Raw genomic sequence first — 57,671 nt, 5'->3', positions numbered from 1 at the left:
AGCAGGTGCGCAACATGAACCTGTCGGCGGCCTACGACTTCACCGCCGACATGGGCAGCCTGATCTCCGAAGATCAGATCAAGACGGTGTCCGGACATGTCGATGATGCAAAAGCCAAGGGAGCCAAGGTTGTTGCCGGCGGCAACGCGCGCCCCGACATCGGCCCGTTGTTCTTCGAGCCGACTGTGCTGACCGGTGTCACCGACGAGATGGAGTGCGCGCGCAACGAGACCTTCGGCCCACTGGTGTCGATCTACCCGGTCGGTTCCGTCGCCGAGGCTGTCGAGAAGGCCAACGACACCGAGTACGGCCTCAACGCGAGCGTGTGGGCGGGATCGAAGTCCGAAGGTGAGAAGATCGCCGCCCAGATCAGCTCCGGCACGGTCAACGTCGACGAGGGCTACGCCCTGGCGTTCGGCAGTACCGCAGCCCCGATGGGCGGCATGAAGGCCTCCGGCGTCGGGCGCCGCCACGGTGCCGACGGGATCCTCAAATACACCGAGTCGCAGACCGTCTCCACCGCGCGGGTGATCAATCTCGATCCGCCACTGGGGATCTCGCAGACGTTCTGGCAGAAGGCGCTTACGCCGATGATCAGGGCGCTGCAGAAGCTGCCGGGTCGCTAGACCCGCTTACCGGGGGCGCCGTGCGACGACCGCGAAGTTCAGCGGGATCCTCGGCGTTCCCGGAGGCAGGGCCCACCCTTGTGTGCAGGGCACAAGAGCTGGGAAGGCGGCCCAGTCCATGTACGGCAACTCGGCGAGCGCCTCGATGACGAGTCCGACCTGCCGCAACGATGTGACGACTTCGGATAGATCGTGACGCCACTCGTGGTTGCGCACGTGTTCGATCTGTCCGGCCGAATCTTCGGTGTAAGTCCCGGCGTCGTCGTAGGTTCGGGCACCGCCCCCGCTGAGGTAATCGTCGGTGATGTCCCACGGTTCGAAGTCCATCGCCCCCATAAGCGGATGGTCGTCGCGGATCAGGAACACCCCATCGGGCTCCAGCAGGTCGTGGATCGATCGGGCCCAGTGGGCGAGCTCGGGCAACCACACGATGGTTCCGGCACTGGTCACCACGGTCTCGAAACGCCGTCGGATCAAGCTCGACGCGAACCGGGCATCGCCCTCGACCCAGGTGATGTCACGTCCGTCGGCCTCGGCGATCCTGGCCGCGTGCCGCAACGAGTTCGGGGACAGATCCACTCCGTGAACGTCGCGGGCTCCCAGCCTCGCCCAGGAGACGGTGTCGGTACCGATGTGGCACTGCAGGTGCAGCAGCGAACGGTCTGCCACCCCGGCTTCGGGTAGGTGCGGTGCGAGCACCTCCAGGTCGTTCAGCACGACCCGGGAGATTTCGGTGGGATCGGCCAGAAACCCTGCCACGTCATACATCTGGGATCGGGCATGCACGTCCGCCCGGTCATCCCAATTGGCACGATTGGCCGCAAGAGCGTCCGCTACATTCACCAGCTCGACCATACCCACCTGAACGCCGTCGAGCCTGCACCCAGATCGCGAAATCGTGAGAAATCGCGATCTGAACGCAGGCTCGACGCGCTACGCGCAGACTCAGCTTCCGGCGATACCGTCCAGACGCTTGGTGGCCGCCTCGAAACCGCTCACCAGCTCGGCGATGATGTCGGCGGCCGGCCGGATCTCGTTCATCCGCCCCACGATCTGGCCCACCGGCATCGCGACCGCGGTCGGATCATCGGACAGGCTCATCCGCTGATGAGCCTCGCCGACCAGGATGTTCTGCAACGGCATCGGCAGCGCTTCGGGGGCGCCCGGGGCGTCCCAGGCGTCGGTCCAGCGGCTCTTCAGAATCCGGGCGGGCTTGCCCGAGTAGATCTTTCGGCGCACGGTGTCGGCGGAGGTGGCGTTCAGCAATGCCTCCTGGATCACCGAGGCCCCCGACTCGCGACGCACACCCAGGTCGTATTCGGCCGCTGTGAGGAACGCCGAACCCATCCACACCCCCTGAGCACCGAGCGCCAGCGCCGCGGCCACCTGCCGGCCGCTGCCGATCCCGCCGGCAGCAAGCACCGCGGCCTTACCGTCGACGGCGTCGACGATTTCCGGCCACAACACCACCGAGCCGATCTCACCGGTGTGCCCGCCGGCCTCATGGCCCTGGGCGATCACGATGTCCACTCCGTTGGCGACGTGGCTGAGCGCATGCTTCGCGCTTCCGGCCAGCGCGGCCACCGGGACACCCGCCTCGTGAACCTGCTCGATGACGTCATTCGGCGGGGAACCCAGCGCGTTGGCGATCAGCTTGATCGGATGGCGCAATGCCACCTCGACGTGGCTTCGCGCCACCGAGTGCAGCCAGCCCAGCACACCAGTGTTGTGCTCACCCTCCTCGGGGAGCGGCGGAACACCAAGATCAGCAAGGGTTTTCGCGACGAAGTCCCGGTGCGCCTGCGGGATGAGCTTGTCGATGTCGACGGCGCTGCCCTCGGTGGGGACCTTGTTGGGCATCACCACGTCGACGCCGTACGGCTTACCGTCGGTGTTGGCGTCCATCCAGGACAGCACGTTTTCCAACTCGTCTGGATCGTTGAACCGCACACACCCCAGCACGCCCAGGCCGCCGGCCCGGGTGACCGCCGCGGCCACCTTCTCCGACGGGGTGAAGACGAAGATCGGGTATTCGATCCCGAACCGTTCACACAGGTCGGTCTTCACGACTTGGCTCCCACGTGATTGGCGTGCACCTCGTCGGCGGCCCGCTCCTCGGTGGTGTCCTTGGCCCAGCGGTAGTCGGGCTTGCCCGCGGGCGAGCGCTTGACCTCGTCGACCAGCCACAGGCTGCGCGGCACCTTGTATCCCGCGATCTCGCTGCGGACGAACGTGTCGAGGTCGGCCAGGGTCGGCCGCGTACCCTCGCGCGGCTGCACGACGGCGGCGACGTGCTGGCCGAAGCGTTCGTCGGGCACGCCGACGACCAAGGCGTCGAACACGTCCGGGTGACCCTTCAGCGCGGCCTCGACCTCTTCGGGATAGATCTTCTCGCCACCGGAGTTGATCGACACCGAGCCGCGGCCCAGCATGGTCACGCTGCCGTCGGCCTCGACCTCGGCGTAGTCACCCGGGATGGCGTAGTGGACCCCGTTGAAGGTCCGGAAGGTCTCGGCGGTCTTCTTCTCGTCCTTGAAGTAACCGACCGGGATGTGACCGCACTTGGCGATGATGCCGCGCACGCCCGAGCCCGGGACCACCTCGTTGCCGTCCTCGTCGAGCACCTTGGTGTTCTTGTCGATGGTCACGCGCGGGCCACCGGTGTGGCTCTGCCCCTTGGCCACCACGGAGGTACCGCCGAAACCGGTCTCCGAGGAGCCGATCGAGTCGGTGATGATCCGGTTGGGCAGCAGCTCGAGGAATTTCTCCTTGAGGCTGGTGGAGAACAGGGCTGCGGTGCTGGCCAGCAGGAACAGCGACGACAGGTCATATTCGTTGCCGGCATCCTGGTGGGCCAGGAGCGCATCGAGCAACGGCCGGGCCATCGCATCGCCGGTGAAGAACAGCAGATTGACCTTGTGCTCGTGGATCATCCGCCACGCCGCGTCGGCGTCGAACTCCGGCATCAGCACCACGGTGTGGCCGGTGAACAACGCCATCCAGGTGGCCGACTGGGTCGCGCCGTGGATCATCGGCGGGATGGGCAGCCGGATCATCGGCGGGTTGGCGACAGCCTGCTTGGACAGGTCGTATTCGTCGGCGACGGGCTCGCCGGTGGCGAAGTCGGTGCCGCCGAACAACACCCGGTAGATGTCCTCGTGGCGCCACATGACGCCCTTGGGGAATCCGGTGGTGCCGCCGGTGTAGAGCAGGTAGATGTCGTCGGCGCTGCGTGGGCCGAAGTCACGCTCGGGCGAGTGCTCGGCAATGGCCGAGTAGAACTCGACGCCGCCGTAGCGCTGGAAGTCGTCATCTGACCCGTCTTCGACCACCAGGACGGTCTTCACGTTCGGGGTCTCCGGCAGGACGTTGTCCACCCGGTCGGCGTAGCGCCGCTCGTGGATCAGCGCCACCATGTCCGAGTTCTCGAACAGGTACTTCAGCTCGCCCTCGACGTAGCGGAAGTTGACGTTGACCAGGATCGCGCCGGCCTTCACGATGCCCAGCATCCCGATGACGATCTCGATGCGGTTGCGACAGTAGAGGCCGACCTTGTCGTCCTTCTTGACGCCTTGGGCGATCAGGTAGTGAGCCAGACGGTTGGCCTTCTCCTCCAACTGCGCATAGGTCAGCTGTTCGTCGCCACAAATCAGGGCGACACGGTCAGGCACAGCATCGATTGCGTGCTCGGCAAGATCGGCAATATTCAGAGCCACAGAACCTAAACTAGAACGTGTTACATTTCGAGACAAGTCTGGGTTGAGAATGCAGAGGAGCTGGCACTCGTGAGCGAGACCGAAAAAGGGCCCGACGCCCTCATTGAGCAGCGCGGACACACGCTGATCCTGACGCTGAACCGGCCCGAGGCGCGCAACGCGCTTTCGACCGAGATGCTCTCGATCATGGTCGCGGCCTGGGACCGCGTCGACAATGATCCCGAGATCCGCACCTGCATCCTCACCGGCGCCGGCGGGTACTTCTGCGCGGGCATGGACCTCAAGGGCGCGACCAAGAAGCCGCCGGGCGATTCGTTCAAGGACGGCAGCTACGACCCGTCACGGATCGACGGTCTGCTCAAGGGCCGCCGGCTCAGCAAGCCGCTGATCGCCGCGGTCGAGGGCCCGGCCATCGCCGGCGGCACCGAGATCCTGCAGGGCACCGACATCCGCGTGGCCGGCGAGAGCGCCAAGTTCGGCATCTCCGAGGCCAAGTGGAGCCTGTACCCGATGGGCGGCTCAGCGGTCCGCCTCGTGCGCCAGATTCCCTACACCATCGCCTGCGACATGCTGCTGACCGGACGGCACATCACCGCCGCCCAGGCCCTCGAGTACGGCCTGATCGGTCACGTGGTGCCCGACGGCACCGCGCTGGAGAAGGCCTTGGAGATCGCCGAGGTCATCAACAACAACGGCCCGTTGGCCGTACAGGCGATCCTCAAGACCATCCGCGAGACCGAGGGCATGCACGAGAACGAGGCTTTCAAGCCCGACACCGCCAACGGCATCCCCGTGTTCCTGTCGCAGGACGCCAAGGAGGGCCCGCTGGCCTTCAAGGAGAAGCGCGCGCCCAAGTTCCAGATGCGCTGACTCGTGATGCGGTCACCGGTGCCGGCACTGTTCTAGCGGACTGCCGGCACCCGACCGCCGTCGTCGCGATCTCGCCCCGCCAACTGTCCTCATCGTGGCACTGAGCAGACCTATACTCGTGCCAACTTTGCCGGGACGGGAGCCGGGCATGCCTGAACGCGATGAGGCGTCTGCGCCGACCGCCGATACCTCGGTACGCCATGGTCTCCTACTGCAACTCGCTCTGCGGACGCTCATGGCGATGTTCATCGGCGCTGCCCTGCTGTCGCAGCCTCCGCACGCGAACCTGTGGCTGCACTGGGTGATCTTCGCCGGCTACGTCGCGGCGGTCTCGGTGTGGAGCTGGTGGGCGCTGCGCGCTGCCGGTCGATCCGGCGGCGGAACCCGGCGATCGGTGGCACTGCTCATGCTGTGCGTGGATCTCGTTGCGGTAGCGATTATCTCGACGGAGACCGGGATCAGTTCGGCAGAGACCTGGACCTCCGACGTGGTGCAGCACGGACTGTTCCTGATCCCGCTGATCGCGGCAGCTCAGCTCGACCCTGTCGTCAGCGCCACGATCGCGGTCCCTACGGTGGTCACTTTTTTCGTGGTGAGCTGGGTCGACAAGGCCGCCAACGGCAATGAGCCGTGGGGGTCGATCCTGTCGCGGACCGCCGTGCTGTTCGGCTTGGCCGCCGGGTCGGTCGCGTTGTCGCGGATTCAGCAATCCAGAACCAGGACCATCACCAGCCTGGCCCTGGAACGGACTCGCCTGCTCGAAGAGGTGATCAGTCTGGAGAAGCGTGAGCGCCAATCACTCTCCGAACGCCTGCATGATGGTGCGCTCCAGTACGTACTGGTGGCTCGACGCGACATGGAGGAGGTTCGAGACGGATCGGTCGACGGCATGGACCGCGTCGACTTCGCATTGGCGGAGTCCTCCCGGCTCCTGCGTGACGTGGTCCGTGAACTGCATCCCGAGGTCTTGGCCCGGGCCGGCCTCAGGGCGGCGATGACCTCACTTGCCGACGGCATCGCGACGCGCACCAACCTCGCGGTCCAGTTGGACGCCGGCAACTGGCCCGACGACGTGCGCACCGACGCCGATCACCTGATCTACAGCGCAGCTCGGGAATTCTCGACGAACGCCATCAAGCACGCACAGGCTAATAATCTGCGGTTCACCTTGGCGTACAACGGCATTCAGGCCGCTCTGCGCATCGCAGACGACGGCGTCGGCATTCCACCGGAGCGTCTTGCACAAAGCGTCGAGGATGGCCACATCGGGTTCGCCTCGATTTGCGCCAAGGTCCTGGCCGCGGGCGGCACATTCGTGGTCGCGGGCCCACCCGGAACCACCGTGTCGATCTCGGTGCCTGCGAAGTGCACCTCGGACGCGAGCGGAGCATTGGCGGACAAGCGGCCGCCCAATTTCCAGATGAAGTAGTCGTTGCCGCAAAAATGAGGCCCTGCTCGATGTTTCGAGCAGGGTCTCATTTTCCATGCGGTCAACGCACCGCTAGCGCCAGTGCCCGGGCCGAGGCGGTCCCCAGTGTCCGGGTGGGGGCGGTCCCCAATGTCCGGGCGGCGGCGGGCGCCACATCGGCGGGGGTGGCGGCCCCCAGAACGGCGGAGGGGGTGGCGGTCCCCAGAACGGTGGCGGAGGTGGCGGCGGAGGGAACTGCGGTACCGGAACGACGGACATCACGCTCGCCGGCGCCGGGGTCATTCCCGGCGTCGGTGCCGCGTTGGCCTGACCGGCCGATCCGATGGCGCCGGCCAACAGCGTCCCACCCAGCACCATTCCGCTCAACACACTTCGCCCCGGTAAATGTCGTGCCATCTCGTGCACTCCTCTGTCGTCGCGTCACATCCCCCGATATCGCGAGCCTATCTAATTAGATAGGCTATGCGAAACCTGCGAGGCTGTTACACAGCGAATGCTTAACCAACACATAGGAGTACACAGTCACGCCGAGTGTGGATCTGTTGCGAGAAATCGGGCGGATTCTCGCAACAGATCCACGCTCGCGCGGTTTGCAGTTAGGCGCCCACCGGAGCGCTCGGGGTGAACACGACCGGCATCGCTTCCGGACCGCTGACGAAGTTGGCCGGACGCAACGGCAACTGGTTGCCGTCGGCCAACCGCAGATCGGGCAGCCGTTCGAGCAACCGTTCGAGCATCAGGCGCAGTTCCAGGCGAGCCAGCTGATTACCCAGGCAGAAATGCGTCCCGAAGCCGAAAGCCAAGTGGCTATTGGGGTTTCGGTCGATGTGGAACTCGTCAGGATTCTCGAAAACGGCCTCGTCGAAGTTGGCCGACTCGAACATCAACATGATCTTCTCGCCGGCCTTCAACTCGGCTCCGTGGAAGGTGGTGTCGGCGGTCAGGGTGCGGCACATGTTCTTGACCGGTGAGGTCCAGCGCAGGGTTTCCTCGATCGCGCCGGGCAACAGAGACTGATCCGCGACCAGGCGATCCCACTGATCACGGTGGCGCAGCAGCTGATCGGTCCCGCCCGAGAGCGTGTGCCGCGTGGTCTCGTCGCCGCCGATGAGGATCAGCAGCGTCTCCATGACGATCTCGTCGTCGCTCATCTTCTGCCCCTCGACCTCAGCATTCACCAGGATCGAGAACAGATCATCGGTCGGCTCGGCGCGCCGCTTGGCGATCACCTCCATGGTGAACGCGGTGTAGGCGGCAAACGTCTCCATCAGCATGCCGATGGCCGCCTCGTCGAGGTGTGAGCTCAGGCCGCAGACCAGGTCATCCGACCACTTCAGCAGCATCTCGCGCTCGGTGGGCAACACCCCGAGCATGTCACCGATCACCGCCATCGGCAGCGGCGCGGCAATGTCGCGGACGAAATCGCATTCCCCGCGTTCACACACCGCATCGATCAGGGTGTCGCACAGGTTCACGATCGACGGCACCTTGTCCATGACCCGCTTACGGGTGAACCCGGAGTTGACCAGCTTGCGGCGCAACACATGTGCCGGATCGTCCATGTCGATCATGTACGGCATGCCGGGCTGATCGGGGCGGATGCCACCGGCGTTGGAGAACAGCTCGGGATTGCGTTCGGCGTCGATCACCGCCGCATACGTGGCGGCGGCGGCCAACCCATTGCGGTCACGGAACACCGGCTCGTTGGCCCGCATCCATCGGTAGGCCTCGCGCGCGCCACCGTCGGCATAGAAATTGCCGTTGGTGAGGTCGACATCGGGCTTGAGCAGTACTTGGGTCACGAAATCTCCTTGGCATCAGCGAATGTCATCTGTACATTGCGGACCGAACTGGACAGCATCGCCCGTTTGGGCAGGCCCAGGGCCGCGAGTTCTTTGGCGTACGGGTGCTCCCCCAGCCGCACCGTGACCCCGCCCGGGCGGTACCGCACACCGGAAAGCCGCATCTGGCCTTCGGTTTCGCGCAGGACGCCGTCGAGGTGGGAGTAGGTGAACTGCACCTGGGGTTTGGCGGTGAACCGAGATGGAACGGGAAGCCCGGGTTTGAAGTCCATCCCCACCGCCGGCTTGCCGTCGATGTTCACGTCGAAGCTGAACGGCTTGCCGTCGCGGACCCCGGCCCCATTGTCCGCACCGCGAACCCCGGCCCCATTGTCCGCACCGCGAACGGTGAAGTCCGCCAAGACTTTCGGATAGCCCCAGATCTGCCGGCCGGCCTGGCGCGTGAACTCCCCGTCGACCGGGAGATGATGCACGAAGGCGCCGGCCGAGCTCAGGCCGCGCAGGCCCGACTCCTCCGATCCGGGCCGGTTCACCATGACGTTGGTGCCGTATTCCAGATACGGACCCAGGTCACCGTCGACGTAGTGCATCAGCATCAGCACGACGAGTGCGCGGTGCGGTCGGTGCCGGTAGACGCGCAGGCCGCTGTAGTCGATCATGCGTTGCGCAGCGTCGGCACCCACCGAGAACATCGCCATGTGTTGTTCGGCGGTACGGATCTGAACCGGCATCGTCAACACGGTGCCGGCGACAGTGTGCTGCGAGGCAGGAGTGGCGTCACTCACACCACTGAATCTAGCCCCTGCAGTAAACAGATTTCAAGAAGTGTCTACAACGACCTCTACACCAGGGCGGCAAGGTCCTTGATCTGCTCGACGGAGCGGGCGCCGACAACCATCATGGTCACGCCTGAGGCCTCCCAGGCCTTGATCTGCTCCTTGACGTAGTCGAGGTTACCGACGATCGCGGAGTCATCGACCAATTCGTCGGGAATGATCTTGGCGGCTTCGTCCTTCCGGTCACTGCGGAACAACTTGGTGACGTCGTCGACGACCTCGGCGTACCCCATCCGGCGGTAGACCTCGGCGTGGAAGTTGGTGTCCTCAGACCCCATCCCGCCCATGTACAGCGCCAGGTGCGGCTTCATCAGCTCCATGATCGCCGGCCGGTCGTCGGTGACCACGACCTGTGCGGTGGCACAGATCTCGAAGGTCTCCCGGGTGCGCCGGGCACCGGGCCGGTCGAAGCCCTCATCGAGCCATTCGTTGTACATGCCGGCGATGCGCGGCGAGTAGAAGATCGGTAGCCAGCCGTCGGCGATCTCGGCGGCCATGGCGACGTTCTTGGGCCCCTCGGCACCGAGCATCACCGGGATGTCGGCGCGCAGCGGATGGGTGATCGGCTTGAGGTTCTTGCCCAGCCCGGTGGTGCCCTCGCCGGTCAACGGCAGCGGGTAGTGCGGGCCGTCGCTGTGCACCGGGGCCTCCCGCGCCCAAACCTGACGCAGGATGTCGACGTACTCGCGGGTGCGGGCCAGCGGCTTCGGGAACTTCGCGCCGTACCAGCCCTCGACCACCTGCGGGCCGGAGACGCCGAGGCCGAGGATGTGGCGGCCACCGGACAGGTGATCCAGTGTCAGAGCGGCCATCGCGCACGCGGTCGGGGTACGGGCGGACATCTGGATGACCGAGGTGCCCAGCCGCATGCGGGTGGTCTCCCGGCCCCACCAGGCCAGCGGGGTGTAGGCATCCGACCCCCACGCCTCGGCGGTGAAGACAGTGTCGAAGCCCTCCGCCTCGGCGGCCGCGACGAGTTCGGCATGGTTGGTCGGCGGCTGCGCGCCCCAGTATCCGAGTTGTAGACCCAGCTTCATTTAGATTGCCTTCCCACGTGTCCTTGCCACGATTGTTAGAACCTGTTCTACTCGATGTGTGACAGCCAGCCAAAGCCGCCCGGCCTCGACAGATCACCGTGAGCCGCCACTTTCCGCGCCACTGAAACTGTCTTTTGACTACACCCGTTCAGTGGGCTCACTGCTCAGTCAGTTCTTCACCGCCCTGCGTGAGCGCCGGATCGTCGGCGTACGCGGGTCGGACGGACGCGTGCACGTGCCACCCGCTGAGTATGACCCGGTCACCTACGACGCATTGACCGAGGTGGTTCCGGTGTCCAGCGTCGGGACCGTGGTGTCCTGGACCTGGCAACCCGAACCCCTTGAGGGCCAGCCGCTGGACCGGCCGTTCGCCTGGGCGTTGATCAAGCTCGACGGCGCCGATACCCCGCTGCTGCATGCCGTGGACGTCAAGGAAGGCGAGCTCAGCACCGGTGCCCGGGTGCACGCGCACTGGGTCGACGAGCCGGTGGGCGCGATCACCGACATCGCGTACTTCGTCCCGGGCGAGACTGCCGAGGATGTCCCAGTCGTTCCGTCCGATCAGCGCGATCCGGTCACCATGCAGGTGGCCCCGTCGAACATCGAGATCCAACACACGGCGTCTCAGCCGGAGAGCACCTACCTGCGCGGTCTACGCGACGGCAAGCTGCTCGGCGCGCGCACTTCCGGCGTGAACGGCGAAAAAGGCAAGGTGTACTTCCCGCCCAAGGAGGCCGACCCGGCCACCGGCCAGGAACTCACCGAGTTCGTGGAGCTGGTCGACAAGGGCACGGTCACCACGTTCGCGATCATCAACATCCCGTTCGCCGGCCAGCGGATCAAGCCGCCGTACGTCGCGGCCTACGTGCTGCTCGACGGCGCCGACATTCCGTTCCTGCATCTCGTGACCGACATCGACGCGTCGGAAGTCCGGATGGGCATGAGGGTCGAAGCGGTGTGGAAGCCCCGGGAGGAATGGGGCCTCGGCATCGACAACATCTCGCATTTCCGGCCGACGGGTGAGCCCGACGCCGACTACGACAGCTACAAGCACCACCTGTAAAGGGAACCCCCACATGACTCTTCGTGATGTCGCTGTCGTCGGTTTCGCCCATGCCCCGCATGTGCGCCGCACTGATGGCACCACCAACGGCGTCGAGATGCTGATGCCCTGCTTCGGCCAGCTCTTCGGCGAACTCGGCCTGCAGCAGACGGATATCGGCTTCTGGTGCTCTGGATCCTCGGACTACCTTGCCGGCCGGGCCTTCTCGTTCATCTCGGCGATCGACTCGATCGGCGCGGTGCCGCCGATCAATGAGTCGCATGTCGAGATGGACGCGGCCTGGGCGCTGTATGAGGCCTATATCAAGATCCTCACCGGCGAGGTGGACACGGCGCTGGTCTACGGTTTCGGCAAGTCCTCGGCAGGTGTTCTGCGCCGGGTACTGGCCCTGCAGACCGACCCGTACACCGTTGCGCCACTGTGGCCGGATGCGGTGTCGACGGCTGGGCTGCAAGCCCGGTTCGGCCTGGACGCCGGCAAGTGGACCGCTGAGCAGATGGCACAGGTCGCCCTGGATTCGTTCGCCGCGGCCGACCGGGTCGACTCGGTGGAATCCGCGTCGTCCGTCGCCGAGCTGCTGGATCGCCCGTTCTTCGCCGACCCGCTGCGCCGCCATGACATCGCTCCGATCACCGACGGTGCCTCGGCCATTGTGCTGGCCGCCGGCGACCGGGCCCGTGAGCTACGCGAAAATCCGGCCTGGATCACCGGTTTCGAGCACCGCATCGAGACGCCGGTGCTGGGTGCCCGTGACCTGACCGTCTCCACTTCGACCACCGCGTCGGCGCAGGTCGCCACCGGTGGCGACGTGAGCTCGATCGAGGTGGCCGAGATCTACGCCCCGTTCACCCATCAGCAGCTGATCCTCACCGAGGCGATCGGTCTGGGCGAGAACACCAAGATCAATCCTTCCGGCGGTGCGCTGGCCGCCAACCCGATGTTCTCCGCCGGCCTGGAGCGCATCGGTTTCGCCGCGCAGCACATCTTCTCCGGCTCGGCCGGGCGCGTGTTGGCGCACGCCACCAGTGGCGCTGCGCTGCAACAGAATCTGGTCGCGGTCCTGGAGGGCAAATAATGGGGAACAAAGCAGCGGTCCTGGGCACCGGGCAGACCAAATACGTGGCCAAGCGCCACGACGTGTCGATGAACGGCCTGGTGCGCGAAGCCATCGACAGGGCGCTCGCCGATTCCGGCTCGACGATGGACGACATCGACGCCGTCGTTGTCGGCAAGGCGCCGGACTTCTTCGAGGGCGTGATGATGCCCGAGTTGTTCATGGCCGACGCCACCGGTGCGACCAACAAGCCGCTGATCCGGGTACACACCGCGGGTTCGGTCGGCGGGTCCACCGCGATCGTCGCCTCCAGCCTGGTGAAGTCGGGCAAGTACCGCCGGGTGCTGACCATGTCGTGGGAGAAGCAGTCGGAATCGAATGCCATGTGGGCGTTGAGCATTCCGGTGCCCTTCACCAAGCCGGTCGGCGCGGGTGCGGGCGGTTACTTCGCCCCGCACGTACGGGCCTACATCCGCCGCTCCGGCGCCCCGAACCACATCGGCGCGATGGTCGCGGTCAAGGACCGGCTCAACGGTGCCAAGAACCCGCTGGCTCACCTGCATCAGCCCGACATCACCCTGGAAAAGGTGATGGCCTCGCAGATGTTGTGGGACCCGATCCGTTTCGATGAGACCTGCCCGTCGTCCGACGGCGCGGCCGCCATGGTGATCGGCGACGAAGCGACAGCAGACGCCCGTATCGCCGAGGGCCATCCGGTGGCGTGGATCCACGCCACCGCCCTGCGGACCGAACCGTTGGCCTACTCGGGTCGCGACCAGGTCAACCCGCAGGCCGGTCGCGATGCCGCGGCGGCACTGTGGCGCGATGCCGGTATCACCAGCCCGATCGACGAGATCGACGTGGCCGAGGTGTACGTGCCGTTCTCCTGGTTCGAGCCGATGTGGTTGGAGAACCTCGGTTTCGCCGCCGAGGGCGAGGGCTGGAAGCTCACCGAGGCCGGCGAGACGGCTATCGGCGGGAAGATCCCGTTCAACGCCTCAGGTGGTGTGCTGAGCTCGAACCCGATCGGCGCGTCCGGCATGATCCGGTTCGCCGAATCGGCCATCCAGGTGATGGGCAAGGCCGGCGACCACCAGGTCGAGGGCGCACGCAAGGCACTGGGCCACGCCTACGGCGGTGGGGCGCAGTACTACTCGATGTGGGTGGTTTCCAGCGACAAGCCGGCGGACAAGTGACGCGGCCGACGAGCGCTCGCGCGAGGAGCCATCGATGATGAAGTACACGCTCAGCGTGGCCATGGGCCCGCTCGAGCACCTGACCGGATTGGCCCGTACCGCAGAGGAAGTCGGGTTCGACTCGATCGCGCTTCCCGACTCGCTGTTCTACATGGAGAAGCAGGCCGCGGACTATCCGTACACCCCCGACGGGTCGCGGATGTGGAATGCCGAGACCCCGTGGGTGGACCCGCTGATCGCGGCGGCCTCGATGGGGGCGTCCACCTCGACGCTGCGGTTCTACACCAACGTCATGAAGCTCGGCTCGCGTAACCCGCTACTGCTGGCCCGCCAGGTCGGATCGGTGGCCAACCTGACCAACAACCGGTTCGGGTTCGGCGTCGGAATCGGCTGGGCACCAGAGGAATTCGAGTGGTGCGGGGTACCCTTCGCCAAGCGAGGCGCGCGCGTCGACGAGATGATCGAGGTGCTCAAGCTCGTACTCGGCGGCGGCATGGTCGAGTTCCACGGCGAGTTCTACGATTTCGAGCATCTGCAGATGAGCCCGGCCCCGTCGGAGCCCGTCCCGTTCTACGTCGGCGGACACACCCCGGTGGCCCTCAAGCGGGCGGCCCGCATTGGTGACGGCTGGACCAGCGCGATGATGACGTGCGCACAGCTGAGTGAGACCGTGGCGGCGATCAACAAGCTGCGGGCCGAATATGGCCGGGCCGATGAGCCTTTCGAGTTCCAGGCGGTGTGCATCGACAAGTTCGATCTCGACGGGCACCGTGAGCTCGCCGCGGCCGGCATCACCGACAACATCGTCATCCCCTGGATGCTCGAGGGCCTGGGCTTCGACGCCCCGTTGGAAAAGAAGCAGGACTCGCTCAAGCGGTTCGCCGACACCTACATCCACTCCGGCTGGCAGGACTGACATGGCCGTCACCAACCCCGACCACCCGGCCCACCTGGCAGGCAAGCGATCCCGGGATGCGGTTGCCGCCCGGGACAAGCAGGCCTGGCTGGACAACTTCGCCGACGACGCGATCGTCCAGGACCCCATCGGGCCGTCGTTCTTCGACCCCGCAGGCTTGGGGCACCAGGGCAAGGAAGCCATCGCGGCGTTCTGGGACAAGGCCATCGCCCCGACCGACAACCTCGAATTCAAGTTCGTCGACACGTTCCAGTGCGGCAACGAGGAAGCCAATGTCGGCAGCATCGTCACCACCATGGGCGGGCACCGGATCACCACCCCGGGTGTGTTCACCTACCGTGTGAACGACGACGGGCAGATGGTCGCGCTGCGGGCCTTCTGGGAAGTGGACCGCGCGAGCGCCGAGAAGATCGACAGCTAGAGGTCCGCGAGGCAATGACGGCAGGACTCCGGGCACGACGATAGTGCCGTACCCGGGTCCAACCGGGACGCGTCGTCATTCCCAATGTGAGGCCGCGCGCACATGCAGCAGGTCGCGGAATTGTTTGGTGGTGTTCGGGAGCAATTCGCCGGTTCCCCAGTCGACCACGACGCCGTAGCGGCGCAACAGATCGAAGGTATCGAGCTCACCGTCACGGAAGCGGGCGGCGACCTCTGCGGGGTCGACGTTGAGCCACTGCTTGCGAGCTGCCCGGATTTCGGCGCGCAGCGCATCGGTTGCAGTGCGGTCGATCTCGTACTCGTCGATCTCAGGGTCGATCGGCGTGATGACCACGCCGTAATCGCGTGCGCCGCCGACTATGGTCACGTAGCCGTCGATCACGTCCTCCAGGACGGCCTCGGGAGCGCGGTCGAGGGGATCGCCGAGTCCGCCACCGCCTGCCGACGGCCGCTCGAAGGTATCGCCGGCCTGCACCGCAACACCGGAGAACACCGATCCCAGAAACGCTTCTTCTGCCGTTCCGCGGTTGAGCCAGACGCCGTGAGGAATCGAGGGGAGCCCGCCGTCGATGCCCCAGGTAACCGACCGGGATCGGTCGCAGCAATAGGACATCACGGTGTTCTCGCAGTCGGTCAGGGTGCCGCCTTTGGTCACGCCGCAGCCTCCGCGATACAAACCCGGCCCACCGGAGTCGGGAATGATCGCGTGCTTGGTCGTCAGCACCGGAGTCAGGCGTTCTTGCCCCTCGCACGGCTGGACGGCCAGTCCGACACCGAATACCGGCGCCGTGGCAGTGGAACCGTCCTTGGTGCTGCGTCCTCCCCAACCGCCGGCCATCCAGTCGTACCACATGAAGAACGGACGTTCGTCGGCTCGGGCGTCGCGGCCACCGACGAGAAGGTACTCAAGGTTGAATGAACATGCGATGGCCCGCTCGGGCGTGATCGCCGACCATAGTTCGAAGATGGCGTTCATGATTTTTTCGTATGGGCCAGAACAGAATCCGGTCACCGCGATCGGCCAGCCCGCGTTGACCACAGTGCCTTCGGGCCCGATGTCGGTATTGATGGCGGCGTATAAGCCGGAGTTCAGCGGAACGTCGGGAAAGAACGTCTTTGTGCCCGCGACAATTCCCGAGAAGGCCGTGCCGTACCCACAGTTGAGGAAGCTCGCTACCGCGGGGGCGCTGCCGGAAAGGTCGTAACTGAGCTGATCTCCCTCGATGGTCATTTTCACTCGGATCGGCACCATCCCCTCCGGTTTCGAAGGATCCGAGTCGAGGTAGTCCTCGGTCACCCACTCGCCGTCGGGTAGTTCTGCGATGCGCTGGCGGACGATTCGCTCCACGTAGTCCTGCACCTCGGCCATGGCTTCGACGACGGTGTCGCAGCCGTACTTGGCGACCAGTCGTTGAATCTCGCGCTCGCACACGCCGGTTGCCTCGGCCTGGGCGTGCAGGTCGCCCAGGCTGATCTCTGGGGCCCGGGTGTTGGCCACCAGCAGTTTGGCGACATCTGCGAGAAAACGGCCTTCGTGCCAGATACGGACGGGCGTGATCCGCAACCCCTCGGCGAAATGCTCGGTGGCGGTGACGTCGAAAGATCCGGGGACGCTGCCGCCGATATCGGCCCAGTGTCCCTTGTTCTGGGCGAATCCGATCAGCTGGGCGTCGGCGAAGATCGGCCGGATGAAGCTGACGTCATTGAGGTGGGTGCCACCGCGGTAGGGGTCGTTGACGCAGAAGACGTCACCGGGGTTGATGTCGTCGCCGAACTCTTCGAGCACGGCTTTGCATTGGAAGTGCAGCGTTCCGACGTGCACCGCAATGTCTTGGCTGCCCTGCATGACGGTGTTGCCCTGTGCATCACACAACGCCGAGGAGAAGTCTCGGCTGTAGATGACGAACGAGTAGCAGGTGCGCAGGATCTGCTCACTCATCAGGTCGACGGACGTCACGAACGCGTTCTTGAGGACCTCGAACGTGACCGGATCGAGGCGGCGGCGGGTAGTGCTTGCGGCGTTCACTGCTGCTCCTGGTGAATATGGATTCGAATGTTGCCCCACTCGTCGACGACGGCGGTGGTCGAGGGCGGTATGACAGTGGTCGAGTCGAGCTGGTCGATGATGGCGGGCCCGTCGATCGAGTTTCCGGCGATGAGTTCGTCGCGGTCGAAGGCCGGCGTCGGCACGCGCCCACCGACTTCGTCAAAGTAGACCTGCCGAATTGTGAGTGGCGACGGCGCGGGTGCGTCCGACGCGTTCTGTTGGGGGAAGCGAGGTTTCGGAGTCTCGCCGATGGCGCGAACGCCGATTTGGTAGATCTCGACGGCAACGTGTTCGCGGCGGAACGAGTAGTCGCGTTCGTGTTCTTCGTGGAAGAGTTCGACCGCACGGTCCAAGAACCCGTCCCGGTTGTCGGCGGTGACGCTCAGCGACCGCCATTGTCCCGCGTAGCGCATGCTGATCGAGCGGTCGATACGCATGCGATCCTCATCGACCCCCTCGTGTCGGAGCCGGGCGAGGCCCTCCTTTTCGAGCTGCGCGAATTCGGATTCGAGCTCCGCGGGGTCGACGTCGGAGGCGATGCGCTGGAACATCGCCGACAAGTCGTGCCGAATGTCGACGAGCAAACACCCTTGCGCCGAGGTGATTCCGGGATGAGCCGGCACCACAACCGTGGGGATCGACAGTTCCTTGGCCAGGGCGGCACCGTGTAGTGCTCCGGCCCCGCCACAGACCACCAGGACGAAGTCCCTGGGGTCGTATCCGCGGCGGATGGACAGCAGTCGCACAGCGTCGGCCATGTTGGCGTTGGCGACCTGGATGATGTTCGATGCCGCGGTGTCGACGTCGAGGTCGAGGCGCTCGGAGATACCGGTACGCACGGCTTCACGCGCCGCATCCGCGTCGAGCGTCAGTTCGCCGCCGATCAGCGACTCGCCCAGCCGGCCGAGCACCAGGTTGGCGTCGGTGTTGGTCGGTTCGGTACCGCCGCGTTGGTAGCAGGCCGGACCGGGTGCCGCACCTGCGGATTGGGGTCCATTACGCAGGGAGCCGGCCTCATCGATCCAGGCGAGCGAGCCGCCGCCTGCGCCGATGGTGAGAACCTCGATGCTGGGGAAGCAGATGGGGAAGCCGTACTCGACCTGCCACCGCTTGGTGGTGCGAATCTCACCGTCGTAGACCAGAGAGATATCCGAACTCGTCCCACCCATGTCGAGGCCGATCGCGTTAGGGTATCCGCAGCGCGAAGCAATGTCGGCCACCGCGATGGCGCCCGCGGCGATGCCTGAGGCGGCCAACCGCACCGGGTAGCGGTCGACCATGGCCGGCGTCATGGATCCACCGCCGGAGTGCAAAAGCAACAGGTCACCGTCGTAGCCGTCGGCGCGCAGAGATCCTTCCAGTCGTTTCACATAACCACTCACCAGTGGGGCGAGCACCGCATTGGCCACTGTCGTGGACGCGCGGTCGTATTCGAAGATCTCCGGCAGGATCTCACTTGACGTCGACACCGTGACGCCAGGGATCTCATCGATCAGAATTTCGCGCATTCTTCGTTCATGGGTGTCATTGACGTAGGAGTTCATGAAGCAAACAGCAACGGTCAGTACACCTTTGCGCCGCAGGATGCGTGCGACGTCTCGCGCCTTGTCTTCGTCGAGGGGAGTGATTATCGAGCCGACGTAATCGATTCGCTCAGGTACCTCGTACCGGTTTCGCCGCTTGATGTACGGCGCGCCGACGTCGACGTAGGAATCCCAGAGTTCATCTTTCGTGCCGTCGCGGATCTCCAGGATGTCGCGGAACCCCTCGCTGCACACCATCGCGGCGGCCGGAAAACGACGCGTGATCAACGCGTTGGTCGCGACCGTCGTGCCGTGCGAGAACAGGGTCACCGCTGAAAGATCGACACCGGCTGATCGCACACCGGCAACGACCGCCTCCATAGGGTCGTGCGGAGTGGACGGCACCTTGGCAACGCGGGTGCTCTGGTCACGCTCGTCGAAGATGCACACATCGGTAAACGTCCCACCCACGTCGACAGCAACACGAAGGGTCTTCGTGGCTGTGTTCTGCTTCATTGCAAGCCTCCTCTGGTGAAGTGTGGTCAAGTATTGAGCTGCACGAATCCTGGGCCAATTGGAGAAAGTGACTGTTGGCTACAATCAGGTTGGAGTTTTTAACTGTCCAGGGTGAGGCTGCTGCAACCCGTGCAAAACGACGATTTCCGCCTTGTTGATCTGCTGTTGGATCAGTCGCTCGGCCTCGCCCTGGTGAGCGACTGCAATCCGCATGTACCGCTGTCGGGCGCACACGCGATCGAGATCGCCTATCCGTCAGAGTGGCTGCAGCCGGGAACAGTGATGCTGACGACGGGGTCGCTCTACGGCGATGCCGCCAGGAGCGGACAATCAGCGCAGGCGTTCCGCGGCCTGGTGCGCGAGCTGGTGTCGGCCGGCGTCGCCGCCCTCGGGTACGGACTCGGGGTTGTCACCGATGAAGTGCCTCGCGCACTGGTGGACGAGGCGAACCGTCATCACTTCGCGGTGTTCACCGTGCCGCGCGAAGTCGCCTTCATGACGGTGATCGATCGTGTTGCGGAACAGACTCATTCGGTTGAGTCGCATTCCTTGCGGCGCGCGTTGCAGATGCAGGATCAGCTACTCGACGCGCTGGGCGCCGCTGATCCCGAGCAGGAGCTGATATCCCGCCTGGCCGCGATATTGCGTTGCAGCGTACTGCTGTACAACGAGCTGGGTGACGTCGTCGCGTCCTCCGGCAAGGCGCCGTCGCATCTGATGCGGTCCCAACTGCGTGGCCGCAGCGGCCATCTACGGTTCAGCGTCGGTAAGTGGTCGGTGACAGCCGACCCGATTGAGCCTGGGGGAGAACCACACTGGCTTGTGGTCGCCTCGACCCGTCACGAAGTTCCCGACGCTCTCGCCCGATCGACTCTCCAGGTCTCCGTCCGCCTGCTCAACGCGATCGAGCGGTCGCGCTACCGGGCGGCGGTGGAGAACCGTGCACGCCAGGCGGCGTTTGTGCGTGAGCTGGTTGCCGGTGAGATCATCGATCAATTCAGCGCCGAAGGACATCTGGAGTCGTTGAGGTTCGGGCACCGACCCCAATTGCGTGTGTTCGCAATGTCTCCCACGGATGGTTACGACGCCGGACGCTGGGTAACGCGAGCCGGGACCGCGCTTGACGCCCTGGAGACTGACGCGCTCGATCTCGCGAGATTGATGCGCCTGCCCGTGATGTTCGCACAGCTCGCCGATCAGCTGATCGGCGTGCTCGCGGCGGATGTGCCTGCCGTCAACGGCTGGATCACCAACCAGCCCGAAGGTGCAGTCTGCGGCTTCTCCGAACCGTTCCAGGATGTGCGCACCGGTCCGGAACGTTTGAGAAACGCACAGCGGGCGCTGCGGGCCGCGCAAACGCGAAGCCTTCGCTACACCAAGTTCGAGGACGTTGGTATCGCAGATTGGCTCTTGACCGGACAACACCGGGAGACCACCGCCGCCAAGGCCACCGAACAGCTCGCCGTGCTCGGTCAGCACGATGGCTACCTGGAGTTCATTCGCGCGTTCTTCGCCCATGATCTCGATGTCGTAGCAACAGCGAAGGCACTCAGCGTGCATCCGAATACTGTGCGGCACAGAGTGAAACGCGTCGAGTCGATGTTCGGCGAGTCGCTGCGTTCGCCGGCGTTGATCACCGCCGTCCACCTGAGCCTCGAGGTACTTGCACTCGAAGGCGACCTTTCCGCCACGGTGGTCGCGTCGCGCCGGAAATAACCAGTGCTCTGCACTTAGGCGCAGCGAGTGTTTCTCACCTGGCCGAGGGCCATGATCGGCGAAGTCAGAGCTCGACGAGCCCCGACAGGTAACGCTGGGCCAGGGCCCGGTACGCCGCCGGGTTGCTCTGCACCCAGGTCTGTGCGCCGGTACCCGCGATGGGTCCGCGGATCTTCGCGGGCGCACCGGTGACCAACACCTCATCGGGAATCTTGGTGCCGCCGACCACCAGAGAATGTGCCGCGATCAGGCTTCGTCGGCCGATGACCGCCCCATCGAGCACCGTGCAGTGGTTGGCGATCAGTGCCTCCTCGCCCACGTGCGCCCCGTGCACCACGCACATGTGGGCGACGGTCGCGCCGGGACCGATGTCGACGGGGATTCCCGGTGGCGCGTGCAGCACCGACCCGTCCTGAACGTTGGCACCCTCACGGATGACGATCGGGGCGAAGTCACCTCGCAGCACCGTGTTGAACCACACCGAGGCGCCCGCCTCGACGGTCACGTTGCCGATCAATGTCGCCGTCGGGGCCACGAACGCACCTGGGTCGACCACGGGCGCACGGCCCTCGAACGAATACAGCGGCATCGTCCACATATACCGCAGGAAACCGGCGTCAGCGCGGCGACGCGTACCCTGAACAGTAACTATGTCGCTCACGACACCCAACCGCCCCAAGTTCTTGCTCACCATCGGTCTTGCCACGGCCATCGTCGGCACGGCCGCAGCGTGCTCCCCGGCCGACGATCCACCGAGTACGCCGTGGGCGGCTGCGCCGACCTCCTCGTCGTCGGCGGCAGCGCCCAAGTCGGCGAAATCCGAGGCATCCGACTACAGCCACCTGCTGCTGCAGGCCGAGGACGTCAGCATTCCGCCGGAGACGTTCACCGCGCGGTCCAGCAACGTCAATCCCGATGGCCAGTCCGGGGCCAGCGCATTGTTCGTCAATGCCGACGACACCAGGGCGATCGCCGACACGATCCTGATCTACCCGGATGCCGCGACCGCCTCGGCAACGCTCAAGCAGGCGTCGGCGGCCGTCAGCACGATGGTGACCGGCGGGCAACCGCAACCGGTGCCGGTCGGTTCGAACGGCACTGTCATCTCGGGGACGGCGCCCGACGGCAAGAAGGCGGTGACGCTGCTGATGTACACCCAGGGGCGCGCGGTAGTTCGCCTGGAGTTCGACAGCAACCCGGATGATCCGGTGCCGCCGCAGACAGTGGCCGGCGTGGGACGAATGCAACAGATTGCTCTGCGAATCGGCCTTCCGGAGCGCGAGTAAGAGCCGTTCACGAGGGGTATGCCCCAGGTCACGCCTGAATTATTGCCATCCGGGCTCAAAAAACTGTAACGTGTTCTAGTTAAGAGCACCGATACGGGAGGCCCACCGTGACTACCGAACATGCCGGCATCAGAGAGATCGACACCGGCGCCCTGCCAGACCGCTACGCGCGGGGCTGGCACTGCCTGGGACCGGTCAAGAACTTCCTTGACGGTCAGCCGCACTCTGTCGAGATCTTCGGCACCAAGCTGGTGGTGTTCGCCGACTCGGAAGGGTCCCTGAAGATTCTCGACGGCTACTGCCGGCACATGGGTGGCGACCTGTCGCAGGGAACCATCAAGGGCGACACCGTAGCCTGCCCGTTCCACGACTGGCGCTGGGGCGGCGACGGCAAGTGCAAGCTCGTCCCCTATGCCAAGCGCACCCCGCGGCTGGCCCGCACCCGCGCCTGGCACACCGACGTGCGTGGCGGCCTGCTGTTCGTCTGGCACGACCACGAGGGCAACGATCCGCAGCCCGAGGTCCAGATCCCGGAGATCCCCGAGTCGGCCAGCGACGACTGGACCGAGTGGCAGTGGAACTCGATGTTGATCGAGGGCAGCAACTGCCGCGAGATCATCGACAACGTCACCGACATGGCGCACTTCTTCTACATCCACTTCGGACTGCCGACGTACTTCAAGAACGTCTTCGAGGGGCACATCGCCTCGCAGTACCTGCACAACGTGGGCCGCCAGGACATCGGCGGCATGGGCACCCAGTACGGGGAGTCCCATCTGGATTCCGAAGCCTCCTACTTCGGCCCGTCGTTCATGATCAACTGGCTGCACAACAACTACAGCGGCTACAAGGCCGAGTCGATCCTGATCAACTGCCACTACCCGGTCAGCCAGGACGCATTCATGCTGCAGTGGGGCGTCATTGTCGAAAAGCCAAAGGGCATGGACGAAAAGACCACCCAGAAGCTGGCCAACGCGATGACCGACGGCGTCAGCCAGGGCTTCATGCAGGACGTCGAGATCTGGAAGCACAAGACCCGCATCGACAACCCGTTGCTGGTCGAGGAGGACGGCGCCGTCTACCAGATGCGCCGCTGGTACCAGCAGTTCTACGTCGACGTTGCCGACGTGACGCCGGACATGACCGACCGCTTCGAGATGGAGATCGACACCACCGCGGCCAACGAGAAGTGGCATGTGGAGGTCGAGGAGAACCTCAAGACCAAAGCGGCTGAGAAGTCGGCTCAGACGGAAACACTGCAGTCCAGCTGATGACGACACGCAACGAGCGGAGCCAGGCGCCAGATGTCGACGACCTGGCCCGCTCGATGCTGCTGCTGCACGGCGCACATGACGATGACGATCATCACGCCGGCAGCGGCACCAGTGCGGGTTCATCGTCCGGATCGTGGTCCAAGGCGCCGGATTTCGCGTCCGATCCGCAACGTGCCGCCGCGGTCCGCGAGTCCAGCGCACGCGACCGCGAGCGCTACCTGACTTCGGGCCTGGTTTCGGTGGACTGCCGGTTCTGCCACGTGGCGGTGCAGGTGAAGAAGCTCAGCGCAGAACACACCTCGGTGCAGTGGAATTCCGAGGCGGTGCAGCGCTGCGCGACTTTCGAGGAGATCCGGTCCACCGGTGGGGATCCGGCTCGGGCCCGGTCATGCCCGCGGCTGACCGACAGCATCAAGCATGCCGTCGCCGAAGGATGCCTCGAAGAAGTGTCCTCCGCGCCCTCCCCCGGCGACGGCTAGAGATATCAGCGGTCAGTACGTCCCTGACAGGTCGGCGTGATTCTCTGCCGCCCATCGGCCGAGTTCGAGCAACGGACCTTCGGCGAATGACGCACCCAACTCAGTGAGTTCATAGACGGCCGCGTCACATCGCAGGTCGTCCCTCACCTTCCTGACGAGACCGCGGAGCACCAGGCGACGGAGGGCACCGGTCAATACCTTGTCGCTGGCCCCGGCGATGCGCCCCAGCAGAACGCTGCGCCGGGTCGGCCCAAGGCGCAGTGCCGCGAGGACGACCGGATCCCACGTGTGCCTGATGAGTTCGGCCGCGGCGCGGATACGGCAGTCCGAGATGAAGGTCTCGCATCCCGCTTCGTTCACCTAGACATTGTCCCCATGCGATTCCTTCCGATTGGTAGGAACGCGCCTCCTAACGTCGTCCTGGCAGCTCGCATCCGACGGAGGAGACCAATGGTGAAGATAGGACTGATCGGGACCGGGAATCTCACGGCGACGCTCGGCAAGGCCTGGGCAGACGCCGGTCATTCCATCGTGGTGACCGGCCGCAACCCCGCCCATGTCCGGACCGCCGCACAGCAGATCGGTTCAGCCGCAGTGCCGATCGACCCGAGCGAGTTCGCCGACGCGGTGGACGTCGTGGTGGTCGCGATCGCATGGGAGGGACTGGAAACCGCGTTGACTCTGGTCGGCGGTCCGAGTGGCGCCCTGTCGGGCAAGGCCGTCATCGACTGCACCAATCCGGTCGACTTCACGACCGGGCGCCTGATCCCCGCAACCGGATCGGCCGCCGAGTACGTCGCGAGTCTCGCGATCGGTGCCGGTGTGGTCAAGGCCCTGCACCTGTTCGCCGGAGCATCGTGGCCATTCACCGGCAGTCCCGCCATCGCACCGGTGGTCGTGATCTGCGGTGACGATCCCGACGCGCTGCACCGCGCTGAGGCACTGATCGCCGACCTGGGGGCGCGGCCCGCGATCGTGGGTGGGATCGACGCCGCCCGGCAAGCAGAAGAAGCGGCTGGATTCGTGATGCGCGTGGTCGCCGCCGGCGCAAACCCGCGACTCGCGATCCCCCACGTCGACCCGATCTCGCCCGCGGCGACCGTTCGATCCCCCGGTTAGTCCACGGCTCGCAATTGGGCCACGCATGCGCCCAGCGACTCATCGTCGTCCCCGTCGCCCAGCGGCGGTAGGACGATGCCGTCGGCAACGTCACCGAACCTCGCCTTCAACATCATGGGCAGCTCATCATGACGTCCGCACACCACCAGCTCATCGAGTATGGAATCGGTTAACACCGAAGGCAATTCGTCCCACAGCTCGGTACGTACCAGTGACCGCAGCCGTTCCGGCAGCTCGGCCAGGCCGCGGCGGGCCAGACCGGTCGCGTACGCCGGCGTCGAATACAGGAATGCCAACATCCGGCGCTGTCGTTCCCGCTCCCGGTCGACCGCCTCATCGGTGCTGCCGGTCGCGATCGACGTCGAGGCGATGATGAGGGGGGATTCTGCCCTCCCGGCCGCGTCGGCGCCGCGGCCCAACGCCGGGCGCACGATGTCACGCAGATAGTCAGGACCGGAGTTGGTCGAATGCGTGACGATTCCGCGAGCGACACCGCCGGCGAGTTCGCACATTCCGGCGTTGACCGCGCCCAGCCAGATCGGTGGGCGGACCGCGTCACTCGGCCCGGGGTTGAAGTAGGGCTGCATCCTGGTCAGCCGGTAGTTCTGGCTCTCGAAATGCACTGTGCCCCCGGTGCGGAACGCATCGAACAGGGCATCGAGCGCACCCACGTAGTCACGGAGCCGGGCAATCGGATCGCTCCACGGCATGCCGTAGCGGTCCTCGATGTTCTGCTTGATCTGTGTGCCGAGACCCAACTCGAACCGCCCGCCGGAGAGCACCGACAGGTCCCACGCCGTGTAGGCCGTCAGGGTGGGGCTGCGCACGAACGCCAGTGTCACCGCGGTGCGGACGGTGATGCGCGACGTGTTCGCCAGTGCCAGCAGCGACACGGCCAGGGAATCGTGCACGGTCTCGGCGACGTGCAGGCCGTCACAGCCCAGGCGCTCGACCCGTCGTGCATAGTCCGCCGTTACGGTCAGCGGTTCACGCGGGTCGAGCGCCAGATAGACCTTCATCTCGGGGAATTCGCCTTTAGAGCCCCTTGAACCGCTCCTTGACCGCCTCGGAGGTCAGCCCGTAGTCGGCCAGTGAGTAGGTGTGCTTCGGTGCGCGCGGCCCCTGTTGGCTGGCGGTGTGACTGTCGATCATCGCCTGTCTGGCGGCATCGGTGAAGTCCAGCCCGAACGTGCGGTAGATGCCTTCGACCGCACCGATCGGATCCTTGACGAACTCGAAATAATCCACATCGCAGAACTGGGCCGGATCATGCTTGGCCCGTTCGGTGTTGAACAGCTGCAGGCCGCGCGACCAGGTTTCCATGGCATCTTCGCCGATCACGTTCCCGGTGAATGTGTTGGACCAGCCGGCGGTCGTGTGCTGCGACAGCGAGCACATCGAGGCCATGATGGTCTCCGCCGGGCGGTGGCACTGGATGACCAGCGCATCCGGATACGTGGCGAACAATGCCTCGAGAGCGAACAGATGACTGGGGTTCTTGAGCACCCAACGCTTTTCGGGCTCGTTGAGGCCGATCAATTGCAGGTTCTTGCGGTGCCGACGGTAGGACTTGGTCCAGTCCTGACGGGCCAGCCACTGCGAGTAGGTCGGCACATGGGCCAGCGTCTCGTAGGACACCGAATGCAACGACTGGCGCAGCAGCTGCCAGCATTCCTCGACCTCGTCCGCGGTCATGAAATGCAGCCCGGTGTAGTCCGGGTTCTCCTCGTGCGCCTGCTTGAACCGGGCATCGAGCGCACTGAAAACCGGGTTGTCCGGCCAGGTTTCCCGCGGTGGCCGGGGCTGCGGGAACTCCGCCAGCCACATCTCCAAACCCTGATGCATCGGGTCCGCGGCCAGCAACCGGTGGATCACCGTGGTCCCGGTGCGCGGCAGGCCGGTGACGAAGATCGGCCGCTCGATCGGCACGTCGACGTGCTGGGGGTACTGCTTGAACGCAGCTTCCGAGACGAGACGGGCCACCAGCGCATTTCGCGTGAAGAAGCGCTGCATCTTGCTGCCGAGCTCGGTCAGGTCGGCGTCGCGCTGGTAGGACTCCAGCAGCACCCCGAGCGCTTCGAGGTAGTTGTCGTCGTCGGCACCGAAATCCTCCAGACCGCAGGCCTTTACCGCCGAGGCGTGCAGATCCTCGACAGTGCCGACGTTGACGCGGGGGGTTGTCATGCCTTGTACTCTCCGCAGTTCACATCAAGGGTCTGGCCGGTGATGCCACTGGACAGATCGCTGGCCATGAACAGGATGGCCGAGGCCACCTCGTCCTCGGTCGGCAGCCGCTTGAGATCGGACCCGGCTGCCGACGCGTTGTAGATCTGTTCCACGGTGGTGCCGTACTTCTGCGCCTGATGGTTGAAGTACCCCTCCAGCGTTTCACCCCAGATGTAGCCGGGCAGCACCGAGTTGACCCGAATGCCCTTCTCCCCCAGCTCGGTTGACAGCGTCTGAGACATGGACAGCAGGGCCGACTTGGCCATCTTGTAGGCACCGTACTTGGCCTGCGAGTGCCGCACGACCATCGAATTCACGTTCACCACCGAGCCTTTGGCGGCTTCCAGGGCCGGAGTGAAGCCCTGGGTCATGCGCAGTGCGCCGAAGACGGTCAGCTCGATCGCATCCCGCATGTGTTCGAAGGTGGTGTTCGCGAACGGCTTCATGGACGGCACCCGGAACGCGTTGTTGATCAACACGTCGGCCTTGCCGTACTCCTCCATCGTGCGGGCCACCACGTTGGCAACCTGCTCCTCGTCGGTGATGTCGGTGCCCACCGCGAGCGCGCGCCGGCCCAGTGCCGTCACCTCTTTGGCTACGTCCTCGAGCCGCTCCACCGTGCGGGCGGCCAGCACGAGGTCGGCGCCGTTCTCCGCACATCGGCGGGCCAGCGTCGTCCCGAGTCCGGGCCCGACCCCGCTGATCACCACTACCTTGCCATCGAGCAGTCCGGCCATCGGTCAGCCCACCATCCTTTCGCCAATAAGCTTTTGACGCAGCGCGATCCGCGCTCGCCAATCATCGTCGGAAATCTTGTTGCTCTCGTAATACGGCAGCTTCCCGGCCACGGAACCGATGTCCACCAACTCCACGGTCGGCCCGTCGTCGGCGCTCAACTCACGTGAGACCCGTTGCCAGCGGAACTGCAGATACCCCTTGTCGTGGCCCAACGTCTCGCACCAGTTGGTGACTCCCGGATTGTTCTCGGACACCACGATCCGGATCTTGCCGTCCGGGTCGGCTTGCGCCTGAGTGCCGTTCAGCGAGGTCTGGTGGTTGATGTAGTCGAGGGAGATGTACCAGAGGCTACCCAGCTGGAAGCCCAAGTAGGGCGCATCTGACACGGGCAGCGTGATGATCATTGCCTGGTCCGGGGTCATGTCGTAGTGCCCGACCGACGAGTACTGGGTGGCCAGGCCACCAGGCGTCAGGCGCGGCGCGGTCAGCGTGTTGACCGGCAGGTTGTCGTAGAACCACTTCGGGAACTGGAGCCACGTCTTGACCCGCTGCACGAGTTGCTTGCCTGCAGTCGCGTAACGCTTCTCGATGAGTTCGCGGGTCAACGACGCCGGCGCGGTGCCGGCGGTGTCGGTGCGCGAGATCGCGAATGTGCCGCGCTGCGCCGACCAGTCGTTGTAGACCTCCCGGATCACCAGCTGCGAGGGCGTAGCCGGGGTGAACCGCCACTCGAAGGTGCCGTCGGCGGCGATGTCGAGCTTGCGATCGTCGAATGCCGTCTCGCTGTCCGGAACGTTCTCGTCGGTGTACTCCCCGCCCAGCAGCTGGAAGCTGACGTCGGTGGTGGTGCCACGCTTTCCGGTGACGACGTACTCGTGGCCGGGTTGAACCCGAGTGCCGAAGTACATGGTGTCAGGGTTGTCCAGGCCCATCTTCGTGAACGGCCCGGTTCCGCTGTGGAGAAACGGGTGCTCGCGGTCGTAGTCGAACGCCACGTGCGTGCACGCCGCGATACATCCGGCCAGGTACTGCAGCCCCTCCAGGAGATCGGCATCCGTGGAAATGAAAGGCGCGGCGGTCACCAGACGTTCCGCCTCGGCTATGGCGTCGGCCAGTGGTTGTGAGTACATCCAGCATCTGCTCTCTCGGTCCAATATTCGACCGCAGTGGTAGAGTTTCCTACTGACACTAGAACGCGTTCCAATTCGAGTCAACGCCCGATTGCCGCCAGGAGGATCGATGTCAGACGCCGAACCGGCCGGTCGCCCCTCACCTCCCACTGCCCGGGTGGTGGCAATTCTGGATTTCCTGTCCCGCCATCCGCAGGAGCGGTTCGGCCTCTCCGAGCTCACCCGCCGGGTCGGACTGAGCAAGCCGACCTGCCTGGGCATCCTGAGCACGCTCACCGAATCGGGCTACCTGATCCGGGACGGCGCAGACAAGACGTACCGCCTTGGGCCGAGTCTGATCTCGCTCGGCCACGCGGCGCAGGAATCGATGCGCGTCAACCCGGCGGCCCGAGCCGAGTTACACGCGCTGTCAGCCGCTTTCGACACCTCGGCGGGCCTGACCGCCGTGGTCGACGACCGGATCACCGTGCTGGAGGTCGTCGGTCCGCCCGGCCGTGACCCTGGCGTACGGGTCGGGCAGAGCTATCCGTTCGCTCCGCCGGTCGGTTTGATGTTCGTGCTGTGGGACGACGATGCGCTGCGGGCCTGGCTGGCCAAGGCGCCGACGATCCCGCTGCGCACCGAATCCGCCCGACTGAAACGGGTGATCGAAAACTGCCGCGCCGACGGATATCTGGTGGAACGCCTGACCCCCGGCGGCCGCAGGCTCTACGCGCTGATGGCGGGGATGTCGACCAACCTGCCCGACGAACTCCGGGCCTTGCTGAGCGAGTTGGTCTCCGACATCGGCGAACGGGTGTATCTGCGCGACGAGTGCGACACCGACGGACATCACAGTGCCCGCTGGGATATCAGCGTCATCTCGGCGCCGGTCTTCGACCACTACCGCCGTCAGGTGATGGCGGCGTCACTGCACATCGGAACGGCCTTGACCGACAAGGAGATCGCCGATCGGGCCCGGGCGCTGGTGGCCACGGCCGACGCGCTGACCGAACAACTGGGTGGCATCAAACCGACGCGCTGATGCCGTTCAGAAGTTGTTACAGGTGTCGAACACCGACTGCAGCAACCCGAGATACGGCTGGTTGGCCGGTTGCGCAGCGATGCCCTCGGCCATGCGCTGCCGTTGGTCCCGCGGCGAGCCGAGGAACTGACGCAACACATCCTGGACCGCCGGCGATGCCCCCGCCATGGGACTCTGGGCATTCAGCGCCCCCATCACCTGCGGATAGCTACAGGTGGTGTTCACAGCCGAATCCAGCCTGGGATCCGCGGATGCGACACCGGCTCCGACGGTCAACGACAACGCCAGACCGCCGGCGGCGACAACAAGTTCGATCGACGAAAATTTCGTCATGAAAAAACCTCCTCCCCCCGACCCTGGACTCTACTCGCGCAGCGTCAACCGCCCAGGGTTTTGACAATTTGCTGCGCCAACCCGCCAGCGATGTCCGGGCAAATGCCAAGCCAGGCCATGCCGCGTCAACTCTCGTCGGGTCTGAGGAACAGGGACCGCACGACGGGCCGCGGGGCAGTTTCCCGCAGCAATGCACTGGCGGGCCTCTGACGCACCACTTGCGGCCACCAGAACCACCGGCCGAGCAACGCGGCGATGGACGGAGTCATGAGCGCGCGCACCACCAGGGTGTCCAACAGCAGACCGATACCGATCGTGGAACCCACCTGGCCGATGATCCGCAGATCACTGGCCACCATCGACATCATGGTGAACGCGAACACCAGACCCGCTGCCGTCACGACCTTTCCACTACCGCCCATGGCCCGGATGATGCCGGTGTTGATCCCCGCGCCGATCTCCTCCTTCATCCGGGACACCAGCAGCAGGTTGTAGTCAGAACCGACGGCCAAAAGAACGATCACAGACATCGCGAGCACGAGCCAATGCAGGTTTATACCGAGAATGTGCTGCCAGATGAGCACTGACAACCCGAACGCGGCACCCAGCGAGAGGGCCACCGTACCCACGATGACCAGCGCAGCGATCAGGCTGCGCGTGACAAGCAGCATGATGACGAAAATCAGGCAGAGCGCGGCAACCCCCGCGATCAGCAGATCGTATGTCGAGCCGTCACGCATGTCATTGAACGTCGGGGCGGTACCGGCCAGGTAGATCTTGGCGTTCTCCAGAGGTGTCACCTTGAGCGCCTCTTCGGCCGCTCTCTTCACCGCGTCGACCCGCGAAATACCTTCGGGCGTCGCGGGATCCCCCCGGTGCGAAATGATGAAGCGGACCGATTTCCCGTCCGGCGAGAAGAACAGATTCATCGCGCGTTTGAAATCCTCGTTCTTCAGGACTTCGGGCGGAAGGTAAAAGGAGTCATCGTTTCGGGCCGCGTCGAATGCCTGGCCCATCGCGGTGGCGTTCTCGCTCATTTCATCCATCATCGCGATGGACCCCGCCATGGTGCTGTGCATGGTCAGGATGGCGGCCCTCATCGCCTTCATGCTCGAGATCATCTGAGGGAACTGGGCGATCATCTGCGGCATGAGCACGTCCAGCCGATCGGTCCCCAGGCTGAGCTCATGCACTCCGTCGGATACCGAATCGACCCCGTCGAGCGCGTCGAAAAGAGATCGCGTCGACCAGCAGAACGGTATGTCGAAGCAATGTGGCTCCCAATAGAAGTAATTGCGGATGGGCCGCCAGAAATCGTCGAAATCAGCGACATGGTCGCGCAACTCATCGGTGGCGGAATCCAATTCACGCGTGTCCTGCGTCATCAGATGAGTCGTATTGGCCATTTTCAGACCCACGTTGTAAAGGCGCTGCGTGATATTGATCATCGTGGTCAGATCGTCCGCCTGCTTCAACAGGTCATTCATGCGATTCCGCTGGAACGGCATCACCTGCTCTTGATTGGCATTCTGCAAGCTGAGCAGGAACGGTATCGACGTCCGATCGATCGGGTTGCCCTCGGGCCGGGTTATCGCCTGCACCCGGGATATGCCGGGGACGGCGAAAATCCCCCTGGCCACCTTGTTCAATATCAGTAGATCCGCCGGATTGCGCATATCGTGGTCGGCCTCGAGCATGAGGACGTCTGGCGTCATACGGGACTGCGGAAAGTGCCTCTCGGCGGCCGCGTATCCGACATTGGCAGGAATGTCGGCAGGCACATAGAGGCGATCGTTGTAGCTGGTCTGATAAGCCGGCAGCGCCAACAACCCGATGAGCGCGACCACACAGGCTGTGACGAGTACAGGTGCCGGCCATCGGACGATCGCCGTCGCCAGCCGCCGCCACCGCCGGACGATGATCTTGCGCTTGGGCTCGAACAACCCGAAACGACCGCCCACTGCGAGAACGGCCGGAACAAGCGTGAGGGCTACCGCGACTGCGACGACCATCGCCACGGCGGTCGGAACACCCATCGTCTGGAAATACGGCAGTCGAGCGAAACTCAGACAGAAGATGGCGCCGGCAATGGTCAGGCCGGAACCCAGAACAACCTTGGCCACACTTCGATACGTGGTGTAGAAGGCGGCGTCCCGGTCCTCGCCGGCCTGCCGCGCCTCCTGATAACGCCCGAGGAAAAATATGCCGTAGTCGGTTCCCACCGCGATCCCCAGCGATACCAGCAGATTGACCGAGAACGTCGACAGCCCGATGACCTGGTGCTCACCGAGGAACGCGACCACTCCACGAGCCGCCTGAACCTGGATCCCCACCATGACCAGAAGCAGGACCGCAGTGACGATCGAACGGTAGACCAGGAGCAGCATCGTGAGGATCACCACGAGCGAGACCACCGTGATCTTGATGATGGATTTGTCGCCGGCGTGGTTCATGTCCGAAACCAGGGGGGCGGGGCCCGTGACGTAAGCCTTCAGTCCCGGGGGCGGCGCTGTCCGACCCACGATGTCCCGGACTGCGTCCACGGACTCGTTCGCCAGCGATTCGCCTTGGTTACCAGCCAGATTCAGCTGAACATAGACGGACTTGCTGTCGGCGCTCTGGACGGCGGGCGCCGTGAGGGGGTCGCCCCAATAGTCCTGCACGTGCTGCACATGACGGGTGTCGGCTTTCAGCTGCCGAATCAAATCGCTGTAATAGCGGTGCGCCGCATCCCCGAGAGGTTGGTCTCCCTCCAGGACGACCATTGCCACACTGTCGGAGTCGGATTCGCCGAAGCTCTGGCCCATGCGCTGCGCCGCCTGGTACGACGGGGCATCTTTGGGAACCAGCGATACCGAGTACTGGCGTCCCACGTGTTCGAGCGACGGAACCGCGAAGGTCAGCACTGCGACGATCACCAACCAGCCGAGGATGATCGGCACTGCCAGCCGATGAATCGCCCTGGCAGTAAAAGGCGGCTTGTTGCTCACCGCGGTCAGCGTTCGTCGGGTTTGAGCAACAGGGAACGAACCAGCGGGCGAGGCCCGATCGGCCGCAGAAGCGCACTGGCGGGCCGCTGACGAACATGCAGCGGCCACCAGAACCATCTGCCCAGCAGAGCGGCGATGGACGGCGTCATGAACGCACGCACAACCAAGGTGTCGAAGAGCAGACCGATACCGATCGTGGAACCCACCTGGCCGATGGTGCGTACATCGCTGGCCAACAACGCCAACATGGTTGAGGCGAACACCAGACCCGCGATTGTCACCACCTTTCCGCTGCCGGCCATGGCGCGGATGATGCCCGTATTGATGCCCGCGCTGATCTCCTCTTTCATCCGGGACACCAACAGCAGGTTGTAGTCAGAACCGACAGCCAGAAGGATGATCAGTGAGATCGCCAGCACGATCCAGTTCAAATTGATGCCGAGGATGTGCTGCCAGATCAGTACCGACATGCCGAAAGCCGCGCCGAGAGAGAGCGCCACCGTCCCCACGATCACCATGGCCGCGACGAGGCTCCGAATCATGATCAGCATGATGATGAAAATGAGGCACAGCGCGGCGATTCCGGCGATCAGAAGGTCATAGGTGGACCCGTCCACCTGATCTTTCGCCATCGCCGAGCTGCCGGTGAGGTAGATCTTGGCGCTCTCCAGCGGCGTTCCCTTGAGCGCCTCCTCTGCAGCCGTTCTGAGCGGATTGACCCGCGCAATACCTTCGGGCGTCGCGGGATCGCCGCGCTGGGAGATGAGCAGGCGCGCCGTTTTCCCGTCTGGCGACAAGAACACGTCCATGACTCGCTTGAAGTCCGCGTTCTTGAAAACATCCGGAGGGATATAGAAGGAATCGTCATTCTGTGCGTCGTCGAACGCTCTGCCCATAGCAGTGGCGCCATCGGACATTTCGTCCATCTGCGCGAGGATGCCTGCCATGGTGCTGCGCATCGACAACATCATGGTCCGCGTGCTCTGCATGGTCGCGATCATGGCCGGGAACTGGGCGATCATCTGCGGCAGAAGCAGATTGAGTTGATCGAGATTTCCGATCAGCTGGTGCATCGTCACGGTGAGCTTGTCGACACCGTCGAGCGCCTCGAACAGTGCTTTCGTCGACCAGCACAGTGGGATGTTGAAGCAGTGGGGCTCCCAGTACAGGTAATTGCGAAGAGGTCGCCAGAAGTCGTCGAAATCCGCCATGTGGTCCCGCAATTCGAGCGTGACGTCTTCGAGGTCGTGCGTTTTGGTGACCACGTCATTGGTCGCGACCGCGAGTTGTTGCATGAGCCCGTACATGCGTTGCATCACGGCTATCGTTTTTGAAATCTCGTCGGCCTGGGTGAGCAGGTCATTCATCCGGGCCTTCTGAAACGGCAAAAGTTGCAATTGGCCGGCGTTCGAGGCGCTGATGATGAACGGAATCGTCGTGTGCTTGAGGGGAATACCCTCGGGCCGGGTCGCCGACTGCACCCGGGCAACCCCGGGCACGGACAGCACGCCCTTGGCCAGTTTGTTCAGTATCAGAAAATCTGCCGGGTTGCGCATGTCATGGTCGGCCTCGACCAACAAGATGTCGGGCGCCGCCATCAGCGACTGCTGGAAATGCCGGGCAGCAGCGTCATACCCGGCATTGGCGGGAATGTCTTTGGGCAGGTATTGCTGGTCGTTATAGCCGGGCTGGTAGGCAGGCAGCGCCAACAACCCGATCAGCGACACAGCGCACGCCGCGACGAGAATGGGTGCGGGCCAGCGAACGATCGCCGTGCCGATCCGGCGCCAGCGACGCACGATGATCTTGCGTTTGGGCTCGAACAACCTGAATCGACTACCCAGCGCGAGAACCGCCGGGATCAGCGTCAGTGCCACCGCAACCGCCACGACCATACCCAGCGCGCACGGAATACCAAGGGTCCGGAAGTAGGGCAAGCGGGTGAAGCTGAGGCAGAAAACCGCGCCGGCGATGGTCAATCCGGATGCCAGCACCACCGTGCCGACGCTGCGATACGTGGTGTAAAAAGCCTGTTCCTTCTCCTCGCCGTCTTGGCGTGCCTCTTGATAGCGCCCGACGAAAAATATGCCGTAGTCGGTTCCTGCCGCGATGCCGAGCGTCACCAGAAGGTTGACGGCATAGGTGGAAAGCCCGATGTAGCCGTGATCAGCGAGAAGTGCCACTACCCCTCGGGCGACCTGTAATTGGATGCCCACCAGGAACAGCAGAATCACGGCGGTGAAGATCGAACGGAAGAAGAACAGCAGCATCGTCAGGATCACCGCGAGGCTCAGGCCCGTGACCAGGAGGACCGTCCGGTTGCCGCTCGCGCTCAAATCCGCGACCATGGCCGCCGGGCCGGTGACATAGGCCTTGATCCCCGGTGGCGGCGGACTCCGGTCGACGATGCCCCGGACCGCCTCCAGGGATTCATTCGACAATGCTTGGCCGAGGTCGCCCGCGAGACCCATCTGGACGTACACGGCCTTGTTATCGGCGCTTTGGGCCGCGCCGGCGGTAAGCGGATCCCCCCAGAAATCCTGCACATGCTGCACATGCACCGTGTCGGCTCTCAGCTGACGAACCAGATCGTTGTAATAGCGGTGCGCCTCGTCACCGAGGGGCTGTTCGCCCTCCAAGACGATGATCGCCGCACTGTTCGAGGTGGCTTCGCCGAAGTTCGTACCCATCCGCTGGATCGCCTCGAACGAAGGCGCGTCGTTGGGGATCAGCGATACGGAATGCTCTTTCTCCACCTGCTCCAGCGGGGGGACGACCGCGCTCAGGACGTAGGCGATCACCAACCAGCCGAGGATGATCGGCACCGCCAACAGACGGATCATCCGCGCAATGAATGGCGGTTTGGTGCTGGTCGCCTGGCTACTCATGCGGCCTTCAGGAGGCAGTAGGTGAACGCGCTTTCCCCGGTCTCGACTTTCTCTGCCTTGACCTTGTCATCCACGATGATGCGGCAGCCGATTCTGTTGCTATCGCCCTGCGCGATGACGTTGACCATGGATGTGGCCTCGGTCATCGGGAACTTCAACGACCATGGAAGGCTTGCTCCTTCAACGAACCGCGGCTCGGCATCAACGTCGAAATAGCTGATGTTCGCCACTGTCCCAGGCGGGCCGAACACCTCGTACACCAGTTGTTTGGGGTCGTAGGGCTTACGTTTCTCGAGCTCGGTGTCGGCGTACGCGGGCCGGGTCCCCGAACCGAACACACCGTGCAGCCGCATGACGGTGAACCCCCCGGCACCGAGGACCACCAATACCAACAGCGGAATCCAGAGCCGCTTCAGAACCCCCAATTCACGAACCCCCTTGAATCCGCGGCCTAATCCGGACTATCCGCGCCACGCGAACCGGCGAGGCACGTCGACCGACACCCAAGAGAGGCCGGCGACTCAAATGTGGCAGGCATCTCGCTCCTGCCGTAAATGGGTGTCACGGCAAGCATGCAGCAGCTCGGGCAGGACAATCCGAACCTGACCAGTAGAGCATTCAGGCGACCTCCATATCTGTCCATTCCCAAGGTGATACGGGATCGTAATGCATTTGGCGGGGCCTCCGACGCGGAACGGAATTTAACGCGGCTAACGGTTGTCACGGAACTGAATGGCCATTGTTTGATTCTGCAAAGAAGTTCAGGATTGCCGAGTTCACCGCATTCGGCCGTTCCAGGAAGCCAAGGTGGCCGGCGTCAGCGATCTCGAGATAGCGCCCGTTCGGCAGGGCATCCGCCATCTCGGCTCCAAGATGCGGGGGCATCACCAGGTCGTCGGCGAATCCGATCACGAGCACCGGCGTGGTGATCGTCCGGTAGGCGGGCCGGCGGTCGTGCTGCGGGGCTACGCCGTACTGAGCGCGGATCCCTGGCGTCAGCTTCGACGGCCACCTGGTGAACATGTCGATCCAGTCCCGAACAGAATCCTCATTGTTCAAGGTTCTCGGTGAAAAGCTCTCCAGTAGGCGCAGTTTCGCCTCGTACGTAGCTGGCAACTGGACACCGGCATTGGCGAGATCCCGTTCGGCGATGCGAAAGAACTCGCGCGTACGGTCGTGACGCCCGCGGGTGGCCATCAGCACGGACTGGCTGACCAACCCGGGCTGGGACAGCATCAGTTCCTGTGCGATATACGAGCCCATCGAGACCGCCACCACCCGGACCGGTGCGAGATCGAGGCGTTCGATCAACTCCGCCGTGTCAGCCACCATCGTCGCCGAGGTGAAGCCATCGGCATCCGACGTCGCGCCCACACCCCTGTTGTCGAAGGTGATGACCCGATAGCCGGCGGCGCGGAATGCGGGCACCTGGTAGAGATCCCAGGTCCGTCCGACGCCGCCCTGGCCTGCGATGAACAGCACAGGGTCGCCGTCGCCGCGGTCTTCATAGGCCAGGTTCACTTGCCACCCGCCCGCATAGGCACCTATGCGTCCAGACGGGCGAACTCGCCCTGCCGGTACTGGTCGACACACGCCGCGCGCCGGACCTTGCCGCTTGTGGTGATCGGAATCGAACCCGGCGGCACCAGAACCAGATCCGCGACACCCAGGCTGTGGGCGTTGAAGATCGCCGAGGTTACTTCACGTTTTACGGCAGTGAGCTGATCCGCGGGCGCCTCGGGCGACTCGGCCCGCTTCCTGACTTCGATGATGACGACGAGCTTCTCGGTATAGCCGTCCGGGACGGCTATGGCTGCACACCGGCTCCGGCTGATCTCCTGGATCGTCGCCTCGATGTCGTCGGGAGAATGGTTACGCCCGTACACGATCAGCAGATCCTTGATGCGACCGATGACAAACAACTCGTCTTCGAACATGAAGCCCGAGTCCCCGGTACGGAGCCAGGGGCCCTCCGGTGTGCCGGCCGACGGAACGACAAGTCTCGCACCGAAAGTTGAATCGGTTTCCTGTGGTCTGTGCCAGTAACCGCTGGCGACGTTGTCGCCGTACACCCAGATCTCCCCGACGGTTCCGGGCGGACACTCGGTCCGGGTCTCGGAATCCACGATCCGGATCGTCGGCGAGACCGGGATGCCGTAGCTGACCAGGGGGGTGCCCGCTCCGTTCTGGCAGCGCTGCGCGGTGCCCGAAGTCAGCGACTCGGAGTCGAAGCGCACGATCGCCGGTGGTTCACCCGATTCGCGCGTTGCGATATACACCGTCGCCTCGGCCATCCCGTAGGAAGGGCGTATCACCGTTGCGCCCAGGTTCAGCCGGGCGAAGCGCTGGGTGAAGCGCTCGAGCGTCGCCGGGTGCACACGCTCACTGCCGGTGATGATGACGAGGACATCCGAGAGGTCGAGCCCGGCCATGTCATCGTCCGATGTCTTGCGCACCGCCAGTTCAAACGCGAAGTTCGGTGCGGCCGTGTAGGTGCGGCCTTTGGTCGCGAGCATCTGCATCCACCGGGCGGGCCGTTGCAGGAACGCCACCGGGCTCATCACCACGGCCGGGACTCCTGCCAGTACCGGCGCGCAGACTCCCAGATACAAGCCCATGTCGTGATAGAACGGCAGCCAGGAAACAATTGTCGAGCCCTCTGGAACGACGTTTCCGAAATCGGCGAAATAGCCCGACATCAGCTGTTCAAAATTCGCCAACAGGTTCCGGTGGGACATCATGACCCCGGCCGGCTGACGAGTCGACCCGGATGTGTACTGCAGATATGCCGTGTCCGTCCGAGGTGCGCCCTGCGACCCGGAGCCTGCCGGGGCATTGAAGTCCAGCGTGTCGACCTCGACGATCGCCGGGGCGGATACGGAATGCGATCCGACGTAATCGGCCACAGCGCCGGAAACAACCGAGGTGGTGAGGATGACCGTCGGTGCCGCGTCCTGAAGCACCGAGCTGACCCGCTCATCGCTGACACCTCCGAGCGGAACCGCCAACGGAACCGCGATCAGTCCCGCCTGCAGCGCGCCGAAGAAGGCGACTATGTAATCCAGGCCCTGTGGCGCCAGGATGAGGGCGCGGTCGCCCGGCGAGCCCGAACCGGCGAGCTCTCGCGCGACGCTGCAGGCACGCCGATACAGCTGCGAATACGTCAGGCTCTCTTCCGAGCCATCCCAGTCTTTTTCATAGTCAACAAAAGTCACCGCCGTGTCGTCGCCCTGCAGGCCAGCACGTTCCCGCAGCAGCGTCAAAATGGATGCCTCGCCCACGGAGGTCAGGGTATCGCGGTAATCGTGACCATATATCCGGAAACCGTCAGCAAATTCTATATCGATGACAAAATGAATCACAACGACGTCATTCTTCCCCGCCCAGCGATGGATGGCGAAGCAACGATGCACAGGCAGCAATGCTGTTTGATCTTGACTGTCATGGGGTTTCCCTGGCGATGACCACGAAGTTCTTGAAATCGTGGGTATCTCGCAGACGGATTGATCAGATTCTGAGACAACATTCTGCAGCGAACATACTGTTATTGATTGTGATCGCCCGCGGACGGGCGTTGAGCCACTAATGGCCGTGCGACACCGCCGGCCTAATTCTGCGGCTCGACGCACGAATACCGGGCATCGAGCCTGACAGCGGCCGAACCGCGGAAAGGCCTGCCAGGAGGAGGGGCAATTGACCGCATCTGAGATCGTGCACGGGGGGCTCCCAGGCGCCGATGCCTGGATCGCTGCGCCTCGCGTGCCCGTCACGCCGGTTACTCCGGTTGCTGTCATCGGCATGTCCTGCCGGCTGCCCGGCGGCATCGACTCGCCCGAGCGCCTGTGGGAGGCGTTGATTCGGGGCGATGACCTGGTCACCGAGGTTCCGCCCGACCGGTGGGACGCCGACGAATACTACGACCCCGAACCCGGGGTCCCAGGTCGGTCGGTGTCGAAATGGGGCGCGTTCCTCGACGACGTCGCCGGCTTCGATGCCGAGTTCTTCGGTATCAACGAACGCGAGAGCACGGCGCTCGATCCGCAGCACCGATTGTTGCTGGAGACTTCCTGGGAGGCCATGGAGCACGCGGGACTGACGCGAGAAGCGTTGTCAGACTCGCTGACCGGTGTATTCGTCGGATTGACGCACGCCGACTACCAGATGCTGGCCGCCGATGCTCAGTCCTTGGAGGCGGCATACGGCTTCAGCGGCAACAACTTCAGCCTGGCGTCCGGGCGGATCGCCTACGCACTCGGAGTGCACGGTCCTGCGCTCACCGTGGACACCGCGTGTTCCTCCGGCCTGACCGCGGTGCACCTGGCGTGCCGCAGCCTGCACGAGGGTGAGAGCGACCTCGCCCTGGCCGGCGGCGCGACATTGGCGTTGGACCCGCGCAAGTTCGCCTCGGGTTCAGCTGAGGGAATGCTCTCGGCGACCGGCCGTTGCCACGCGTTCGATGCCGCGGCTGACGGTTTCGTAGGCGGTGAAGGCTGCGTCGTGGTCTTGCTCAAGCGGTTACCCGACGCGGTGAGAGACGGGGACCGAATCCTGGCAGTGGTGCGCGGTACGGCCGCCAATCAGGACGGTCATACCGTGAATATCGCGACGCCATCGGATGCCGCACAGACCGCGGTGTACCGAGCGGCATTGGCCGCGGCCGGGGTCGACCCCGCTACGGTCGGCATGGTCGAGGCGCACGGCACCGGCACGCCGGTGGGTGACCCGATCGAATACTCCAGTCTGGCCAAGGTGTACGGCGTCGACGGCCCCTGTGCGCTGGCATCGGTGAAGACCAATATGGGGCATGCGCAGGCGGCCTCTGGAGCCATCGGGCTGATGAAGGCGGTTCTCGCCGTGCAGCACGGCGAGGTTCCACAGAACCTGCATTTCACCCGTCTGCCCGATCAGCTCGCCGCGATTCAAACCAATCTCTTTGTGCCCCAGGTGACAACACCGTGGTGCACCAACGGGCATCATCCCCGGCGGGCGGCGGTGTCGTCGTACGGGCTGTCGGGGACCAATGTGCACGCCATCCTGGAGCAGGCACCGGTCGCGGCGTCAGAACCCGTAGCAGCAGACTCGCCGCCCCCTGCTTCGGCGGCGCCCATGCTGTTCCCGCTCTCGTCCACCTCGGCCGAAGGACTGCGCCACACCGCCGGCCGGCTGGCCGGCTGGGTGCAGACACACGAGGATGTCGCCCTGCCGGATCTGGCCTATACGTTGGCGCGACGGCGTGTGCACCGACCGGTGCGCACCGCGGTCAGCGCGAGCACCCGACCCGAACTCATCACAGCGTTGCGTGAGGTCGCCGACGGCGAAACTCCGTATCAAGCCGCGGTCGGGCGCGATGACCGAGGTCCGGTCTGGGTGTTCTCCGGTCAGGGTTCGCAGTGGGCGGGAATGGGTGCCGAACTCTTGGCGACCGAACCGGTGTTCGCCGCCACCGTGGCGCAGGCCGAGCCCATCATCGCTGCCGAGTCCGGGTTCTCGGTGACCGTGGCGATGTCTTCGCCAGAGGTCGTGACCGGTCAGGACCGGCTACAGCCGACGTTGTTCACCATGCAGGTAGCCATGGCCGCCACCATGAAGGCTCACGGGGTGCGCCCCGGCGCGGTCGTCGGCCACTCCCTCGGCGAGGGTGCGGCAGCTGTCGTGGCAGGGGCGCTGTCGTTGGAGGACGGGCTGCGCCTCATCTGCCGCCGGTCCCGGCTCATGTCTCGAATTGCCGGAAAAGGCGCCACGGCGGCGGTGGAAATGCCTGCCAAGCAGGTACTTTCGGAGTTGACCGGCCGCGGCATCAACGATGTCGTTGTGGCAGTGGTGGCTTCGCCACAGTCCACTGTCATCGCAGGCACCACACAGACGGTGCGCGATCTCGTCGCCGATTGGGAACAGCGTGGGGTGATGGCCCGGGAAGTCCCGGTCGATGTCGCCTTCCATTCACCTCAGGTGGAACCGATCGTCGGCGACCTGGCCGAAGCGCTCGCCGATCTCAAACCGATGACACCGGAGATTCCGTTCTATTCGGCGACCCTGTTCGACCCTCGCGAACAGCCGGTATGCGATGCCGACTACTGGGTGACCAACATGCGCCGGATGGTGCGGTTCGCCACCGCAGTACAGGCTGCGTTGGAGGACGGCTACCGCGTCTTCGCCGAACTGTCGCCACATCCGCTGCTCACCCGGGCCCTGGAGCAGACGGCCGGCAGCCGCGAAACACCGATGGCCGCGCTCGCGGCGATGCGCCGCGGGCAATCGATGCCGAACGGTTTGCGCAGTCTCCTCATCGATCTGCACAGTGCAGGCGCCGCGGTCGACTTCTCGGTGCTCTCCCCCAGCGGTCAGCTGGTTGAGGCGCCGCTGCCGACCTGGACGCACCGCCGACTGTGGCTCAGCGGTGGTGGCCAGGAATCGCCGACCCACGGTGGCTGCACCATCGCGGTTCACCCGCTGTTGGGCGCCAACGTCCGGCTGCACGAGGAACCCGAACGCTACGTGTGGCAGGCCGATGTCGGCACCGCCGCCCAGCCATGGCTCGCCGATCACCAAATACGCACCGTTGCAGTACTTCCGGGAGCCGCGTACTGCGAGATGGCACTGGCCGCCGCGCGAACTGTGCTGGGTGAAGCGTCCGAAGTCCGCGACATCAGGTTCGAGCAGGCGCTGCTTCTGGACGACCAGACGGTGGTCGGAGCCTCCGCCTCCATGTCGTCCCCCGGCGTCGCCGCCTTCACCATCGAGACCGATGAGGAAGGCCAGCAAGCGCGGCATGCGACCGCAGTCCTGCATCCTGCAGCGGATGAGCAACCGCCTGCGTATGACATGTCCGCAGCCCTTGCCGCCCATCCCTGCGACGAGGACGGCGCCGAGGTGCGTAATCGCGTGGGCCAGCATGGCATTCAATACGGCCCGGCATTCACCGGCCTGGTGACCGTGCGCACCGGCGAGGCGGAAGTCCGCACGGTGCTCGCCGAGGTCGCACTCCCCCGCTCGATCCGCTCACAGCAGGATGCGTATGGCGTGCACCCGGCACTTCTGGACGCCTGCTTCCAATCGGTCGAGGCGCATCCCGCCGTCCAGGCGCTCGGCGGCGACGCGCTGGGACTACCTCTGGGCGTGCGACGACTACGCACCTACGGCTCGGCCCGCAACGCGCACTATTGCCACACGCGACTGATCAAAGCCGACGCGAGCGGTATCGAGGCCGACATAGATGTACTCGACAAGGACGGCACCGTCCTGCTGAGCGTGCAGGGGCTGCGCCTGGGCACCAGCGCCTCCGGAAGCGGACACGATGATCAGGTATTCAGCGAGCGACTGCTGACCGTCGAATGGCGACAACGGGAACTGCCGGAGGTGGAATACGCCGAAGCCGGATCCTGGCTGCTGATCAGTGCCTCCGATGGTCCCGATGTGGCCGCCGAGAAGTTGAGCAGCATCTTGAAAGATCGTGGCGCACAGTGCACCACCATGAGTTGGCCCAACCAGGCCGACGACTCACTGACCTGCGTGCAGCTCGGCGACCATCTGCGGGCGGGCCGATTCACCGCCGTGGTGATCCTGACGTCGCCGAACAACGGTGACCACGCTGACCAGTCGCCATTGCTGGGCCGCGAGTACGTGCGTCATCTCGTGCACATCACCCGCGAACTACCGGAGATGAGCGGAGAACTACCTCGCCTGTACGTCGTGACCCGCAACGCCCAGACGGTGGTGGCCGGCGACGTGGCCAATCTGGACCAGGCTGAGCTACGAGGTTTGATCCGGGTCATCGGCACCGAACATCCGCACCTGACCGCCACCCAGATCGACACGGACGAGGCCACCGACATAGAGCAGGTGGCGCGACAACTCCTCAGCGGATCGGACGAGGACGAAACCGCGTGGCGCAACGGCCGGTGGTATGCCGCGCGGTTGTGCCTCGCCCCGCTGCGCCCCGAGGAACGGCAGACCACCGTCGCCCATCTCGAACGCGACTGCATGCGACTGCAGATCCGTACGCCGGGAGACCTGGAGTCGATGGAACTTGTTGCGTGCGAGCATGTTCCCCCTGGGCCGGGACAGATCGAGGTCGCGGTCAGCGCGTCCAGCATCAACTTCGCCGACGTGCTGGTCGCGTTCGGTCGCTACCCCGCCTTCGATGGTCACCTTCCGCAGCTCGGCATCGACTTCGCCGGGGTGGTGACCGCGGTCGGGCCCGACGTGACCGACCACAAGGTCGGCGATCGTGTCGGCGGTCTGTGCGCCGACGGCTGTTGGGGCACGTTCGTCACGTGCGACGCACGCCTGGCCGCCACGTTGCCGACCGGCCTGACCGACGCCGAGGCGGCCGCGCTGACCATCGCGACGGCCACCGCCTACTACGGGCTCAACGATATGGCCCGGATCAGATCCGGCGACAAGGTGCTGATCCACTCGGCGACGGGCGGGGTCGGGCAGGCGGCGATGGCCATCGCCCGCGCTGCCGGCGCGGAGATCTTCGCCACCGCCGGTAGCGAGCAGCGTCGGCAACTGCTGCGCGACATGGGTGTTGAGCATGTGTACGACTCGCGGAGTCTTGAATTCGCCGGTCAGATTCGCCAGGACACCGATGGGTACGGCGTAGACATCGTGCTGAATTCGGTCACCGGCGCCGCCCAGCGCGCCGGGCTGGAATTGCTGGCATTCGGTGGGCGATTCGTGGAGATCGGTAAGCGGGATATCTACGGCGACACCCGGTTGGGGCTCTTCCCCTTCCGGCGCAACTTGTCGTTCTATGCCGTCGATCTGGCGCTGATGTCCGTCAGCCATCCGGACCGGCTACGGGAGTTGCTCGAAACGGTGTACCTGCTGACCGCGGAGGGTGATCTGCCGATGCCGGAGGTTACCCACTACCCGCTTGCCGACGCCGCCACCGCGATTCGGATGATGAGCGGCGCGCAGCACACGGGCAAGCTCGTGCTCGACATTCCACACACCGGCTCCAGTCGGCTTGTGGTTCCGCCGGCACAGGTGCGGGTGTTCCGGCCCGACGGCGCATACATCGTCACCGGTGGCCTCGGGGGTCTCGGATTGTTCATTGCCGAGAAGATGGCGGCCCGCGGATGTGGACGTATTGTGCTGTCCTCTCGCTCGCAGCCGACCGCTGAGGCATCGGCGATCCTCGAGCGCATCCGCGCGACCGGTGTTGACGTACTCGTCGAGTGCGGCGACATCGCCGAACCCGGCACCGCGGAGCGGTTGGTGGCTACGGCAACCGCCGGTGGGCTCGTTGTTCGCGGGGTATTGCATGCCGCGGGCGTGATCGAGGATGCCGCGCTGACCAACATCACCGATGACCTCATCGACCGGGACTGGGCACCAAAGGTTTACGGCGCGTGGAATCTGCACACCGCCACCGCGGAACAGCCTCTGGACTGGTTCTGCTCGTTCTCGTCGGCAGCCGCGCTGGTCGGCTCCCCCGGGCAGGGCGCCTATGCTGCCGCGAACAGCTGGCTGGACGCCTTCAGCTTGTGGCGCCGATCCCAGGGGTTGCCGGGCACGGCTATCGCGTGGGGCGCCTGGGGGCAGATCGGCCGCGGCACCGCCCTGGCCGAGGGCGCCGGAATCGCCATTGCCCCCGACGAAGGCGCGTATGCGTTCGAAGCTCTTCTGCGTCATGACCGCGCCTACACCGGATACGCGCCGATCGCGGGTGCGCCGTGGCTGTCGGTGTTCGCCGAACGCAGCCCCTTCGCCGAGGCGTTCCGCTCGACCGGCCAAAGCGCGACGGGCACCAGCAAGTTGCACGCCGAACTCGACGAACTGCCACCGGAGGAGTGGGCGGGCAAGTTGCGGCATGTGATCTCCGATCAGGTAAGCGTGATCCTGCGCCGCAGTGTCGATCCGGACCGTCCTCTCTCCGAGTACGGCATGGACTCGCTGGGAGCGCTCGAGCTCCGGACCCGCATCGAAAACGAAACAGGTATACGGATCTCGGCCACCGGAATCACGACCGTGCACGGCTTGGCAGACCTGCTGTGCGAAAAGCTCCTGCCCGCAGGAGCTGCCTGACATGCCGAGGGCCCAGGGATGCGTCGGGTCGCCAACAGCAAATACCCCAGTGGGCGGTGAAGCCGAGCCGTCCGCGGATCGACCCAGCCATGTTCCGAGCCTCGCGCCGGCCCGTCGGGTGCATCAGCCGTCTCTACCGACCCAGCGCCAACAGGTTCTGACGCGTCCCGAGTCGATCGACAGCTCTTGATCGGCATTTCGACGGCCATCGATGCCTGGTGCATGAAACTGACTACTTCACAATCGATCTGACCAATGCGATAGCAATACGGCGGGGGAAAACAGCAGAGCACCACGGAGTCCGCGGAGGCAATGCGTGATAGGGCCACGCAGTTCCACATTCCGCCCACCACGATCAGCACAGCCCTGTGGATTCGAGCGGCCAAATCGGCTTCAACAACTCCCAAATCTTGCACCAAAAGGTGCATACAGCAAACAACATACGAGGTAGCATTCCGGTCATGTGGGGCTCGTTGGCAGTGCTTGCGCTTTTGACAACGATCAATCCTGTGCGCCTTGGGATCATCATCTTGGTGCTCTCGAGGCCGCGGCCCATGACGAACCTCCTCGCGTACTGGACGGGTGCGGTGCTGGTGGGGCTCACCAGTCTCCTCATTCCACTGTTCGTGCTCCACTCCACGCCAACGTCGTCTGCTTTCGCGAGGAATTTCGCGCACCCCACGGCGAACCCGATCGCACAGCGCACCACAATCGCCACAGGCGTGCTACTCCTGGCGATCGCCGTGTTCATGGTGGCGCGCAGCTTGTTACGGACACCCGTCGCGGCAGGTAGCCATCGGAAAGCAGAAGGCAACGGAGGCGGCACCACCTCGACACTCGTGGACGATTCAGGTGCGCCACCGGTCATCGCAAGACTGTTGCGCCCCACCCGGAGCTCAACCGATGACGAGGCCGGTGACAAATCCCTGATGCGGCGGCTGCTCGGGCGCTTCCGCGAGGCGTGGCAGAACGGGTCGCCGTGGATCCCCTTCGTCGTCGGCCTCATAGTGCTCCCACCATTGGACGGCGTTCTCTTCGCCCTGGCCATCGTCGTGGCCTCGGGAGCCGCGTTCGAAGTCCAGGTGATCGCAACGATCGCCTTCGTCTTCGGCGTGCTCTTGGTGGAGGAGACAATCCTCGTGAGCAATGTGGTTGCGCCGGAGAAAACCCAAGCGGCACTGCGCAGGCTGCACGATTGGGCCCGTACGCATCACCAGAAATTCGTCGCTGCGATCCTGGCAGTGGTCGGACTCTCGCTGTTGGCCAGGGGCATGGGCGGCCTCTGATCCGAGCATCAGCCGACGATCTTGATTCAGCGGAAGTCGGAGCCGACGGGGTATTCTGTTAGCTGAGGATCATGGCTCAGCATTGGGAGGGCCCATGAACACCGTTATCAGAATGCTGATTTCAGGTTCCATCGGCATGACCATGACCGGCCTGGTTATATTTGCCTCGGCAGGCACATTCGACTACTGGCGAGGTTGGGCGTTTCTCGCAGTGCTCGTGGTCTCGGGTTGGGCGTCGGCCATCTACTTCCTGCGCAAGAATCCCGCAGTGTTGCTGCGGCGATTGCCGACGACCGAAGAACGACCACAGCAGAAGGTCATTGTCGTTGGTGTCTTGTTTCTGTGGGCGGCAATGCTCGTCGTGAGCGCGCTCGATCACCGCTTCAAATGGACGGTGGTCGCCACAGAGGTCTCATTGGCCGGTGATGTGCTGGTCGCGCTCGGACTGGCTGCGATTGCCCTCGTGCTCATTCAGAACAGCCATGCGGCCGTGACAGTTCGGGTGGAGGCGAATCAACGGCTTGTCTCCACTGGCCTGTACGGACTCGTGCGGCATCCGATGTACACCTGCAACGCGCTGCTTCTGGTCGGAATACCCCTTGCGCTCGGCTCCTTCTGGGGCCTCATATTTCTCATCCCGGGCATCCTGCTCTTCGCCCTACGCATCCAGGATGAGGAAAAGTTCCTCGAGGCAGAGCTGGACGGATACAGCGACTACGTGCAGAAGGTTCGGTACCGCATGCTGCCGGGGATCTGGTGACCGGTTCTGTCAGCTGCCCAGTAACAGTCTGAGTTGGCTTCCATATTCTTTGAGCGCCCTGGCCGTGAACATCTCGTAGTGCGTGCAGTCGACCGAGTACGCGTTGATCTCGCCGGCAATCCACGGCTGCCAGCTTTGTAGATGGGTCCGGGCGGCCCGCCGGTTCCGCATCCCACGCCAGCGGGACCGTAGTCCTGGTCCGCCGTCTTTGCTTCGGTGCCGCGCGGCCATGAAAACGGCGACATCGCCGTCGAATACCTCGGGCGCATGATCGAGCAGGCGGAGCTGGTTCTCGTTGAGGCTTTGGGCCATGAACTCCAGCAACGGCTTTGGTGGGAGAGCGAATCCGAGAGCACCCTGTTCCTGAATCAGTTCTTCCGCCCGCTGGTAGTCGATGGGCCTCCGGTGCGTCGGCACGTCGATGTTGTTGGTCTGCAAGATGTATTCCAGCACCAGCCCCTCGGCCAGCACCCGGTTCTCGGCGACGAGCCTGTCGGCGCCGGTGGTGAGTTTGTTCGTCCTCAACGCGGCGTCCAGGAGTACGAGACGCTGGACTTCGCATCCTCGTCGCTGTAGCTCAACGGCGAGCGCATGTGCGACGACGCCGCCGAACGACCAGCCGAGGAGCTTGTAGGGACCATCCGGATGCAGGGTTTGCACGCGGTCCGCATAGATCGCTGCCAGATTGTTTATCGATGTGGGTTCTGCCTGGTCGGCTGTCGCCGTTTGATTGATTCCGATGATTGGGCAGTCCAGGTATTCGCCGAGTGCCCGATACGACCAGCTCAACCCGAAACCGTCGTGAATGCAGACCACGGGAATGCCTGCGCCCGCCCTGAGGATGTCGACGGGAACCACTTCCTCAGCACTGTCCGCACTTCCGATCTGCTGAGCCAGGCTTCTCACGGTCGGCGCCTCGAATATCACGCGTACGGCCAGGTGTGCGTCCGTGGCTTTGTTGATCGCGGCGACGACCCGCATCGCCAGCAGAGAATCGCCGCCCAGGTCAAAGAACGAGTCGTCGACCCCGACGCGCTCCAGACCGAGCACTTCGGCGTAGATGCCGGCCAAGACCTCTTCGGCAGGAGTCTCGGGGGCCCGGTATTGCCCAGCCTTGTATTCAGGTGCCGGCAGAGCGCGCGTATCGAGTTTTCCGTTGGAGGTCAAAGGCAGTGCATCCACGACTATGACCGCCGCCGGAACCATATAGACCGGCAGCCGGTCGGCCAGCGTCACTCGCGCCTGATCCGGGTCTACCGCGCCGGCCACCGACTCGGTGACATAGCCGACCAGGCGCTTGTCTCCGGGCTGGTCCTCCCGGACTGTCACCGCGGCCTGGACCACTCCGTCCATATCGGCCAATGCTGTTCGGATCTCACCGAGTTCGATGCGGTAGCCACGGATCTTGACCTGCTCGTCGGCACGCCCCAAATAGCGCAACTGGCCGTCGGCATCCCAGCACACCAGGTCACCGGTGCGGTACATCCGGGTTGCGGGCTCTCCCGGCTCGATGAACGGGCACGCCACAAACCGCGACCCGGTCAATGCGGACCGGCCGATGTACCCACACGCCACACCGCGGCCTGCCACGTACAACTCGCCCACCACCCCGGTGGGTACCGGGTGCAGCCATTGATCCAGCACGAACAACGCCGACGTCGACACCGGGGCACCGATCGGGACCACCCGCGGTCCCGCCGCGTCCGGCGTCGTCAACGGCGCACTCATCGACGCATACACCGTCGCCTCGGTCGGACCATAGGCATTGATCACCACGCGCCCGGGCGCCCATCGGTCCACCACGTCACTCGGGCAGGACTCACCGCCGAGCAGTAGAGCAGTCGGTCCCAAGCCCTCCGGCGAGAGAGCGGCCACCGCAGATGGGGTCTGAGTCAGTACATTTACGGCTTCTGAGACCAGCACATCGTGGAAGGTCTCCGGTGAGCTCACCACCTCTTCCGGCACCACGACCAACCGCCCGCCGGTCAGCAGCGCCGCCCAGATCTCCCACACCGAGAAGTCGAATGCGTACGAATGACACTGTGTCCACACCTGATTGGCCGGCAGCCCGGTAGGCATCGAGGCGGCGAGGTGCGTCAGGTTGTGGTGCGTAATGCCTACCCCCTTGGGGGTACCAGTGGTGCCCGAGGTGTATATCAGGTAGGCGATCTCGTCGGCGCCCGGCGCCGGCAACGCCGTGTTGGGGTAGCCGTCGATGCGAGGATCGCCGATATCGATGACGAACATGCCGGCTCCGGCCAGGCGATCGAGGTGCACCGCGGAGGTAATCGCGACAGTCGGCGCGGAGTCGGCGAGCATGAAAGCGATCCGTGCCTCTGGGTGTGCCGGGTCCATCGGTATATAGGCCGCTCCGGTCTTGAGCACTGCCAGCATCGCCACGATCGCCTCGGCGCAACGGTTGAACAGCAGCGCGACACTCTGCCCCGGCCCGACTCCCATACCTTCGAGCAAGTGCGCCAACCGATTCGACGCCTCATCGAGTTCCTGATAAGTCTTCGAGCGACTTCCACAGGACTGGGGTGAAAGGCCGGCATCCGTCACCGCCACCGCCTGCGGTACGCGTGCCACCTGATCGGCGAACAACGTCGGCACCGACACCGGCGCCGCGGAGGTGGCGAGCGCCGCGCAGTTGCCGATCTCGTCCAGGCAATCCCGTTCGCCGTCGATGAGCACGTCCACCGACGAGACCCGCTGATGAGCATCGGTGGTCAAGGCCGACACCACCCGCTCCAGGCGCTCGATCAGTGTCCGAATGCTGTCTGCGTCGAACACGTCGGTGCGGAACTCCACGGAGCCGACGATTCCGTCCGGTGCTCCGGTCCCGGTCCAGCGTTCCTCAAGGGAGAAAGCAAGGTCCATGCGGGCGGCCCGGGTGTCGGCCGGAAGCGGGGTCACCTGCAGGTCGCTCAGAAGCGACTCGGCGCCAGACTCACTGCTGTCTCGTGAGACGAAGTTCTGCCAGGCGAACATCACCTGGATCAGCGGGTGGTGGGTCAGGCTCCGGATTGGGTTGAGCCGATCCACGAGCACCTCGAAGGGCACGTCCTGGTGCTCGTAGGCGGCCAGGCTGCGCTGGCGTATCTGGGCCATGAGCTCCGCGAAGGTCGGGTCTCCGCCAAGGTCCACCCGTAACACCAAGGTGTTTACGAAGAATCCCACCAGATCGTCGAGCGCCGGATCGCGTCGCCCAGCAATCGGGAAACCCACCGCCACATCAGAACTGGCGCTCAGCTTCGACAGCAGCACCGCCAGTGCCGCCTGCAGCACCATGAAGCTGGTGGCATCATGCTCCCGCGCCAGTCGACCAATTCTCTGCTGCAATTCAATCGGCCAATTCACCGCCACACTTGCTCCGCGGTAGTCGGCGACCGGCGGATACGGCCGATCCGTCGGCAACTCCAGACGCTCGGGCAACCCCGCCAATGCCCGCTCCCAGTACGCCACCTGAGCGGCGATCGGACTGTCGGCATCGTTGAGATCACCCAGTTGCTCGCGCTGCCACAGCGTGTAGTCGGCGTACTGCACCGGCAGCGGCGACCAGTCGGGAATCTGACCCGCGCTTCTGCCGGCATAGGCCATCCCGAGATCACGCACCATCGGCGCGATCGACCAACCGTCGGCAGCAATGTGGTGGACCACCACAACGAGTACGTGCGCACTCTCGTCGACGCGCAAAAGCGTTGCCCGGACCGGAGCTTCGCCGGCCAGATCGAAGCAGTGCCGCACCGTCGCGTCGACGGCCTCCCGCAGCCGGGGCTCCGGCCAACCGCGGGCATCCACCACCTCCCAACTGAACTTCGCCTGCTCCGTGGGAATCACGACCTGCTGGGGGAGCCCATCGGGCGCTGTAAAGACGGTACGTAGGCTCTCGTGGCGGCCCACCACATCGGTGAGCGCCGCCCCCAGTGCTTCGATGTCCAGCGCCCCGCTGATCCGGTACGCGGTGGGCATGTTGTAAACCGGTGAGGGGCCCTGCAACTGGTCCAGGAACCACAACCGCTGCTGCGCATAGGACAACGGCAGTACCGCGGGCCGCTCTTGGACGGTCAGTGCCGCTCCGGCCCGCTGCCCGGCATGTGCGCTGATCCATTCGGTCAATGCGGCCACGGTGGGGGCATCGAACAAGGCCCTGATCGACACCTCGACATTCAGCTCGGCCCGGATTCGGGCGACCAGTCGCGTCGCGGAGAGGGAGTGCCCGCCGAGGTCGAAGAACCCGTCGTCGATGCCGACTCGGGCGACCCCCAGAACCTCACCGAACAGGGCGACCAGAGCACGCTCGCGCTGGTCACGAGGAGCCCGATAGGCCACCCCACTGTTGAACTCCGGGTTCGGCAGTGCCCGGCGATCGAGTTTGCCGTTGACCGTGAGCGGCAGGGCGTCCAACACCATGATCGCCGCGGGCACCATGTATTCGGGCAGCTTGTCCCCCGCGAAACGACGCAGTTCCCCCGCCCGTTCGATCGCAGACGGGTCGTTGACGTATGCGGCCAGTGAGCCCGCTGCAGTGCTGGGCAGATAAAGATCCGACAGCGCCGGCACGGCACCGTCGGCCGATCCCGCGGCGGTACGGGTGTAGATGACGTCAATCAGCCCATCACACGGCGACCAGGTCACGGCCGCGGCGTACCCCAGCTCCCGCCCCAGCTGGAGGCAGTCATGCGGTAACACTGCGCCGGAAGCCGCAATGCCGGAACGTAATTCGCTGACATACTCGCGGTCACCCGCTTTGTCCAGCTCGCGTACCAGCTCGACATCCGGCCAGATTCCGGCATGGGGAACCCCGGAGACGCGCAGCTCTGGTAACCCCTCGGACCGCAGATACTCGGCCAACCTGGCCAAGCCCCCGAACCGCTGCCATGGTTCGCACGGCAGGTTCGCAACCGATCGCACAGGGATCGGTCCCTTGCGTAGCACCACCTCGTAGCGATAGCCGCTGAGTTCGTTGATCGCCTGCATGTCCTTGAGTCGCACCTCGACAGCGACGATGTCGTCGAGATGCTGCGGCAACGCGGCAAAGAACTCCGGAGCCACCAAGAGCTCCTGTTCGGACAGCATCTCCCGACGTACCCGCTCACCTACCGCTGCAGCTGTGTCCTCACCGTCACGGCCGTCCTGACCGCCGGCGCATACCACCCCGGTAGTGAACGCCCGCAACAACGACAGGTTGCGCACATCGCCGAGGAACAGGGCCCCGCCGGGGGCCAGTGACCGCATCGCCACGGCCAGCACATCGAGCAGATAGCCCGCACTAGGGAAGTACTGGATGACCGAATTGAGTACCACTACATCGAAGTGGCCCTGCGGAATCCCATCGGGGGCGTCGGCCGGCTGCGCCCGCAACCGCACCCGCTCAGCCCAGGGCTGCCCGGCGACTTTCGTCCGCAATGTCTGGATCGTCGGTGGCGAGAAGTCCGTTGCCCAATACTCGACGCACTCCGGGGCCACATGCGCAAGCAGCAACCCCGAACCCACACCGATCTCCAGTACCCGCCGCGGCCGTAGCGCCAAGATTCGGTCTACCGCGGCCGAACGCCATTCGGTCATCTGCGGCAGCGGAATTGGATCTCCGGTGTAACTGCTGTTCCAGCCCCCGAAGTCCTCGCCCAGTTCGGTAGGCGTGCCCGTGGTGAACGACTCACCCGAATACAGGCCCTCATACACGCCCTGCCATTGGTCGACGAGTTCCGCTTCGCGCGCAGACTCGCGGACCAACATCATCTCCGGGTCCAGCACGACATAGGCGACCAACTGCTTGTCCGTGGTCGGCTCACCCTGCCTCGCGACGGACGCGGCGGTGTGGGCGACGATCACCGCTTGGGAGACTCGCGGATGGGACGCCAACACCGACTGGATTTCGCCGAGTTCGATGCGGTAGCCGCGGATCTTGACCTGCTCGTCCGCACGACCGGCATACCGCAACTGCCCGTCAGCCCCCCAGGACACCCGATCCCCGGTGCGGTACATCCGGGTGCCCGGCGCCCCGAACGGGCAAGGGACGAAACGTGATCCGGTCAACCCCGGCCGTCGCACATAACCGATACCGACGCCACGACCGGCCACATACAGCTCCCCCACCACACCTGCCGGGACTTCGCGTAGCCACTGGTCCAACACGAACAGCCCGGCGCCCGGCACCGGCACACCGATTGGGACGACATCCGCCCCGGCCCGTAGCGGAGCGCTGATCGTGGCGTACACCGTTGTCTCGGTCGGGCCATAGCCGTTGATCATCACCCGGCCCGGCGCCCACCGATCGACCACCTCCTGCGGGCACGGTTCAGCGGCCACCATCAACGCCGACACCGATTCCAATCCCTCCGGCGAGAGCATCCCCACCGCGGACGGGGTTTGACTCAACACCGTCACCCGCTCGCCAACAAGCAACGCCTGCAGCTCCTGTGGTGACCGCGTCACCTGCTCGGGCACCACCACCAGGCGCCCACCATGCAACAGGGCGCCCCAGATCTCCCATACCGAATAGTCAAAAGCCAACGACGAACACGCAGCCCACACCTGCCCCGCGCCCATCTCGACACCCACGTCCAGACCGTCGAAAAGCCGCGTCACGTTCTGATGGGTGACGGCAACACCTTTGGGTACACCCGTGGTGCCCGAGGTGTAGATGATGTGTGCCACGTCGTCAGCGGCCGGCCCCGCCGCCACAGGCGTGCCAGGCGCGGAGTCGATCCGGGGATCACCAACCTGCAGTACCGGCACACCACAGCCGGCCATCCGATCAACCAAACCGGCCGTAGTCAGGATCGCCACCGGCGCAGCGTCAGCCAGCATGAACTGCACACGCGCGTCCGGATGGGCCGGGTCGATCGGCAGATACGCCGCACCAGACTTCAGCACCCCCAGAATCGCGACGATCGCATCAGCTGACCGGCCCGTCAACAAGCCGACACAGCGCCCAGGGCCCGCGCCCATACCAACCAGAAAGTGCGCCAACCGATTCGATGCCTCGTCAAGTTCTCGGTATGTCAACGACCGCCCATCAGAACACATCGCCACCGAATCCGGCGCCCGCGCCGCTTGGCCGGCGAACAGCTCAGGAATCGATGATTCCGTCACATATCGGGCCAACACGCCCCGGTGCCCAACTTCGTCCAAATGCACCTGCTCACACGCATCGAGCAGGTCCACCGACGACAGCCGGCGACCCGGATCAGACGTCATCGCCGCCAACACCCGGCGCAACCGCTCGACCAGGGTCTCGATGCTGGCTGCGTCGAACACATCGGTTCGGAATTCCACCGAGCCCCAGATTCCGGCAGGTTCGCCGGCGTCGGTCCAGTGTTCCCGAAGGAAGAGCACCAGATCCATGCGGGCAGTCTGAGTATCAGCCTCCAGTGGGGCGGCCTCTACATCACCCAAACTGAGCGCAGTCGCGGCATCATTGTCCAGGCCGGGCAGATTCTGCCAGGCAAAGATCACCTGGATCACAGGCTCATGGGCCAGGCTGCGGGTCGGGTTGAGCCGCTCGACCAGCACCTCGAACGGCACGTCCTGGTGTTCGAAGGCTGCCAGCGCACGCTGGCGCACCTGCTCGACCAACTCCGTGACGGTGGGGTCACCACCCAGATCCACCCGCAGCACCAGCGTGTTGACGAAGAACCCGACCAACTCATCGAGCGCCGGGTCGCGCCGCCCTGCGATCGGGAAACCAATTGCCACATCGGAACTGGCACTCATTTGGGCAAGCAACACCGCCAGCGCGGCTTGGACCACCATGAAGCTGGTGGCGTTGTGCTCGTGCGCCACCCGCGCGACCTGCTGCTGCAACTCGGCCGGCCAATCCACCATCACGGTTGCGCCGCGGTGGTCTGCGACGGGCGGATAGGGCCGATCGGTCGGTAACTCCAGCCGCTCGGGCAGTCCGGACAGCGCCTGCTCCCAGTAGGCCAGCTGCTCGGCGATCCGGCTACCGGGGTCGGTCAGATCGCCCAGATGCTCGCGCTGCCAGAGGGTGTAGTCGACATACTGCACAGGCAACGGCGCCCACCCCGGGGCCTGTCCGGCGCATCGGCATGCATATGCCACGCCCAGATCCCGTACCAGAGGTCCGATCGACCAGCCATCGCCGGCGATGTGGTGCACCACCGCCACGAGCACATGCTCTTCTACGCCCAACCGGAAAAGGGTTGCCCTCAGCGGTGTTTCGGCAGACAAGTCGAAGTTGTACCCGACGATCGCGTGGATCGCATCCCGCAGCCGGTCCGTGGACCAGCCAGTGGCGTCAACGACCCGCCACCCGACGTCGGTCTGGTCTGCGGGCACTACAACCTGCCGCGGTACACCGTCAACCGCGGGGAATATTGTCCGCAGACTCTCGTGCCGGCCAACCACGTCAACCAACGCTGCCGCGAGCGCTTCGGTGTCGAGTAGTCCGGTGATCCGATACGCGGTCGGCATGTTGTATGTGGCTGCGCCACTGTCAAACCGGTTGAGGAACCACATACGGTTCTGCGCGTAGGACAGCGGGATCAGGGCGGGCCGCTGTTGGACTGTCAAAGCCGGAAGCCCGCCGGTAGCCATGTCGATGCGTGGGGCCAGTTGGGCGACCGTGGGTGCGTCGAACAACGTACGCACAGCGATATCAACATCCAGGCCGGCATTGATCGAAGCGATCAACCTCATGGCAGAGAGGGAATCTCCACCCAGGTCGAAGAAGGAGTCGTCGACCCCGACCCGTTCCAGCCCAAGAACTTTGGCGTAGATGCCGGCAAGGATCTCCTCGACTGGGGTGGACGGAGCGCGGTAACCCTCGCCGGTATCGGCGTAATCCGGCGCCGGCAAGGCCCGCCGATCGAGCTTTCCGTTGACAGTCAACGGAATTGCCTCAACCACCAGCACCGCGGCGGGCACCATGTAGCCTGGCAACCGCTGCCCCAACGCAGCCCGAACAGCGACCGGATCCACACTCCCGGTCACATAACCAACCAGCCGCCGATCCCCTGGACGATCCTCGCGCGCAACCACCGCCGCCTGACCGACCCCGTCCAGATCAGCCAACGCAGCCTGGATCTCCCCCAACTCGATGCGATACCCACGGATCTTGACCTGCTCATCAGCACGCCCCAGATACTGCAACTGCCCATCAACACCCCAACGAACCAGATCTCCGGTGCGATACATCCGCGCGCCGCCCCGACCGAACGGGCACGCCACAAACCGTGATCCGGTCAAGCCCGATCGACGCGCGTATCCGTAGGCCACCCCCCGGCCGGCCACATACAACTCCCCCACCACACCCGGAAGAACCGGACGCAACCACCGATCCAAAACAAATAC

Annotated in this window: 39 protein-coding genes (1 of these 39 running past the window's edge); 17 read left to right on the top strand and 22 right to left on the bottom strand. The window is 64.6% G+C overall.

Annotated elements, in window-relative coordinates; translation table 11 throughout:
- Positions 1 to 626 carry the end of a succinic semialdehyde dehydrogenase gene (locus AB0I14_RS18550; RefSeq protein ID WP_358024517.1) on the top strand. The gene continues 928 nt to the left of window position 1, outside the view, so 626 of the gene's 1,554 nt are visible here — the last part of the coding sequence; the start codon falls outside the window, past its left edge; the stop codon is at positions 624 to 626.
- Positions 627 to 632: 6 nt separating this feature from the next.
- Here AB0I14_RS18550 and AB0I14_RS18545 read toward each other — a convergent pair whose 3' ends face one another.
- The 3 genes from AB0I14_RS18545 to AB0I14_RS18535 all read right to left on the bottom strand — a co-directional run bounded on the left by AB0I14_RS18545 (position 633) and on the right by AB0I14_RS18535 (position 4,378).
- Positions 633 to 1,469, bottom strand: a complete 837-nt coding sequence (locus tag AB0I14_RS18545) for a class I SAM-dependent methyltransferase (RefSeq protein ID WP_358024514.1) — start codon at positions 1,467 to 1,469, stop codon at positions 633 to 635.
- A gap of 102 nt (positions 1,470 to 1,571) precedes the next feature.
- On the bottom strand, positions 1,572 to 2,693 hold the full coding sequence (locus AB0I14_RS18540; RefSeq protein WP_358024511.1) for a nitronate monooxygenase family protein: 1,122 nt from the start codon (positions 2,691 to 2,693) through the stop codon (positions 1,572 to 1,574).
- Complete coding sequence (locus tag AB0I14_RS18535; RefSeq protein WP_358024508.1) at positions 2,690 to 4,378, bottom strand: acyl-CoA synthetase; 1,689 nt, start codon at positions 4,376 to 4,378, stop codon at positions 2,690 to 2,692. The genes AB0I14_RS18540 and AB0I14_RS18535 overlap by 4 nt, the downstream gene beginning before the upstream one ends.
- Before the next feature lie 33 nt (positions 4,379 to 4,411).
- Here AB0I14_RS18535 and AB0I14_RS18530 point away from each other — a divergent pair, with 33 nt between their 5' ends.
- Both AB0I14_RS18530 and AB0I14_RS18525 read left to right on the top strand, forming a co-directional pair.
- Positions 4,412 to 5,212: a crotonase/enoyl-CoA hydratase family protein gene (locus tag AB0I14_RS18530; protein ID WP_358024505.1), complete on the top strand. Its 801-nt coding sequence runs from the start codon at positions 4,412 to 4,414 to the stop codon at positions 5,210 to 5,212.
- Positions 5,213 to 5,360: 148 nt separating this feature from the next.
- Positions 5,361 to 6,641: an ATP-binding protein gene (locus AB0I14_RS18525; protein ID WP_358024502.1), complete on the top strand. Its 1,281-nt coding sequence runs from the start codon at positions 5,361 to 5,363 to the stop codon at positions 6,639 to 6,641.
- A 72-nt stretch (positions 6,642 to 6,713) separates the two neighbouring features.
- Here the strand turns inward: AB0I14_RS18525 and AB0I14_RS18520 are convergent, their stop codons facing one another.
- The 4 genes from AB0I14_RS18520 to AB0I14_RS18505 form a co-directional block, all read right to left on the bottom strand.
- Positions 6,714 to 7,037 carry a hypothetical protein gene (locus tag AB0I14_RS18520; protein WP_358024499.1) on the bottom strand — a complete coding sequence of 108 codons (324 nt, stop codon included), beginning with the start codon at positions 7,035 to 7,037 and terminating at the stop codon, positions 6,714 to 6,716.
- 200 nt (positions 7,038 to 7,237) lie between these two features.
- Positions 7,238 to 8,443: a cytochrome P450 gene (locus tag AB0I14_RS18515; protein WP_358024496.1), complete on the bottom strand. Its 1,206-nt coding sequence runs from the start codon at positions 8,441 to 8,443 to the stop codon at positions 7,238 to 7,240.
- Positions 8,440 to 9,174 (bottom strand): acetoacetate decarboxylase family protein, encoded by a 735-nt coding sequence (locus AB0I14_RS18510; RefSeq protein WP_358025458.1) that lies wholly within the window; start codon positions 9,172 to 9,174, stop codon positions 8,440 to 8,442. The genes AB0I14_RS18515 and AB0I14_RS18510 overlap by 4 nt, the downstream gene beginning before the upstream one ends.
- A gap of 110 nt (positions 9,175 to 9,284) precedes the next feature.
- On the bottom strand, positions 9,285 to 10,316 hold the full coding sequence (locus tag AB0I14_RS18505; protein ID WP_358024493.1) for an LLM class F420-dependent oxidoreductase: 1,032 nt from the start codon (positions 10,314 to 10,316) through the stop codon (positions 9,285 to 9,287).
- A 58-nt stretch (positions 10,317 to 10,374) separates the two neighbouring features.
- Between AB0I14_RS18505 and AB0I14_RS18500 the strand changes: the two genes are divergently transcribed.
- Genes AB0I14_RS18500 through AB0I14_RS18480 form a run of 5 tightly spaced genes read left to right on the top strand, consistent with a single transcriptional unit; the run spans position 10,375 to position 14,966 of the window.
- Positions 10,375 to 11,379, top strand: coding sequence for an OB-fold domain-containing protein (locus AB0I14_RS18500; protein ID WP_358024491.1), 1,005 nt, complete (start codon positions 10,375 to 10,377; stop codon positions 11,377 to 11,379).
- A gap of 13 nt (positions 11,380 to 11,392) precedes the next feature.
- Positions 11,393 to 12,454 carry a thiolase domain-containing protein gene (locus AB0I14_RS18495; RefSeq protein ID WP_358024488.1) on the top strand — a complete coding sequence of 354 codons (1,062 nt, stop codon included), beginning with the start codon at positions 11,393 to 11,395 and terminating at the stop codon, positions 12,452 to 12,454.
- On the top strand, positions 12,451 to 13,629 hold the full coding sequence (locus tag AB0I14_RS18490; RefSeq protein ID WP_358025456.1) for a thiolase domain-containing protein: 1,179 nt from the start codon (positions 12,451 to 12,453) through the stop codon (positions 13,627 to 13,629). Before AB0I14_RS18495 ends, AB0I14_RS18490 begins: the two co-directional genes overlap by 4 nt.
- Before the next feature lie 37 nt (positions 13,630 to 13,666).
- Positions 13,667 to 14,545, top strand: a complete 879-nt coding sequence (locus AB0I14_RS18485; RefSeq protein ID WP_358025454.1) for a TIGR03619 family F420-dependent LLM class oxidoreductase — start codon at positions 13,667 to 13,669, stop codon at positions 14,543 to 14,545.
- A 1-nt stretch (position 14,546) separates the two neighbouring features.
- A complete protein-coding gene (locus tag AB0I14_RS18480) occupies positions 14,547 to 14,966 on the top strand; it encodes a nuclear transport factor 2 family protein (RefSeq protein ID WP_358024485.1) in 420 nt (139 codons plus the stop codon).
- 75 nt (positions 14,967 to 15,041) lie between these two features.
- Here AB0I14_RS18480 and AB0I14_RS18475 read toward each other — a convergent pair whose 3' ends face one another.
- Together AB0I14_RS18475 and AB0I14_RS18470 are read right to left on the bottom strand one after the other, a co-directional pair.
- Positions 15,042 to 17,012: a hydantoinase B/oxoprolinase family protein gene (locus AB0I14_RS18475; protein ID WP_358024482.1), complete on the bottom strand. Its 1,971-nt coding sequence runs from the start codon at positions 17,010 to 17,012 to the stop codon at positions 15,042 to 15,044.
- Positions 17,009 to 19,072 carry a hydantoinase/oxoprolinase family protein gene (locus tag AB0I14_RS18470; RefSeq protein ID WP_358024479.1) on the bottom strand — a complete coding sequence of 688 codons (2,064 nt, stop codon included), beginning with the start codon at positions 19,070 to 19,072 and terminating at the stop codon, positions 17,009 to 17,011. Before AB0I14_RS18470 ends, AB0I14_RS18475 begins: the two co-directional genes overlap by 4 nt.
- Before the next feature lie 129 nt (positions 19,073 to 19,201).
- Between AB0I14_RS18470 and AB0I14_RS18465 the strand changes: the two genes are divergently transcribed.
- Complete coding sequence (locus AB0I14_RS18465; RefSeq protein WP_358024476.1) at positions 19,202 to 20,788, top strand: PucR family transcriptional regulator; 1,587 nt, start codon at positions 19,202 to 19,204, stop codon at positions 20,786 to 20,788.
- A gap of 64 nt (positions 20,789 to 20,852) precedes the next feature.
- On the opposite strand, the gene AB0I14_RS18460 is transcribed toward AB0I14_RS18465, so the two are convergent.
- Positions 20,853 to 21,377 (bottom strand): gamma carbonic anhydrase family protein, encoded by a 525-nt coding sequence (locus AB0I14_RS18460; RefSeq protein WP_358025452.1) that lies wholly within the window; start codon positions 21,375 to 21,377, stop codon positions 20,853 to 20,855.
- A gap of 61 nt (positions 21,378 to 21,438) precedes the next feature.
- Here AB0I14_RS18460 and AB0I14_RS18455 point away from each other — a divergent pair, with 61 nt between their 5' ends.
- From AB0I14_RS18455 to AB0I14_RS18445, 3 genes are all read left to right on the top strand, one after another.
- Positions 21,439 to 22,074, top strand: a complete 636-nt coding sequence (locus AB0I14_RS18455; protein WP_358024473.1) for a hypothetical protein — start codon at positions 21,439 to 21,441, stop codon at positions 22,072 to 22,074.
- Between the two features lie 107 nt (positions 22,075 to 22,181).
- Positions 22,182 to 23,345: a Rieske 2Fe-2S domain-containing protein gene (locus tag AB0I14_RS18450; protein WP_358024470.1), complete on the top strand. Its 1,164-nt coding sequence runs from the start codon at positions 22,182 to 22,184 to the stop codon at positions 23,343 to 23,345.
- Entirely contained in the window at positions 23,345 to 23,827 is a 483-nt protein-coding gene (locus tag AB0I14_RS18445; protein ID WP_358024467.1) for a hypothetical protein, read from the top strand. Before AB0I14_RS18450 ends, AB0I14_RS18445 begins: the two co-directional genes overlap by 1 nt.
- Positions 23,828 to 23,839: 12 nt before the next feature.
- On the opposite strand, the gene AB0I14_RS18440 is transcribed toward AB0I14_RS18445, so the two are convergent.
- Positions 23,840 to 24,187: a helix-turn-helix domain-containing protein gene (locus tag AB0I14_RS18440; RefSeq protein WP_358024464.1), complete on the bottom strand. Its 348-nt coding sequence runs from the start codon at positions 24,185 to 24,187 to the stop codon at positions 23,840 to 23,842.
- A 90-nt stretch (positions 24,188 to 24,277) separates the two neighbouring features.
- Between AB0I14_RS18440 and AB0I14_RS18435 the strand changes: the two genes are divergently transcribed.
- On the top strand, positions 24,278 to 24,946 hold the full coding sequence (locus tag AB0I14_RS18435; RefSeq protein ID WP_358024461.1) for an NAD(P)-binding domain-containing protein: 669 nt from the start codon (positions 24,278 to 24,280) through the stop codon (positions 24,944 to 24,946).
- On the opposite strand, the gene AB0I14_RS18430 is transcribed toward AB0I14_RS18435, so the two are convergent.
- Genes AB0I14_RS18430 through AB0I14_RS18415 form a run of 4 tightly spaced genes read right to left on the bottom strand, consistent with a single transcriptional unit; the run spans position 24,943 to position 29,040 of the window.
- A complete protein-coding gene (locus AB0I14_RS18430) occupies positions 24,943 to 25,965 on the bottom strand; it encodes a TIGR03617 family F420-dependent LLM class oxidoreductase (protein WP_358024459.1) in 1,023 nt (340 codons plus the stop codon). The genes AB0I14_RS18435 and AB0I14_RS18430 overlap by 4 nt on opposite strands.
- 16 nt (positions 25,966 to 25,981) lie before the next feature.
- Positions 25,982 to 27,130, bottom strand: a complete 1,149-nt coding sequence (locus AB0I14_RS18425; RefSeq protein WP_358024456.1) for a sulfotransferase — start codon at positions 27,128 to 27,130, stop codon at positions 25,982 to 25,984.
- Entirely contained in the window at positions 27,127 to 27,909 is a 783-nt protein-coding gene (locus AB0I14_RS18420) for an SDR family oxidoreductase (RefSeq protein WP_358024453.1), read from the bottom strand. Before AB0I14_RS18420 ends, AB0I14_RS18425 begins: the two co-directional genes overlap by 4 nt.
- Before the next feature lie 3 nt (positions 27,910 to 27,912).
- Positions 27,913 to 29,040, bottom strand: coding sequence for a hypothetical protein (locus AB0I14_RS18415; RefSeq protein ID WP_358024450.1), 1,128 nt, complete (start codon positions 29,038 to 29,040; stop codon positions 27,913 to 27,915).
- A 109-nt stretch (positions 29,041 to 29,149) separates the two neighbouring features.
- Here AB0I14_RS18415 and AB0I14_RS18410 point away from each other — a divergent pair, with 109 nt between their 5' ends.
- Positions 29,150 to 30,064: a helix-turn-helix domain-containing protein gene (locus tag AB0I14_RS18410; protein ID WP_358024447.1), complete on the top strand. Its 915-nt coding sequence runs from the start codon at positions 29,150 to 29,152 to the stop codon at positions 30,062 to 30,064.
- A gap of 6 nt (positions 30,065 to 30,070) precedes the next feature.
- On the opposite strand, the gene AB0I14_RS18405 is transcribed toward AB0I14_RS18410, so the two are convergent.
- The 6 genes from AB0I14_RS18405 to AB0I14_RS18380 all read right to left on the bottom strand — a co-directional run bounded on the left by AB0I14_RS18405 (position 30,071) and on the right by AB0I14_RS18380 (position 39,556).
- On the bottom strand, positions 30,071 to 30,397 hold the full coding sequence (locus AB0I14_RS18405) for a hemophore-related protein (RefSeq protein ID WP_358024444.1): 327 nt from the start codon (positions 30,395 to 30,397) through the stop codon (positions 30,071 to 30,073).
- A gap of 125 nt (positions 30,398 to 30,522) precedes the next feature.
- The gene (locus tag AB0I14_RS18400; RefSeq protein WP_358024441.1) at positions 30,523 to 33,387 is read right to left on the bottom strand and encodes an RND family transporter; all 2,865 of its coding nucleotides are present in this window, start codon (positions 33,385 to 33,387) and stop codon (positions 30,523 to 30,525) included.
- A 5-nt stretch (positions 33,388 to 33,392) separates the two neighbouring features.
- Positions 33,393 to 36,275, bottom strand: coding sequence for an RND family transporter (locus AB0I14_RS18395; RefSeq protein WP_358024437.1), 2,883 nt, complete (start codon positions 36,273 to 36,275; stop codon positions 33,393 to 33,395).
- Positions 36,272 to 36,691 carry an MmpS family protein gene (locus tag AB0I14_RS18390; RefSeq protein WP_358025450.1) on the bottom strand — a complete coding sequence of 140 codons (420 nt, stop codon included), beginning with the start codon at positions 36,689 to 36,691 and terminating at the stop codon, positions 36,272 to 36,274. The genes AB0I14_RS18395 and AB0I14_RS18390 overlap by 4 nt, the downstream gene beginning before the upstream one ends.
- Positions 36,692 to 36,995: 304 nt before the next feature.
- Positions 36,996 to 37,796: an alpha/beta hydrolase gene (locus AB0I14_RS18385; RefSeq protein ID WP_358024434.1), complete on the bottom strand. Its 801-nt coding sequence runs from the start codon at positions 37,794 to 37,796 to the stop codon at positions 36,996 to 36,998.
- Between the two features lie 23 nt (positions 37,797 to 37,819).
- On the bottom strand, positions 37,820 to 39,556 hold the full coding sequence (locus AB0I14_RS18380; protein ID WP_358025448.1) for an AMP-binding protein: 1,737 nt from the start codon (positions 39,554 to 39,556) through the stop codon (positions 37,820 to 37,822).
- A gap of 478 nt (positions 39,557 to 40,034) precedes the next feature.
- Here AB0I14_RS18380 and pks2 point away from each other — a divergent pair, with 478 nt between their 5' ends.
- The 3 genes from pks2 (at position 40,035) to AB0I14_RS18365 (ending at position 48,353) form a co-directional block, all read left to right on the top strand.
- A complete protein-coding gene (gene pks2, locus AB0I14_RS18375) occupies positions 40,035 to 46,307 on the top strand; it encodes a sulfolipid-1 biosynthesis phthioceranic/hydroxyphthioceranic acid synthase (RefSeq protein WP_358025446.1) in 6,273 nt (2,090 codons plus the stop codon).
- A gap of 368 nt (positions 46,308 to 46,675) precedes the next feature.
- Positions 46,676 to 47,593, top strand: a complete 918-nt coding sequence (locus AB0I14_RS18370) for a GAP family protein (protein ID WP_358024431.1) — start codon at positions 46,676 to 46,678, stop codon at positions 47,591 to 47,593.
- 94 nt (positions 47,594 to 47,687) lie between these two features.
- Complete coding sequence (locus AB0I14_RS18365; protein WP_358024428.1) at positions 47,688 to 48,353, top strand: isoprenylcysteine carboxylmethyltransferase family protein; 666 nt, start codon at positions 47,688 to 47,690, stop codon at positions 48,351 to 48,353.
- Positions 48,354 to 48,362: 9 nt separating this feature from the next.
- On the opposite strand, the gene AB0I14_RS18360 is transcribed toward AB0I14_RS18365, so the two are convergent.
- Positions 48,363 to 57,671, bottom strand: a 9,309-nt coding sequence (locus tag AB0I14_RS18360; RefSeq protein ID WP_358024425.1) for an amino acid adenylation domain-containing protein, incomplete at its 5' end; no start/stop codon positions are given.

The sequence above is a fragment of the Mycobacterium sp. NPDC050441 genome (genome assembly GCF_040655355.1).
Lineage (GTDB): Bacteria > Actinomycetota > Actinomycetes > Mycobacteriales > Mycobacteriaceae > Mycobacterium.
This window is presented reverse-complemented; position numbering and strand designations above follow the sequence as displayed.

Bases quoted from the DNA above. Each gene is read 5' to 3' on its own strand.
- AB0I14_RS18525 (WP_358024502.1), top strand. From the start codon at position 5,361: ATGCCTGAACGCGATGAGGCGTCTGCGCCGACCGCCGATACCTCGGTA.
- AB0I14_RS18520 (WP_358024499.1), bottom strand. From the start codon at position 7,037: ATGGCACGACATTTACCGGGGCGAAGTGTGTTGAGCGGAATGGTGCTG.
- AB0I14_RS18510 (WP_358025458.1), bottom strand. From the start codon at position 9,174: ATGCCGGTTCAGATCCGTACCGCCGAACAACACATGGCGATGTTCTCG.
- AB0I14_RS18505 (WP_358024493.1), bottom strand. From the start codon at position 10,316: ATGAAGCTGGGTCTACAACTCGGATACTGGGGCGCGCAGCCGCCGACC.
- AB0I14_RS18495 (WP_358024488.1), top strand. From the start codon at position 11,393: ATGACTCTTCGTGATGTCGCTGTCGTCGGTTTCGCCCATGCCCCGCAT.
- AB0I14_RS18485 (WP_358025454.1), top strand. From the start codon at position 13,667: ATGAAGTACACGCTCAGCGTGGCCATGGGCCCGCTCGAGCACCTGACC.
- AB0I14_RS18480 (WP_358024485.1), top strand. From the start codon at position 14,547: ATGGCCGTCACCAACCCCGACCACCCGGCCCACCTGGCAGGCAAGCGA.
- AB0I14_RS18470 (WP_358024479.1), bottom strand. From the start codon at position 19,072: ATGAAGCAGAACACAGCCACGAAGACCCTTCGTGTTGCTGTCGACGTG.
- AB0I14_RS18460 (WP_358025452.1), bottom strand. From the start codon at position 21,377: ATGCCGCTGTATTCGTTCGAGGGCCGTGCGCCCGTGGTCGACCCAGGT.
- AB0I14_RS18455 (WP_358024473.1), top strand. From the start codon at position 21,439: ATGTCGCTCACGACACCCAACCGCCCCAAGTTCTTGCTCACCATCGGT.
- AB0I14_RS18445 (WP_358024467.1), top strand. From the start codon at position 23,345: ATGACGACACGCAACGAGCGGAGCCAGGCGCCAGATGTCGACGACCTG.
- AB0I14_RS18435 (WP_358024461.1), top strand. From the start codon at position 24,278: ATGGTGAAGATAGGACTGATCGGGACCGGGAATCTCACGGCGACGCTC.
- AB0I14_RS18430 (WP_358024459.1), bottom strand. From the start codon at position 25,965: ATGAAGGTCTATCTGGCGCTCGACCCGCGTGAACCGCTGACCGTAACG.
- AB0I14_RS18425 (WP_358024456.1), bottom strand. From the start codon at position 27,130: ATGACAACCCCCCGCGTCAACGTCGGCACTGTCGAGGATCTGCACGCC.
- AB0I14_RS18420 (WP_358024453.1), bottom strand. From the start codon at position 27,909: ATGGCCGGACTGCTCGATGGCAAGGTAGTGGTGATCAGCGGGGTCGGG.
- AB0I14_RS18415 (WP_358024450.1), bottom strand. From the start codon at position 29,040: ATGTACTCACAACCACTGGCCGACGCCATAGCCGAGGCGGAACGTCTG.
- AB0I14_RS18410 (WP_358024447.1), top strand. From the start codon at position 29,150: ATGTCAGACGCCGAACCGGCCGGTCGCCCCTCACCTCCCACTGCCCGG.
- AB0I14_RS18405 (WP_358024444.1), bottom strand. From the start codon at position 30,397: ATGACGAAATTTTCGTCGATCGAACTTGTTGTCGCCGCCGGCGGTCTG.
- AB0I14_RS18395 (WP_358024437.1), bottom strand. From the start codon at position 36,275: ATGAGTAGCCAGGCGACCAGCACCAAACCGCCATTCATTGCGCGGATG.
- AB0I14_RS18365 (WP_358024428.1), top strand. From the start codon at position 47,688: ATGAACACCGTTATCAGAATGCTGATTTCAGGTTCCATCGGCATGACC.